Annotated in this window: 57 protein-coding genes (2 of these 57 running past the window's edge); 32 read left to right on the top strand and 25 right to left on the bottom strand. The window is 34.1% G+C overall.

Annotated elements, in window-relative coordinates:
• The 7 genes from ilvD to BM361_RS04645 all read left to right on the top strand — a co-directional run.
• On the top strand, nucleotides 1-1549 hold the 3' portion of the coding sequence (gene ilvD / locus BM361_RS04615; RefSeq protein WP_074977252.1) for a dihydroxy-acid dehydratase. Its footprint begins 131 nt before the window's first position; only the last 1549 of its 1680 coding nucleotides appear in the window; its start codon lies beyond the left edge, outside the window; it ends in the stop codon at nucleotides 1547-1549.
• A gap of 58 nt (nucleotides 1550-1607) precedes the next feature.
• Nucleotides 1608-3341, top strand: coding sequence for a biosynthetic-type acetolactate synthase large subunit (gene ilvB, locus BM361_RS04620; RefSeq protein WP_074977255.1), 1734 nt, complete (start codon nucleotides 1608-1610; stop codon nucleotides 3339-3341).
• A 7-nt stretch (nucleotides 3342-3348) separates the two neighbouring features.
• Nucleotides 3349-3882 (top strand): acetolactate synthase small subunit, encoded by a 534-nt coding sequence (gene ilvN / locus BM361_RS04625; protein WP_038264178.1) that lies wholly within the window; start codon nucleotides 3349-3351, stop codon nucleotides 3880-3882.
• An 11-nt stretch (nucleotides 3883-3893) separates the two neighbouring features.
• Nucleotides 3894-5369, top strand: coding sequence for a ketol-acid reductoisomerase (ilvC, locus tag BM361_RS04630; RefSeq protein ID WP_038264175.1), 1476 nt, complete (start codon nucleotides 3894-3896; stop codon nucleotides 5367-5369).
• A gap of 52 nt (nucleotides 5370-5421) precedes the next feature.
• A complete protein-coding gene (gene ilvA / locus BM361_RS04635) occupies nucleotides 5422-6684 on the top strand; it encodes a threonine ammonia-lyase IlvA (protein WP_074977257.1) in 1263 nt (420 codons plus the stop codon).
• Nucleotides 6685-6934: 250 nt separating this feature from the next.
• The gene (locus BM361_RS04640) at nucleotides 6935-8536 is read left to right on the top strand and encodes an NADP-dependent glyceraldehyde-3-phosphate dehydrogenase (protein ID WP_074977259.1); all 1602 of its coding nucleotides are present in this window, start codon (nucleotides 6935-6937) and stop codon (nucleotides 8534-8536) included.
• 9 nt (nucleotides 8537-8545) lie between these two features.
• Nucleotides 8546-9382: a sulfurtransferase gene (locus tag BM361_RS04645; protein WP_074977262.1), complete on the top strand. Its 837-nt coding sequence runs from the start codon at nucleotides 8546-8548 to the stop codon at nucleotides 9380-9382.
• Between the two features lie 55 nt (nucleotides 9383-9437).
• Here the strand turns inward: BM361_RS04645 and BM361_RS04650 are convergent, their stop codons facing one another.
• Nucleotides 9438-10193 (bottom strand): hypothetical protein, encoded by a 756-nt coding sequence (locus BM361_RS04650; RefSeq protein ID WP_139226607.1) that lies wholly within the window; start codon nucleotides 10191-10193, stop codon nucleotides 9438-9440.
• A 259-nt stretch (nucleotides 10194-10452) separates the two neighbouring features.
• The gene (locus BM361_RS04655) at nucleotides 10453-11841 is read right to left on the bottom strand and encodes a trypsin-like peptidase domain-containing protein (RefSeq protein ID WP_074977399.1); all 1389 of its coding nucleotides are present in this window, start codon (nucleotides 11839-11841) and stop codon (nucleotides 10453-10455) included.
• Between the two features lie 132 nt (nucleotides 11842-11973).
• Between BM361_RS04655 and dapF the strand changes: the two genes are divergently transcribed.
• The 4 genes from dapF to BM361_RS04675 all read left to right on the top strand — a co-directional run bounded on the left by dapF (nucleotide 11974) and on the right by BM361_RS04675 (nucleotide 15079).
• Nucleotides 11974-12750, top strand: a complete 777-nt coding sequence (gene dapF, locus BM361_RS04660) for a diaminopimelate epimerase (RefSeq protein ID WP_074977266.1) — start codon at nucleotides 11974-11976, stop codon at nucleotides 12748-12750.
• Entirely contained in the window at nucleotides 12744-13268 is a 525-nt protein-coding gene (locus BM361_RS04665; RefSeq protein ID WP_038264160.1) for a GNAT family N-acetyltransferase, read from the top strand. The genes dapF and BM361_RS04665 overlap by 7 nt, the downstream gene beginning before the upstream one ends.
• 2 nt (nucleotides 13269-13270) lie before the next feature.
• Nucleotides 13271-14314: an endolytic transglycosylase MltG gene (mltG, locus tag BM361_RS04670; protein ID WP_074977268.1), complete on the top strand. Its 1044-nt coding sequence runs from the start codon at nucleotides 13271-13273 to the stop codon at nucleotides 14312-14314.
• Nucleotides 14315-14428: 114 nt separating this feature from the next.
• The gene (locus tag BM361_RS04675; RefSeq protein ID WP_394331291.1) at nucleotides 14429-15079 is read left to right on the top strand and encodes a lysozyme family protein; all 651 of its coding nucleotides are present in this window, start codon (nucleotides 14429-14431) and stop codon (nucleotides 15077-15079) included.
• Between the two features lie 46 nt (nucleotides 15080-15125).
• On the opposite strand, the gene BM361_RS04680 is transcribed toward BM361_RS04675, so the two are convergent.
• The 3 genes from BM361_RS04680 to dnaA are packed head-to-tail and all read right to left on the bottom strand — an operon-like array spanning nucleotide 15126 to nucleotide 17766.
• On the bottom strand, nucleotides 15126-15842 hold the full coding sequence (locus tag BM361_RS04680) for an SAM-dependent methyltransferase (RefSeq protein WP_074977270.1): 717 nt from the start codon (nucleotides 15840-15842) through the stop codon (nucleotides 15126-15128).
• A gap of 42 nt (nucleotides 15843-15884) precedes the next feature.
• Nucleotides 15885-16337, bottom strand: coding sequence for a low molecular weight protein-tyrosine-phosphatase (locus BM361_RS04685; protein ID WP_038264147.1), 453 nt, complete (start codon nucleotides 16335-16337; stop codon nucleotides 15885-15887).
• A 1-nt stretch (nucleotide 16338) separates the two neighbouring features.
• The gene (gene dnaA, locus BM361_RS04690; RefSeq protein ID WP_038264144.1) at nucleotides 16339-17766 is read right to left on the bottom strand and encodes a chromosomal replication initiator protein DnaA; all 1428 of its coding nucleotides are present in this window, start codon (nucleotides 17764-17766) and stop codon (nucleotides 16339-16341) included.
• Between the two features lie 198 nt (nucleotides 17767-17964).
• On the opposite strand from dnaA, the gene BM361_RS04695 reads away from it, so the two are divergent.
• Nucleotides 17965-18360, top strand: a complete 396-nt coding sequence (locus tag BM361_RS04695) for an acyl-CoA thioesterase (protein WP_139226609.1) — start codon at nucleotides 17965-17967, stop codon at nucleotides 18358-18360.
• Here the strand turns inward: BM361_RS04695 and BM361_RS04700 are convergent.
• From BM361_RS04700 to ribD, 3 genes are read right to left on the bottom strand one after another with little or no spacing between them, the layout of a single operon-like run.
• Nucleotides 18355-18963 (bottom strand): IMPACT family protein, encoded by a 609-nt coding sequence (locus tag BM361_RS04700; protein ID WP_394364640.1) that lies wholly within the window; start codon nucleotides 18961-18963, stop codon nucleotides 18355-18357. The genes BM361_RS04695 and BM361_RS04700 overlap by 6 nt on opposite strands.
• A 14-nt stretch (nucleotides 18964-18977) precedes the next feature.
• The gene (locus BM361_RS04705; RefSeq protein ID WP_074977274.1) at nucleotides 18978-19592 is read right to left on the bottom strand and encodes an HAD family hydrolase; all 615 of its coding nucleotides are present in this window, start codon (nucleotides 19590-19592) and stop codon (nucleotides 18978-18980) included.
• Nucleotides 19585-20628, bottom strand: a complete 1044-nt coding sequence (gene ribD / locus BM361_RS04710) for a bifunctional diaminohydroxyphosphoribosylaminopyrimidine deaminase/5-amino-6-(5-phosphoribosylamino)uracil reductase RibD (protein ID WP_074977276.1) — start codon at nucleotides 20626-20628, stop codon at nucleotides 19585-19587. Before ribD ends, BM361_RS04705 begins: the two co-directional genes overlap by 8 nt.
• Nucleotides 20629-20698: 70 nt before the next feature.
• On the opposite strand from ribD, the gene BM361_RS04715 reads away from it, so the two are divergent.
• From BM361_RS04715 to BM361_RS04735, 4 genes are all read left to right on the top strand, one after another.
• Nucleotides 20699-21187, top strand: a complete 489-nt coding sequence (locus tag BM361_RS04715) for a GNAT family N-acetyltransferase (protein ID WP_038264131.1) — start codon at nucleotides 20699-20701, stop codon at nucleotides 21185-21187.
• Nucleotides 21187-22038: a peptide chain release factor N(5)-glutamine methyltransferase gene (gene prmC / locus BM361_RS04720; RefSeq protein ID WP_074977400.1), complete on the top strand. Its 852-nt coding sequence runs from the start codon at nucleotides 21187-21189 to the stop codon at nucleotides 22036-22038. Before BM361_RS04715 ends, prmC begins: the two co-directional genes overlap by 1 nt.
• A gap of 728 nt (nucleotides 22039-22766) precedes the next feature.
• Nucleotides 22767-24773: an NAD-dependent DNA ligase LigA gene (ligA, locus tag BM361_RS04730; protein ID WP_074977280.1), complete on the top strand. Its 2007-nt coding sequence runs from the start codon at nucleotides 22767-22769 to the stop codon at nucleotides 24771-24773.
• The gene (locus tag BM361_RS04735) at nucleotides 24770-25444 is read left to right on the top strand and encodes a lysoplasmalogenase family protein (protein WP_038264121.1); all 675 of its coding nucleotides are present in this window, start codon (nucleotides 24770-24772) and stop codon (nucleotides 25442-25444) included. The genes ligA and BM361_RS04735 overlap by 4 nt, the downstream gene beginning before the upstream one ends.
• Here BM361_RS04735 and BM361_RS04740 read toward each other — a convergent pair.
• Nucleotides 25428-26339, bottom strand: a complete 912-nt coding sequence (locus tag BM361_RS04740; protein ID WP_074977282.1) for a bifunctional metallophosphatase/5'-nucleotidase — start codon at nucleotides 26337-26339, stop codon at nucleotides 25428-25430. The genes BM361_RS04735 and BM361_RS04740 overlap by 17 nt on opposite strands.
• A gap of 12 nt (nucleotides 26340-26351) precedes the next feature.
• Entirely contained in the window at nucleotides 26352-27113 is a 762-nt protein-coding gene (locus BM361_RS04745; protein ID WP_074977284.1) for a 5'-nucleotidase C-terminal domain-containing protein, read from the bottom strand.
• Nucleotides 27114-27178: 65 nt separating this feature from the next.
• Between BM361_RS04745 and BM361_RS04750 the strand changes: the two genes are divergently transcribed.
• The 13 genes from BM361_RS04750 (at nucleotide 27179) to BM361_RS04810 (ending at nucleotide 39637) form a co-directional block, all read left to right on the top strand.
• Nucleotides 27179-27703 carry a DUF6913 domain-containing protein gene (locus tag BM361_RS04750; RefSeq protein ID WP_074977286.1) on the top strand — a complete coding sequence of 175 codons (525 nt, stop codon included), beginning with the start codon at nucleotides 27179-27181 and terminating at the stop codon, nucleotides 27701-27703.
• Between the two features lie 3 nt (nucleotides 27704-27706).
• Nucleotides 27707-28573 carry a 4-hydroxy-tetrahydrodipicolinate synthase gene (gene dapA, locus BM361_RS04755; RefSeq protein ID WP_074977288.1) on the top strand — a complete coding sequence of 289 codons (867 nt, stop codon included), beginning with the start codon at nucleotides 27707-27709 and terminating at the stop codon, nucleotides 28571-28573.
• Between the two features lie 126 nt (nucleotides 28574-28699).
• Entirely contained in the window at nucleotides 28700-29506 is an 807-nt protein-coding gene (locus tag BM361_RS04760; protein WP_074977290.1) for an outer membrane protein assembly factor BamD, read from the top strand.
• Between the two features lie 8 nt (nucleotides 29507-29514).
• Nucleotides 29515-29841 carry a DNA-directed RNA polymerase subunit omega gene (locus BM361_RS04765; protein ID WP_038264104.1) on the top strand — a complete coding sequence of 109 codons (327 nt, stop codon included), beginning with the start codon at nucleotides 29515-29517 and terminating at the stop codon, nucleotides 29839-29841.
• A 2-nt stretch (nucleotides 29842-29843) separates the two neighbouring features.
• On the top strand, nucleotides 29844-31055 hold the full coding sequence (gene coaBC / locus BM361_RS04770) for a bifunctional phosphopantothenoylcysteine decarboxylase/phosphopantothenate--cysteine ligase CoaBC (RefSeq protein WP_074977292.1): 1212 nt from the start codon (nucleotides 29844-29846) through the stop codon (nucleotides 31053-31055).
• On the top strand, nucleotides 31048-31941 hold the full coding sequence (gene porD, locus BM361_RS04775; protein ID WP_074977295.1) for a type IX secretion system protein PorD: 894 nt from the start codon (nucleotides 31048-31050) through the stop codon (nucleotides 31939-31941). Before coaBC ends, porD begins: the two co-directional genes overlap by 8 nt.
• Before the next feature lie 86 nt (nucleotides 31942-32027).
• Nucleotides 32028-33680 carry a DNA repair protein RecN gene (gene recN / locus BM361_RS04780; RefSeq protein ID WP_074977297.1) on the top strand — a complete coding sequence of 551 codons (1653 nt, stop codon included), beginning with the start codon at nucleotides 32028-32030 and terminating at the stop codon, nucleotides 33678-33680.
• Between the two features lie 57 nt (nucleotides 33681-33737).
• On the top strand, nucleotides 33738-34550 hold the full coding sequence (locus tag BM361_RS04785; RefSeq protein WP_038264093.1) for an enoyl-ACP reductase FabI: 813 nt from the start codon (nucleotides 33738-33740) through the stop codon (nucleotides 34548-34550).
• Nucleotides 34551-34717: 167 nt separating this feature from the next.
• Nucleotides 34718-35719 carry a glycosyltransferase family 2 protein gene (locus BM361_RS04790; protein WP_074977299.1) on the top strand — a complete coding sequence of 334 codons (1002 nt, stop codon included), beginning with the start codon at nucleotides 34718-34720 and terminating at the stop codon, nucleotides 35717-35719.
• Nucleotides 35719-36687 carry a CdaR family protein gene (locus BM361_RS04795; RefSeq protein WP_074977301.1) on the top strand — a complete coding sequence of 323 codons (969 nt, stop codon included), beginning with the start codon at nucleotides 35719-35721 and terminating at the stop codon, nucleotides 36685-36687. Before BM361_RS04790 ends, BM361_RS04795 begins: the two co-directional genes overlap by 1 nt.
• Nucleotides 36681-37265 carry a dephospho-CoA kinase gene (gene coaE, locus BM361_RS04800; protein ID WP_074977302.1) on the top strand — a complete coding sequence of 195 codons (585 nt, stop codon included), beginning with the start codon at nucleotides 36681-36683 and terminating at the stop codon, nucleotides 37263-37265. The genes BM361_RS04795 and coaE overlap by 7 nt, the downstream gene beginning before the upstream one ends.
• A 77-nt stretch (nucleotides 37266-37342) precedes the next feature.
• Nucleotides 37343-38914, top strand: coding sequence for a sensor histidine kinase (locus BM361_RS04805; protein ID WP_074977304.1), 1572 nt, complete (start codon nucleotides 37343-37345; stop codon nucleotides 38912-38914).
• A gap of 6 nt (nucleotides 38915-38920) precedes the next feature.
• Complete coding sequence (locus BM361_RS04810) at nucleotides 38921-39637, top strand: response regulator transcription factor (RefSeq protein ID WP_074977306.1); 717 nt, start codon at nucleotides 38921-38923, stop codon at nucleotides 39635-39637.
• A gap of 58 nt (nucleotides 39638-39695) precedes the next feature.
• Here the strand turns inward: BM361_RS04810 and miaA are convergent, their stop codons facing one another.
• The 8 genes from miaA to BM361_RS04850 are packed head-to-tail and all read right to left on the bottom strand — an operon-like array spanning nucleotide 39696 to nucleotide 48662.
• A complete protein-coding gene (miaA, locus tag BM361_RS04815) occupies nucleotides 39696-40607 on the bottom strand; it encodes a tRNA (adenosine(37)-N6)-dimethylallyltransferase MiaA (protein WP_074977308.1) in 912 nt (303 codons plus the stop codon).
• 20 nt (nucleotides 40608-40627) lie between these two features.
• Nucleotides 40628-41449, bottom strand: a complete 822-nt coding sequence (locus BM361_RS04820; RefSeq protein ID WP_074977310.1) for an ion transporter — start codon at nucleotides 41447-41449, stop codon at nucleotides 40628-40630.
• Complete coding sequence (locus BM361_RS04825) at nucleotides 41450-43435, bottom strand: DUF3857 domain-containing protein (RefSeq protein ID WP_074977312.1); 1986 nt, start codon at nucleotides 43433-43435, stop codon at nucleotides 41450-41452.
• A gap of 7 nt (nucleotides 43436-43442) precedes the next feature.
• A complete protein-coding gene (locus BM361_RS04830) occupies nucleotides 43443-44816 on the bottom strand; it encodes an exonuclease domain-containing protein (RefSeq protein ID WP_038265356.1) in 1374 nt (457 codons plus the stop codon).
• 16 nt (nucleotides 44817-44832) lie between these two features.
• Nucleotides 44833-45492, bottom strand: a complete 660-nt coding sequence (locus BM361_RS04835) for a YggS family pyridoxal phosphate-dependent enzyme (RefSeq protein WP_074977314.1) — start codon at nucleotides 45490-45492, stop codon at nucleotides 44833-44835.
• A gap of 14 nt (nucleotides 45493-45506) precedes the next feature.
• The gene (locus tag BM361_RS04840; protein ID WP_074977315.1) at nucleotides 45507-46742 is read right to left on the bottom strand and encodes a DUF1015 domain-containing protein; all 1236 of its coding nucleotides are present in this window, start codon (nucleotides 46740-46742) and stop codon (nucleotides 45507-45509) included.
• Between the two features lie 18 nt (nucleotides 46743-46760).
• On the bottom strand, nucleotides 46761-47648 hold the full coding sequence (locus BM361_RS04845; protein ID WP_074977317.1) for a 3-hydroxyacyl-CoA dehydrogenase family protein: 888 nt from the start codon (nucleotides 47646-47648) through the stop codon (nucleotides 46761-46763).
• 54 nt (nucleotides 47649-47702) lie between these two features.
• Nucleotides 47703-48662 carry a Gfo/Idh/MocA family protein gene (locus BM361_RS04850; RefSeq protein ID WP_074977318.1) on the bottom strand — a complete coding sequence of 320 codons (960 nt, stop codon included), beginning with the start codon at nucleotides 48660-48662 and terminating at the stop codon, nucleotides 47703-47705.
• A gap of 230 nt (nucleotides 48663-48892) precedes the next feature.
• On the opposite strand from BM361_RS04850, the gene BM361_RS04855 reads away from it, so the two are divergent.
• Complete coding sequence (locus BM361_RS04855) at nucleotides 48893-49534, top strand: protein-L-isoaspartate(D-aspartate) O-methyltransferase (RefSeq protein ID WP_038264061.1); 642 nt, start codon at nucleotides 48893-48895, stop codon at nucleotides 49532-49534.
• A gap of 264 nt (nucleotides 49535-49798) precedes the next feature.
• Here the strand turns inward: BM361_RS04855 and smpB are convergent, their stop codons facing one another.
• The 4 genes from smpB to clpB form a co-directional block, all read right to left on the bottom strand.
• Nucleotides 49799-50257 (bottom strand): SsrA-binding protein SmpB, encoded by a 459-nt coding sequence (gene smpB, locus BM361_RS04865; RefSeq protein WP_038264055.1) that lies wholly within the window; start codon nucleotides 50255-50257, stop codon nucleotides 49799-49801.
• 61 nt (nucleotides 50258-50318) lie between these two features.
• Nucleotides 50319-51017, bottom strand: a complete 699-nt coding sequence (deoD, locus tag BM361_RS04870; protein ID WP_038264053.1) for a purine-nucleoside phosphorylase — start codon at nucleotides 51015-51017, stop codon at nucleotides 50319-50321.
• An 11-nt stretch (nucleotides 51018-51028) separates the two neighbouring features.
• Complete coding sequence (gene deoC, locus BM361_RS04875; protein WP_074977320.1) at nucleotides 51029-51679, bottom strand: deoxyribose-phosphate aldolase; 651 nt, start codon at nucleotides 51677-51679, stop codon at nucleotides 51029-51031.
• Nucleotides 51680-51748: 69 nt separating this feature from the next.
• Nucleotides 51749-54355, bottom strand: a complete 2607-nt coding sequence (clpB, locus tag BM361_RS04880; protein ID WP_074977322.1) for an ATP-dependent chaperone ClpB — start codon at nucleotides 54353-54355, stop codon at nucleotides 51749-51751.
• Between the two features lie 144 nt (nucleotides 54356-54499).
• Here clpB and ytxJ point away from each other — a divergent pair, with 144 nt between their 5' ends.
• Complete coding sequence (gene ytxJ, locus BM361_RS04885) at nucleotides 54500-54889, top strand: bacillithiol system redox-active protein YtxJ (protein WP_074977324.1); 390 nt, start codon at nucleotides 54500-54502, stop codon at nucleotides 54887-54889.
• A gap of 33 nt (nucleotides 54890-54922) precedes the next feature.
• Here the strand turns inward: ytxJ and BM361_RS04890 are convergent, their stop codons facing one another.
• From BM361_RS04890 to BM361_RS04900, 3 genes are all read right to left on the bottom strand, one after another.
• Nucleotides 54923-55411 carry an acyl-CoA thioesterase gene (locus tag BM361_RS04890; RefSeq protein ID WP_074977325.1) on the bottom strand — a complete coding sequence of 163 codons (489 nt, stop codon included), beginning with the start codon at nucleotides 55409-55411 and terminating at the stop codon, nucleotides 54923-54925.
• A 44-nt stretch (nucleotides 55412-55455) separates the two neighbouring features.
• Nucleotides 55456-56076, bottom strand: a complete 621-nt coding sequence (locus tag BM361_RS04895) for a TetR/AcrR family transcriptional regulator (RefSeq protein WP_254785732.1) — start codon at nucleotides 56074-56076, stop codon at nucleotides 55456-55458.
• A 74-nt stretch (nucleotides 56077-56150) separates the two neighbouring features.
• On the bottom strand, nucleotides 56151-57335 hold the full coding sequence (locus tag BM361_RS04900; RefSeq protein WP_074977328.1) for a hypothetical protein: 1185 nt from the start codon (nucleotides 57333-57335) through the stop codon (nucleotides 56151-56153).
• Nucleotides 57336-57617: 282 nt separating this feature from the next.
• On the opposite strand from BM361_RS04900, the gene BM361_RS04905 reads away from it, so the two are divergent.
• Nucleotides 57618-57671, top strand: the 5' portion of a protein-coding gene (locus BM361_RS04905) for a bifunctional glycoside hydrolase family 9 protein/polysaccharide deacetylase (RefSeq protein ID WP_074977330.1). The gene runs 2451 nt beyond the window's last position; the window shows 54 of its 2505 coding nt (coding positions 1-54); the start codon lies at nucleotides 57618-57620; its stop codon lies beyond the right edge, outside the window.

Below are 57671 nucleotides of genomic sequence, written 5' to 3' on the forward strand. Positions count from 1 at the left end.
TGAAGGTAACCCTTGTAATATGCACCTTAATGATTTAGCCTTACATGTTAAGAAAGGAACGGAAAATGCCGGTCTGGTTGGGTTGATCTTCAATACCATCGGGGTAAGTGATGGTATCTCAAACGGAACACCTGGGATGCGTTTCTCTTTACCATCAAGAGACATTATTGCTGATTCAATGGAAACAGTAGTAGAGGCAATGAGTTATGATGGGATGGTAACTGTTGTAGGTTGCGATAAGAATATGCCCGGCGCCTTAATGGCGATGTTGCGTTTAAACAGACCTTCAGTGTTGGTGTATGGGGGTACAATCGCTTCGGGTTGTCATAACGGAAAGAAATTAGATATCATATCAGCCTTCGAAGCCTATGGACAGAAAGTTGCAGGAACGATAGATGAGGAAGAATATAAAGAGGTGGTTCATAAAGCTTGCCCTGGAGCAGGAGCATGTGGAGGAATGTACACCGCAAATACCATGGCCTCTGCCATAGAAGCCTTGGGGATGTCGTTACCATTTAACTCTTCTAACCCAGCCGTTAGTAGTGGAAACATTAAAGAGCAAGAATCGGTTAAAGCAGGAGAAGCACTTCGATTACTATTGGAAAAGGATATCAAACCTTTAGATATCGTTACTAAAAAATCACTTGAAAATGCATTCAGATTAGTAACTGTTTTAGGAGGTTCAACCAATGCCGTTCTTCACTTTTTAGCAATTGCAAAAGCAGCACAGGTTGATTTTACCCTAAAAGACTTTAAAGGTATTAGTGATAGCACTCCTTTGCTGGCCGACTTAAAGCCAAGTGGTAAATATTCTATGGAAGATCTACATGGAGTAGGAGGAATACCTGGTGTGTTAAAATACATGCTGGATAATGATATGCTACATGGTGATTGCCTTACGGTAACAGGAAAAACCCTCGCTGAAAACTTGAAAGATGTACCAAATCTAATAGACGGACAAGATATTATTAAGCCACTTAATGAACCGGTAAAAGATTCAGGTCACATTCGTATCCTTTTTGGAAACCTGGCCACAGAAGGAGCCGTAGCAAAGATTACCGGAAAAGAAGGCTTGTCTTTTAGAGGTACGGCAAATGTATTTGATGGTGAAGAAGCTGTAAATGAAGGTATCAAAACAGGACAAGTTAAAAAAGGAGATGTAGTGATCATCCGTTACGAAGGACCAAAAGGAGGACCAGGAATGCCGGAAATGTTAAAACCAACTTCGTCAATTATGGGAGCTGGATTAGGGAAAGATGTAGCCCTCATAACCGATGGTAGATTTTCTGGAGGTTCTCATGGTTTTGTGGTAGGACACGTTGCACCTGAAGCACAGGTGGGAGGTAATATAGCATTGGTTGAAAATGGAGATATTATCGCAATTGATGCCGTAAATAATACCATCAATATAGAGATTTCTGAGGAGGAGCTTCAAAAAAGAAGAGCCAATTGGAAAGCACCGGAATTGAAATTTAAGAAAGGAGTATTATATAAATATGCTAAAACTGTGTCATCGGCCTCTGAAGGATGCGTTACCGATGAATTTTAAACAGTTGCTTTAGAAGCTTAAACATAACTTTTGTTTAAGATGTATTAACTGGAGTATTATGGAAACAAAAACATTAACCAAAAAACAGGAAAAAAAGCAAACTACCATGAGGATAAGTGGTGCCGAAGCCGTTATACATTGTTTGTTGGCGGAAGGAGTAGACTTGGTTTATGGGTACCCGGGTGGTGCTATAATGCCAATTTATGATGAGTTGTACAAGTTTCAGGACAAACTACATCATGTTTTAACACGTCATGAACAAGGAGCAACCCATGCTGCTCAAGGCTATGCTCGAGTTTCTGGAAAAGTAGGAGTTGCTATGGCAACCTCTGGACCAGGAGCCACTAATTTAGTTACTGGTATAGCGGATGCTCAAATCGATTCTACCCCAATGGTATGTATCACAGGGCAGGTGGCAAGCCACCTTTTGGGTTCTGATGCCTTTCAGGAAACGGATATTGTTGGTATTTCAACGCCCGTGACCAAATGGAATCATCAGATTACAAAAGCTTCTGAAATTCCTGAAGTGATAGCCAAAGCTTTTTATATAGCTCGTTCTGGAAGACCAGGACCAGTATTAATCGATATTACCAAAAATGCTCAATTTGAAGAGTTTGATTTTAGTTACGAAAAATGTACTGGAATCAGAAGCTATAATGCGAAACCTGAAATTGATAAATCAAGTGTACAGCAAGCAGCTGAATTAATCAATAGTGCTAAAAAACCTTTTATTGTTTGGGGACAGGGAATAATCCTCGGACAAGCGGAAGAAGAGTTAAAACAGCTTATTGAAAAAGCAGGAATACCGGCAGCCTCAACTATTCTTGGATTATCAGCGCTAGACTCAGATCATGAATTGAATACTGGAATGGTAGGTATGCATGGTAATTACGGACCGAATGTATTAACGAATGAGTGTGATGTGTTAATTGCTTTGGGAATGCGTTTTGACGATCGTGTTACCGGCGACCTGAATACTTATGCTAAACAAGCCAAAGTTGTACATTTTGAAATCGACCCGGCTGAGATCGATAAGAATGTAAAAACAGATGTGGCCGTTTTAGGTGATGTGAAAGAATCGCTTCAAGAATTAATGCCTTTAATTAATAGTAATAAGCATGAGGCTTGGCATGAAGAGTTTAAAAAACGATATGCGGTTGAATTTGACAAGGTAATAAAGAACGATATTCATCCTGAAAAGGAAGGATTAACCATGGGGGAAGTAATTAACCAGGTTAATAGAGCTTCTAAACATGAAGCGGTTATTGTTACTGATGTAGGGCAACATCAAATGATAACCTGCCGTTATGCTAAATTCAATAAAACTAAAAGTAATATAACTTCAGGTGGTTTAGGAACCATGGGATTTGCCCTTCCTGCAGCTATTGGTGCTAAAATGGGAGATCCGGATCGTGAAGTTGTCGCTGTAATAGGTGATGGTGGTTATCAAATGACTATACAGGAATTGGGAACTATATTCCAGACGGGAGCTGCAGTAAAAATAGTAGTGTTGAATAATGATTTCTTAGGAATGGTTCGTCAATGGCAACAGTTGTTTTTCGATAGGAGATATGCTTCCACGGAAATGGTTAACCCTGACTTTGTGAAAATCGCTGAGGGATATCATATAAAGGCTAAAAGAGTTTCTAAAAGAGAAGATCTTGAAGCTGCAGTTCAAGAAATGATGGCCTCAAAAGAAGCATACTTTTTAGAAGTTAAAGTTGAAAAAGAAGATAATGTATTCCCGATGATTCCAACAGGTTCGTCGGTGGCAGATATCAGATTAAGTTAAGATCGTCATGGAAGAAAAACAATCATATACCATCTCTATTTATTCTGAGAATAATATAGGATTATTAAATAGAATATCAGGCATATTCTTAAAGCGTCATATCAATATAGAAAGCCTGAATGTTTCAGGTTCGGAAATAGAAAACGTATCGCGCTTTGTAATAGTGGTTAATACCACTGAATCTTGGGCTAGACGTGTTGTTGGACAAATTGAAAAACAAATAGAAGTAATCAAGGCATATTATCATACCGATGATGAAACTATTTTTCAGGAAACAGCACTGTTTAAAATTAAGTCTGATTTGTTATTTGACCAACGTCAAATTCAAAATATAATTAAAGAGAGTCATTCGGAAATCGTAACAGTATCTCGCGATTTCTTTGTGATCGCTAAAACAGGAAGACGACCGGAAATAGAAGCGTTATATGACGAATTAAGACCTTACGGTATTATGCAGTTTACGCGCTCCGGTAGAATTTCAGTATCCAAAGAACGAATGGATATATCAACAATGTTAAAAGAATTTCAATTAATCAATTAATAACCATTAAAATGGCAAATTATTTTAATTCAATTTCACTAAGAGAAAAACTATTACAATTAGGAACTTGTGAATTTTTAGATAAATCAGAATTTAACGAAGGAATCAAGGCGCTGGAAGGTAAAAAAGTAGTAATCGTTGGTAGCGGAGCTCAAGGTTTAAACCAAGGGCTGAACATGCGTGACAGTGGTTTGGATATTTCGTATGCATTGCGTGAAAGTGCAATAGCAGAAAAGCGTCAGTCATATAAAAATGCAGTAGATAATAATTTTGCAGTAGGAACCTATGAAGAAATGATCCCTACAGCTGATTTAGTTTGTAACCTTACACCAGATAAACAACATACCAATGTTGTTGAAGCTATAATGCCATTAATGAAAGAAGGAGCTACCTTGGCTTACTCTCACGGGTTTAACATTGTCGAGGAGGGAATGCAAATCCGTAAAGACCTTACAGTAATCATGGTAGCTCCAAAATGTCCTGGATCAGAAGTACGTGAAGAATATAAGCGTGGATTCGGTGTTCCAACATTAATAGCTGTGCACCCTGAGAATGATCCTCAAGATAAAGGATTTGAGCAGGCTAAAGCTTATGCATACGCAACAGGTGGCCATAGAGCCGGGGTATTGCGCTCTTCATTCGTTGCTGAAGTAAAATCGGATTTGATGGGAGAACAAACCATTCTTTGTGGGATGTTACAAACCGGTTCTGTTCTTTGTTTCGACAAAATGGTTGAAAATGGAATCGAACCTGGTTATGCTGCCAAATTAATGCAATATGGTTGGGAAGTGGTAACGGAAGCTCTTAAGCATGGTGGAATTACCAACATGATGGACAGACTTTCAAACCCAGCAAAGATTGAAGCATTCAGATTAGCTGAAGAACTGAAAGAAATTATGGCTCCATTATTCCATAAGCATATGGAAGATATTATGAGTGGTCATTTTTCTAAAACCATGATGGAAGACTGGGCTAATGACGATGTAAATCTTTTAACCTGGAGAGAAGCAACTGGAGAAACTGCTTTTGAGAAAACAGCAGCAACCACAGCGGAAATATCAGAACAAGAGTTTTTTGATAATGGAATTTTGATGATTGCAATGGTTAAAGCAGGAGTAGAATTGGCTTTTGAAACAATGACTGAAACAGGAATTATTGAAGAGTCAGCTTATTATGAGTCATTACACGAGTTGCCTTTAATTGCCAACTTGGTAGCGCGTAAGAAGCTTTACGAAATGAACCGTATTATCTCTGATACTGCTGAATATGGTTGTTATTTATTCGATCATGCTTGTCGTCCGCTTTTAACTGATTTCATGAAAACAGTTGATACCAATGTGATCGGTAAGCCATTCACTACATCAAATGCAGTTGACAATGTAGCTTTGATTGAGGTTAACGATGCGATCAGAAATCACCCAATCGAAGAGGTGGGAGCCTGGTTACGTCAATCAATGACAGATATGAAGAAAATAGTATCACTTTAATAATTTACCGTCACAGGTACTAAGGTGCTTGTGACGGTTTACACCCCTTATAATGCAAGTAAAAACAACATACAGACCGAAGTTAGAAGATGTAAAGAAAGCAGCAGCTACTCTTGGAGGAGTTGCAACGGTTACTCCTTTAATGAAGAACCTTACCTATTCTAAGCAATTTAATAATACAGTATTGCTTAAAAGAGAAGATCTTCAGGTGGTACGTTCGTATAAAATTCGTGGCGCCTATAATAAAATGAGTTCTTTGACCGAAGATGAAAAACAAAAAGGGATTGTATGTGCCTCTGCAGGAAACCATGCCCAGGGGGTTGCTTATTCTTGTAAAGAATTAAAGATTAAAGGGACTATTTATATGCCAACACCTACGCCAAAACAAAAAATTGAACAGGTTAAAATGTTTGGCGAAGATTATATAGATATCATTATTGAGGGAGACACCTTTGATGACTCTTATAAAGCCTCTATGAAGGCATGTAAAGAGCAGGGGAAAATTTTTGTGCACCCATTTGATGATGAAAAAGTAATAGAAGGACAAGCAACGGTTGGACTTGAAGTTTTAAACCAAACGTCGCGAAATATAGATTATATTTTTGTGCCTGTAGGTGGTGGAGGGCTGGCGTCAGGTCTTTCTACAGTGTTTAAAATGCTTTCGCCAGAGACGAAGATAATAGGAGTAGAACCGGAAGGAGCACCCTCAATGTCTACCTCTATTAAAAATAATGAGAATACAGAATTAGAGAAGATTGAAAAGTTTGTCGATGGTGCAGCAGTTCAAAAAGTTGGTGATCTAACCTTTGAAATATGCAGGCAACAGCTCGATGATGTAATTACTGTACCTGAAGGTAAAGTGTGTCAAACCATACTGGATTTGTATAATAAAGATGCCATCGTAGTCGAACCAGCAGGAGCACTGTCAATTGCTGCCTTAGATTATTTTAAAGATCAAATTCAAGGAAAAAATGTGGTTTGTTTGATTAGTGGAAGTAATAACGATATAACAAGAACTGCCGAAATAAAAGAACGTGCATTACTTTACGCGAATCTTAAACATTATTTTATTATTCGATTTCCACAGAGAGCAGGGGCTTTAAAAGAATTTGTTGCTGAAATATTAGGTCCAAATGACGATATTACTCATTTTGAATATTCAAAGAAGCATGCTAAAGAGAATGGCCCTGCTGTTGTCGGTATTGAATTAAAGGATGAGAAAGATCTCGAACCGCTTATTCAGCGAATGAAAGCTCATAACTTTTATGGAGACTATATCAATAATAAACCTGACTTGTTTCAATTTTTAGTATAAAATAACCTTTAAGTTAAATTAAAGTAGGTGATTTAATTTTAAAAATTATAATAATTAAATTTGATCACGATCTTAAACATAAATAAGACCTTACTTATTCAATTTAAGTGAGGTTTTCATTTTTATAAGAGCTTCTCTTTAGCAATACTAAGACTTTATAACACTTTTTAATCCTGTAATAAAGTAAGTATACCAAGATTTAAAAAGACCCATAACGTGTGTCTAAACTATACAAACTAAATGACAATTTATGAAAACACAAACAACCGAAATACCTGAAGAATTTCAGATTAAAAAACTGCTTAACCAAGATACTTACTTGGTTAATGGACAACTTAAGAAATGGGAAGGTGAATCAACACCCGTTTACTCAAGTATTCACACCATTAATAATGAAGGGATTTATGCACCTACATTATTAGGGTCAATACCATATATGTCAGAACCTGAAGCCGATGAAGCTTTGGAGGCTGCGTGTAATGCATTTGACAAGGGAAAAGGACTTTGGCCGACTATGAAGGTTGCAGACAGGATAGAATGCATGGAGCGTTTTGTCAAGCAAATGGAGAAACAACGGGATGTTGTGGTGAAATACCTTATGTGGGAAATTGGTAAGAACCTGCCTGATTCGCAAAAAGAATTTGATCGTACCGTTGAATATATTTATGACACCATTGAAGAATATAAGCAATTAGATAGAGATTGTGCTAAATTTCAAAAGCGTGATGGAGTTTATGCTCATATTCGCAGGGGACCACTGGGTGTTGTTTTATGTTTAGGACCATACAACTATCCACTTAATGAAACGTTTGCATTGTTGATACCCGCCATCATAATGGGTAATACAACAATATTTAAACCTGCTAAACATGGTGTATTATTGATTACACCACTTCTTGAAGCCTTTAAAAACAGCTTTCCTAAAGGTGTGGTTAATATTGTATTTGGTAGAGGCCGGGAAGTAGCAGCTCCGATAATGCAATCGGGAAGAATTGATGTTTTAGCGTTAATTGGGAATAGTAAGTCTGCTGTGGCACTTCAAGATCAACACCCGTTTAAAAACCGTTTGCGTTTAGTACTTGGTTTGGAAGCTAAAAATCCGGCAATCGTTCTTTCAGATGCTGATTTAGACCTTACCATTGATGAATGTATAGCAGGAACTCTTTCATTTAATGGACAGCGTTGTACAGCCTTAAAATTGGTTTATGTTCAGGAGGATATTGTAGCGGAGTTTAATAAACGCTTTTCAGAAAGAGTTGATGCATTAAAATTCGGAAATCCATGGGAAGATGGAGTTAAACTAACACCGCTTCCAGAGCCTGGAAAACCTGAGTATATCCAGGAACTAATAGATGATGCCATAGAAAAAGGAGCTAAAATATTAAATGAAAAAGGAGGGGAGACCACCGAAAATTACATTTTTCCGGCAGTACTTTATCCGGTAACCAAAGATATGCGTGTATATAAAGAAGAGCAATTCGGACCGGTTATTCCTGTAATTCCGTTTAAGAAAATCGAAGAGCCAATAGATGATATAGCCAGCTCTAATTATGGACAACAAGTGAGTCTTTTTGGAAAGGATATCAGAACCATCGCCCCATTAATTGATAATTTGGTGAATTTGGTTTGTAGAGTTAATCTGAATAGTTCGTGCCAACGAGGACCTGATGTATATCCGTTTACCGGTAGAAAAGATTCGGCAGTAAGCACACTCAGTGTTCATGATGCATTACGTTCCTTCTCTATAAGAACATTCGTGGCATCTAAGGATACGGTTTATAATAATAGAATTCTTGAAGACTTACTCGGGAGTAAAGCTTCAAATTTTGTGAGCACAGATTATATTTTGTAATATTGATCTATGCAAACCACAATTGTATCAGCAAATTGGCTTTATGATCACATGCAGGATCCAGACCTTGTGATCCTCGATGCTAGTCAAAGTGATAATGTTTCAGGACTTACTCCTCAATTCGAAGGGAAGTATATTCCAAATGCAAGGTTTTTTGACCTTAAGAAAGTATTTAGTGATCAGGAGAGCCATTTGCCGAATACAATACCCTCAGTACAGGCCTTTGAAGAAGGGGTGCGTAATTTGGGTGTTTCTAATCATAGCAAAATTGTGATTTATGATAATTTGGGGGTCTATTTTAGTCCCAGAGTCCGATTTTTGTTTAAAGTTATGGGACATCATAATGTGGCTGTTTTAGATGGAGGTTTATCTGCCTGGATTGCCGCAGGGTATGAAACAACGTTACAGCTGGATTCCGAAGCTTTTGAAGAAGGTGAATTCAAAGCCTCTTTCCTTAAAGAACTGGTGGTGAATGCAAAGGATGTTTTTCATAATTTAAATAGCCAACAAGACCTCGTAATCGATGTTAGGTCCTCTAAAAGGTTTGAAGGTTCAATTCCTGAGCCAAGACAAGGAATAAGAAGTGGTCACATACCTAAATCCTTAAATTTGCCTTTTAAAGAAGTTTTGCATGAGGGAAGATATAAGTTGCCTGAAGATATTCAAAAAGCTTTTAAACAAGCTGGAATTGTGTCAGATCAGCCATATGTTTTTACCTGTGGCTCTGGATTAACCGCATGTATTGTAATGTTGGCAAGTGAAATAGCCAATAAGAATCGTGTTAAAGTCTATGATGGATCATGGACAGAATGGGGTCAATCGGAGTATCCAATTGAAAAAGACTAAAGGATTTGAATTTTAAAATACATAAATATTAAGTTTTGTAATACTATTACAGGGCTTATTTTTCTATTATTTCTATAAGTTCAACAATTTCGGTTAGTTCTTCATCTTCATACTTTTCTTCTTTAATCAATCCAATGCCTGGAGCATAATATTTTAACTCATACTCATCGGGTTCTAGAAGGGTGAAGTCTTTAGTAACTATACAGTTTTCATAGGTGCCAATTTCAATAGTCACCGTTTCACCAATTGCAATTACTTCAGCTTGGTCTTCAGCTTCATCTTCATACCATTCTTGATAATATTTTTGACCTACAATGGGGTTCGCGGGTAGCCAATATCCCGCTAATGCATCATCAACACCAGACTCCCAGGATCCTTCATTATCTTCAAAATTACCTTCATCATCATAGTTAGAGGCTATCTCACCGAAATACCATAAATTACCATCATCGTCCTGAGCAAGCCAATCATCCGTATCTTCTATTAAGATATCATCAACATAAACTCGATCGTTTTGAATAATGCAAATAACTCCCATAACTTCCCTTGTAGAGGTTCTTCTTTCTAGTATAATTTCTTCTTCAGGTTCCATCCCGACTTCTCCACCTTCATAAATATAAATTTCGTTTGGAGGGGGGCCATAGAGGTTATTTGTTATACTGGTTGAATTGGAAAATGTGGCATTATTAACATCTGGAAGGTTATCAGGTAACTGTGAGGTCATATTTCCATTGTCATCATCATCATTGTCGCATCCATAGATCATGAAAGCACAAATAAAACAAAAGAGTGCATAAATAAAAGTTTTCATTTTCTTAGATTTTATTGGTTAGTATTATTAACGAATAAGCAATTCAGTAATGAAAAGGGTAAAGGCCAGAAAACTTAATTATTTGGGATAGAATAGAATCGAAATACGGGTAGTTTTAATGAATATATGGTTGTTTTTTAGGAGCCTTTGGAAATATATATAAAGGTACTAAAATTAAGAACCAATTGAAATGAGAATCTCAAAAGAAAACAGGCCTCCAATTGGAGACCTGTCTAAATTTTAATATGATCTAATGGTTCTACATTCTAAAAATTAAGCGTTCTTTTTCTCCTTCCTGATTTAAAAGAACAATGCTCAAAGCATTATAATTATTGGCTCCTTCAATTGCGTTTTTAACGTCGTCTATATCTTCGATGGTATCATCATTAATTTGAATGATTAGCTTTCCTTCAAAACCATAGTTTTCCATTCCTTTAACAACTTCAGTTACCTTAACTCCAGAGCCTTTGAATCTTTTTTTATCCTTGCTGGACATATTTTTAACCACTATACCTAATGGCCTCACTACATAAGTCTGATTTTTAAGTAGTGTTACTGGATACGTATTCTCCCTGCCATCTCTTAAAACAGTAACATTTACAACATCTTGAGGTCGTTTAGATTTTAAGAAACCGGTGAGCTGAGAAAATGAGTTGATATTCTGATTGTCTATTTTTTTAATAATATCACCTTCTTTCAACCCTGCCTGATCTGCTCCGGAATCTTCCACAATTTTAGCGATGTAAAATCCAGCTGTTTCATCAATGCCTAATTCTTCAGCATTTTTTGAGTTCAGTTCAGACCCTCTTACACCTAAAATACCTTCTTGAACATTTCCATATTCCAATAAATCATCAACAACTTTTTTGGCAATATTACTTGGAACTGCAAAGGAATATCCAATATATGAGCCGGTTTGAGAGGTGATGGCAGTATTTATTCCAATTAAATCACCATTCGTATTTACCAATGCTCCTCCACTGTTTCCAGGATTAACAGCCGCATCGGTTTGAATAAACGACTGTCCTTTTCCTAAATCCCTGGCTTTGGCACTAATAATTCCTGCTGTAACTGTGGATGTCAAATTAAAAGGGTTTCCAACAGCTAACACCCATTCTCCAATTTTAGTATTGTCCGAGTTCCCAAAGGCAAGATAGGGTAATTCATCATCAGCTTTAATCTTGATGAGGGCAATATCAGAAGATGGATCAGTACCAACTAATTCGGCTACGTAAGTTTTATTATTATTTAAAGTTACTTGAAGTTTGGTAGCATTGTCTATAACATGATTGTTGGTTACAATATATCCGTCTGGGGAAATAATTACTCCCGAACCGGTGCCTACTCTGGTTTGTTCTCTACCTCCATAACCGAAATAAAAATCAAATAGATTAGAAGGTCCTTCCTGGACTGAGACATTACTAACGTGTACTACAGAGTGAACAGTTTTGTCTGCGGCCTCTGTAAAATCAACATCAGCAATTGGGTTTGGAGGAGTAGCTCCATTATAATTAGTGGTAACAAATTTAGGTTCTCCTGCTTTTGTGTCTACAACTATATTTTCTTTTTCAACAAAAGCTTTGTAAGCGCCAAGAGTGATGACACCACCTAAAACGGATACAAATAATAAGCTTGCAAATCGTTTCATATTTTTATTCTTTGTATTAATTAACATTTAAAATTACTTCATTATTTTTCCCAGATCTTAACTTTAACGGCAGTTTAACAATGGAAAAAAGCAACACAATATTGTATATTTGCCGTTCAACTATATATTGAAATGACTTTACAATTTTTTAAATATCAAGGAACGGGAAATGATTTCGTAATGATCGATAATCGTTCATTAGATTTTCCCAAAAATGATACCAAACTTATAAATCATCTTTGCGATCGAAGGTTTGGGATAGGTGCAGATGGCTTAATTTTACTTGAAAATGACGAAACCACAGATTTTAAAATGGTCTATTTTAATGCCGATGGTAATGAAAGTAGCATGTGTGGTAATGGCGGAAGGTGTTTGGTGGCTTTTGCTAAATATCTGGGAGTAATTGAGAACACTGCGAGCTTTAATGCTGTAGATGGACTGCATCATGCAAGCATAGATGATGATACCGTTAGATTGCAAATGATCGATGTTCTGAAGGTTGAACAGTTTGATAATTATGTCTTTCTTGATACGGGGTCTCCTCATCATGTTCAAATGGTAAGTGGCCTTGAAAAATTTGATGTTAAAACAGAAGGTGCTAAGCTTCGATATGGGAAATATGGAGAAAAAGGGAGTAACATTAATTTTGTTCAGAAAACAGCTCCTGACATTTTTTCAGTTAGAACCTATGAGAGAGGTGTTGAAGATGAAACTTTTTCATGTGGAACAGGTGTAACTGCCGTTGGAATTGCCATGTTTGTAACCAAACAAACTGAAGCAACAGAGGTAACCCTAAATACACCTGGAGGTGAGTTAAAGGTGTCATTTGAACAAAATGGAGATGTTTTTGAAAATGTATTTCTTCAGGGACCGGCTAAACAAGTTTTTAAAGGGGTTGTGGAGTGGTGATGTTGAAAGGGAATAAGGTTTTTCTAAGGGCTTTAGAGCCATCAGATATAGATTTCTTATACAAATTGGAGAACGATACGACCGTGTGGGAAGTTAGTGAGACATTAAGTCCATATTCGAAATTTGTACTAGAGGAATATCTTGCCAATGCACATAGAGATATCTATGAGGTTAAACAATTGCGATTGGCCATAAATACTCTAAAGAAGGAACTCATTGGTTTTATAGATCTATTTGATTTCGACCCCAAGAATAAAAGGGCTGGAATAGGTATAATTATTCTAAATGAAGCAAATAGAGGCAAAGGGCTGGGCGAGGAAGCATTAAGGTTGTTAATAACCTATGGATTTGAACATCTTGGTCTTCATCAGGTATATTGTAATATTGCAGAAAGTAATAAACCAAGTATAAGTTTGTTTAAAAAATTGGGTTTTGAAGAAATTGGGGTCAAGAAAGACTGGAAATGGACTTCCAGAGGATATTTAAATGAAATTTTATATCAAAAAATTAAAAAATAAGTATGTATATAAGAAAGATTTTGGTGATAATGGCTCTTGTGGGTGTTATTGTTGGAGGTGCAATCGTCTATAATATTTATAGTGCTATTTTTTCACCAAACACACAATTTAATAATGAGGTGGCATATGTGTATATTCCAACCAATGCGAGCTTTAAAGATGTGAAAGAACAGTTAAAGCCATTGTTAAAGAGCGTTAATTCTTTTGAAGACGTAGCTGATAAAAAGGGCTACATTAATAACATTAAGGCCGGGAAATATGGTATTGAGAAAGGAATGAACAATAATGATATTATTAATACGCTAAGAAGTAATAATATCCCTATAAATGTGACTTTTAATAACCAGGAGACCCTTGAAAAGCTTGCCGGAAGAATAGCTTCGCAAATCGAGGCTGATAGTCTCTCATTGGTTAATGCCTTAACCGACAAAGATTTTTTGACTACCAACAATCTATCAGATGATACAGCACTTGTTCCTTACATTCCAAATAGTTATGAATTTTTTTGGAATACCTCTGCAGATGAGTTCAGAGACCGCATGCTAAAGGAATATGAGCGGTTTTGGAATGATGATAGATCGAATAAGGCGGCAAAATTGAATCTTTCAAAAGAGGAAGTAATTTCCTTGGCTTCTATTGTTCAAAAGGAAACGGCGAAAGTAGATGAACGTCCAAGAGTTGCAGGAGTGTATTTAAATAGAATTAGAAGAAGTATGCCATTACAAGCCGACCCTACAGTGATATATGCTATTAAAAAGCACCAAAATAACTTTGATACCGTTATAAAAAGAGTGCTATATAAGGACTTGGAATTGGATTCTCCGTACAATACATATAAATATGCAGGAATTCCCCCTGGCCCCATCACAATGCCGGATATTTCTTCCATCGATGCAGTGCTAAATTCAGAGCAACATAATTACCTTTATTTTGTGGCTGATACTAAGAACTTTGGGTACCATAAATTCGCTAAAACTTTAGCTCAACACAACGTCAATAAACAGCAATATGTTCGTTGGTTAAATAGCCAAAAAATTAACCGTTAACGAGTTTTAAGGAAACTTTAACGATCTGGTTTTCAGATTTCTAAAAAAGTTGTACATTTGCGCCCTAAATTTTTGAGCATTTTAGGTACCTGATTTTGGCCCTAAAAGTGAGTCTTGAAGAAATATAAATTTATGAGAAAAGGCGCGATTATTTTACATGGATTAGTTGCCGTTTTTGTATTAATAAGTTTAGGCTTTACTTACACAAAAAAAGTTGTAGAGGTGGATGAGGATTATGTGGTTGATGAGCCTATTAATTATACGGTATCTGCCGAAGAGGAGGATTTAGCAGAAGAAGTTAAACCACCTTTTTTAGGAAAATCTTTTAATGGTTTCAAGGAAGCTTTAGCTTTTAAAGAATCGAGAGGGGATTATTTTGTTGTGAATCAATTCGGATATTTGGGGAAATATCAGTTTGGTAGGTCAACATTGAAATTGATTGGTATTAAAGACACTAATGAGTTTTTAAACGATACTGAATTACAAGAAAGAGCATTTATTGCAAATTTAGAGCGTAATAAATGGGTGTTAAGGAATTACATTAAGCGCTATAAAGGACGCGTATATAATGGAATTAAAATTACCGAATCTGGTATGTTAGCTGCAGCTCACTTGGCTGGGCCAGGGGCAGTCAAAGATTACCTACGCTCAGGAGGATTGATAAAGTTCGAAGACGGAAATGGCGTTCCTGTTACGTATTATATGAGAAAATTTGCAGGTTATGATACCTCTTATATAGTACCAAACAAGAAAGCTAGAATTTAGATTTTAATTAGCTAGTTAAAAAAGCCTCGTAACCAGCGGGGCTTTTTTATGCTTGAAAAATAAAAATGCAAGGCCTTTTGTGCAGGTCAATGTTGGTATTTTTCCAGTTGCCTACTGATTGTGTCTTTATTTCTTCAGATGGAAGGGTAATGTCGCATGCTACACATAGTTTGGTGTTGGAGTTTAAGGTGGCGACAAAATCTTTTAATAATTTATCGTTTCGATAAGGTGTTTCTATAAATATTTGAGCTTGATTGAATTCTTTTGAACGTCGTTCAAGCTTTTTAATTTCGGACTTTTTTTCGCCTTTGTCGATAGGTAAATAACCATTGAAGGCAAAGCTTTGGCCATTCATACCACTTGCCATTAAGGCCATTAATATGGAGGAGGGGCCAACTAAAGGAACAACTTTTATGTTTTTTTGATGAGCAATGTTGACAATTTCTGCACCAGGATCAGCAACCCCTGGACACCCAGCTTCTGAGATGATACCCACGTCTTTTCCTTCTAAACAAGGATTTAAAAAGGAGGGTAATTCAGTGTCGTCTGTATACTTGTTAAGTAATTGAATGTTTAAGCTCGGTTGAGATTTTTTTGGTGCTATTTTTTTGATAAAAGCCCGGGCAGTCTTTTCATTTTCGACAATGTAATAATTTACCGCCTCAACTGTACGCTTTATTGATAAAGGCAGTACTTCTAGCGGACCAATTTCTCCTAGCGTTGTGGGAATTAAAAAAACTTTTCCTTGTGGTGATTTACCCAAAATATATAGAATTTCAATTTAAAGTAAAGATAATATAAATTATTACAGTTTCTCGAGTAGGATATCACATGCCTTATTAAGCATGTTGAATACATTTTCGAAACCTTGATCACCACCATAATAAGGATCTGGAACCTCTAGGTTTTTTTTCGGATGAGATAAGTTTAAAATATAGTCTACCTTCATACGATCATCCTTATTCCTGGCAAGTCTTAAAACATTTTGGTAGTTGCTCTGATCCATTACAAAAATGAAATCGAAATTATCAAAATCAGTCACCTGAAATTGCCTGCATTTTTGATTGGTAATATCGATCAGATGTTTTTGGGCAATTGCAATTGATCTTGGATCGGGCTGTTCACCCACATGATATCCGGCTGTTCCTGCTGAATCCACATATACTAAACTTGGATCTACTTTGTCTTTGAGTATTCCCTCCGCTAATGGCGATCTACAGATATTGCCTAGACAGACCATTAGAACTTTCTTCTGCATTTTATTGTGCAAATTTTTTGGTGAGGTCTTCGATGTATTTTTTGAATTGTTTGTCAGTTTCCCCGAGATTGTCTACAGTTTTACAGGCATGTAATACAGTTGCGTGATCTCTTTTTCCGATTTGTGAACCTATGCTGGCAAGGGAAGCCTTCGTATACTTTTTAGCAAAAAACATGGCTAATTGACGCGCCTGAACGATATGACGTTTACGAGTTTTAGATTGTAAAGTCTCAACATCCATTTGGAAGTAATCAGAAATAACCTTTTGAATGTAATCTATGGAAACTTCTCTTTTTGTGTTTTTAACAAACTTCTCAACTATTTGTTTAGCAAGATCAAGAGTTACCTCCTTTTTGTTAAATGATGATTGTGCAATGAGAGAAATTACTGCTCCTTCTAATTCTCGTACATTTGTTTTGATGTTTTGAGCCACATATTCAATGATTTCTTCAGGCATTTCAACACCATCTCGATAAAGCTTATTGTTTAAAATGGAAATTCTTGTTTCGTAATCTGGATTTTGTAATTCAGCCGATAACCCCCATTTAAACCTTGATAATAGACGCTGTTCAATATCTTGCATATCAACAGGGGCTTTATCTGAGGTTAAAATTACTTGTTTACCATTCTGGTGCAAATGATTAAATATGTGAAAGAATACATCTTGGGTACCTGATTTTCCAGAGAAAAACTGAACATCATCAATAATTAACACATCAATTAATTGATAGAAATGAATAAAATCATTCCGGGTGTTCTTTTTTACAGACTCAATGTATTGTTGAGTAAATTTTTCTGCTGAAATATATAAAACAGTTTTGTCGGGATGTTTATCTTTAATTTCAACTCCGATGGCATGTGCTAAATGGGTCTTACCTAGTCCAACACCACCAAAAATCAGTAACGGGTTGAAAGATGTACCTCCTGGCTTGTTAGCGACCGCCATTCCCGCAGATCTTGCAAGTCTGTTGGAATCACCTTCTAAAAAATTGTCAAAATTATAGTTAGGATTGAGCTGTGATTCTATTTTGATATTTCTAATTCCGGGAATTATAAATGGATTTTTTAATTCCGGACTTTTCTTCTTTACAGGCACATCTAATTCTTGCGGCTGTAAATTAGCTCTGTTTGAACTTGGTATTTTTTCAGTGAAAGGTTGTTTGTTGCCATAAGTGTTTTCCATCTTAATAATGTAAATCAATTTGGCATTTTCCCCTAATTCTCTTCTTAAGGCAACTTTCAGAAGTTTAACGTAGTGTTCTTCTAACCATTCGTAGAAAAATTTACTTGGTACCTGAATACTCAATGCATTATCCGTTAGCTTAATCGATTTTATGGGTTCAAACCAGGTTTTGTATGCTTGGGGTTGAATATTGTCCTTTATAAAATCTAGACAGTTGTCCCATACCGATTCCGCAGTTAGATTCATTTGTTAAGTAATATTTTAATTGTTAGCAGGTTAGATTAAAATCTCTAAAGAAGGTTTTTCACCTCTCTTTATGTGAACAAATATGTGAACAAAAAATTGAAAAAAAAAATGGAATAGGGGTTGAATATATCGTTTTTTTTTCGCATTCTTATTAACTTAATTTTACATTTTGTTAACATACAAAAAATAATTCAAAATTTGAACAATAATCATCAAATTAACATTCGGGTTCGTTATGCGGAAACTGATCAAATGGGAGTCGTTTATCACGGGAATTATGCGCAGTATCTGGAGTTAGGACGTGTTGAGTGGTTAAGAAATTTAGGTGTATCTTACAGGTCAATGGAGGAAAGTGGTATAATGCTGCCAGTTATTAGTTTACAAATGTCTTATAAAAAGTCAGCCAAATATGACGATCTTTTAACAATAAAAACCCGACTGAAAAAAACGCCATCGGTTAAGATTGAATTCGATTATGAAATATGGAATGAGAAGGAAGAATTGTTACTGGAAGGAAATACCGTTTTAGCCTTTATAAATATGGAAACAAATCGTCCAACAAGATGTCCTGATTATATTTTGGAGCAGTTATAGTTCTTTAAGGGTAACCCCATAAAGCTTATCAAAAATTTGTTTGATTTTTCTAGCTTCTTTTTTTCGAACAGAGATTTTTATGAAGCAATCTAATTCCATTTTTTGATCTATGATGTTAAGATTTTTTTCTTTTACAATTCGCATCACTTTATTCATGTTCTTGTATTCAAAATAAAGTCCAAATTCACTGTCGATCGTTTTTTCAACAATATCTGCTCCCTCCAAGGCGTATTGTGCGGCAGTCTTATATGCTGTAATTAACCCGCCAACACCTAGCTTAACTCCTCCAAAGTATCTGACAACGATTATTAGAATATTGGTGAGTTCGAATGATTGAATTTGTCCATAAATGGGCATTCCTGCAGAATTATTTGGTTCACCATCATCGTTTGCTCGAAAAGATATGTTTTGGTCTGTACCTAGTTGCCATGCATAGCACCAGTGGCGGGCACTATGATGTTGTTTTTTTATAGATTCTAAAATGGGTTTTACCTCATCTTCGTTATTAATAGGGAAGGCATAACCGAAGAATTTACTATTTTTTTCTTTGTAAAGAGTTTCTGTAGAAGGTGTTGTGATGGTTTTGTAGGTGTCTTTCAAGATATACTTTTTTGTAATTATAATAAGAAAGTTTGTTCTAACAAAGTGGTAACTTCATCAACTCCTGGTTTAAGGTTCCAAGTGATAATATTCAGGCTTGCAGCAGCTGTGATGTTTTCCTCTACGTCATCAATGAATAAAGTTTCTTCCGGTTTTAGGTTGTTCTCATTAAGGACAAACTTATAAATATCGAGATCAGGTTTTCTGAAGTTAATTTCATGAGATAGATAAAACTGCTCAAAACAATTTTTAAACCTATTGAAACGCTCAGCCCCTATATTTTTAATTACATGATCAATATGCAATGCGTTGGTGTTGCTTAATAAAAATAGGCGATAATTGTTTTCTTTGGATAATTTTTCCAGAAACTCAATACGATTTTCTGGAAGGTCTAAAATAATAGCATTCCATGCATCTATAAGTGTGTTTTTACTTATTTTTGGGAAGATACTCATATAAAAGCTAACAAATTCGGATGTGCTTATAAGTCCTTTTTCATAGAATTTGTTCATTTGATCCATTTTATCCGACACCGTAAATTTTCCATTTATTTCTGTTAACCGATTAACGGTTGCGGGTTTGTCTAGATTGATAAATACATCACCAAAATCAAAGATTATATTTTTAATCATGTTTTTTATGAAAATTCAATTGGTTCCTTATAATTTTTTTCGAGTTGTTTACTGGGTGGTTAATTAGGGGGGCATATATACCGTTAATTAACTTGATATTACTTTTAAATATTCTGGCTTCATCCCATAATTCTAAATCGATATAACTCTGTAGGGTTTGTGCCCCTCCTTCAATAATCAAACTTTGAATTCCTTCTTTATGGAGTTCTTCACATATTTGCAATGGGATAGGTTTGTTAAAGTCAATCCATTTTAGAGTAATATTTGAATTCAGCCTATTTAATTGCTTTTCGGTAAAAATAATGGTGTTGATTTCTCCATCCCAAATAGAATGGTTTGGATATGTTTTTAAAGTTTTGTCGATGACTATTCTGGTTGGTGAGTTACCTTTCCAGTCACGAGTATTCAATCGTGGGTTATCATGAAGTACCGTATTTGTGCCTACCAAAATGCCTTGTTCTTCGCTACGCCATTTATGAACTAATTGCCGGGCATATTGATTTGTTAACCAAACGGGTTCTTTTTTATCCTTTTCTAAAGGGCTTATAAGGTGATCATTGCTTTCTGCCCATTTTAAAATGATGTAAGGTCTTTTTTTATTATGAAAAGTGAAGAAGCGTTTGTTTAATTCCTGACACTCTTCCTGTAAAACACCAACAGTAACATCGCAACCTGCTTCTATCATTTTTTTGATACCTCTGCCTGATACTTTATCATAAGTATCAATAGTACCGATAACTACCTTCTTGATTCCAGAGGATATAATCAGGTCACTACATGGAGGGGTTTTTCCAAAATGGCTACAAGGTTCAAGACTAACATAAATTGTCGATTTTTTCAACACTGTTTTGTCTTTAACTGAGTTTATGGCTTTAACCTCGGCATGTGGCCCACCAGCTATTTGATGCCATCCTTCACCAACTATTTTATCATCATAAACAACAACTGAGCCAACTAACGGATTTGGATATGTGGTTCCAAGACCGTTTTTAGCTAATTCAATGCATCGATTTATGTATTTTTCGTGTATATTCACGCCATCCTATTTTAGGTGAATCAGAGCCTGTAAATTCTTTTCAAACACAAAAATAGTACTTTCTTTAGGTATGAGTGAATTTATAATAAGAGAAATAACGCCGGAAGATGATGTTGAGTTGGCACTAGTTTTAAGAAAGGTGTTGTTGGAGCATGATGTCCCAAAGGTTGGAACCGCCTATGCTGATGAGGCGTTGGATATGATGTATGAGACATATAATATAGCCAAGGCAGCTTATTTAGTTGTTGAGTATGATGGGAGGCTTCTTGGAGGTGCAGGAGTTGCCCAGCTCGAAAATTGTGATGATAATATTTGTGAACTGCAAAAAATGTACTTTCTGGAAGAGGCCAGAGGTAAAGGGATCGGTTATAAAATGATGCAAGAGTGCCTGAGAAAGGCAAAAGAATATGGATTCAGTAAATGCTATTTGGAGACCATGCCAAATATGTTGGCTGCTCAAAAGCTATATCAAAAGGTAGGTTTTAAATATTTAGACAACCCTATGGGTGATACAGGTCATTGTTCATGTCCTGTATGGATGTTGAAAGAATTATTGTAATGAGATTAAAAGATATCCAGGATATTTTTCATAAGGAATTAGATGATCTTTATGATTTTAAAGAGGTTAACAGGTTTTTTTATTTGTTGTTAGATCATAATTTTGATATTCAACGAATAGATATCATTTTAGAGCCGGATAAAGTAATATCCAAAAAGGAAGAAACCATTATTTTTAAAGCTTTAGATGACTTAAAATTACAAAAGCCGATTCAGCAAATTTTAGGAGTGGCATATTTTTATGGCTTAAAATTTAGAGTGAATAATGAGACTTTAATACCTCGCCCGGAAACTGAAGAGTTAGTGGATTGGATAATTAGAGATTGTAAGGATAAAATTAAACCTCTTAAGATATTAGATATTGGCACTGGAAGTGGCTGTATAGCAATTACATTGTCAAAAAACATTCCGCTTGTCGAGGTGACCGCTATAGATATTTCTAGGAAAGCTCTTGACATTGCTAAAGAAAATGCTCTGAATAATCATGTTGATATTAACTTTTTACAGGCGGACATACTAAAACTGGAAAGTTTATTGGGTGAATATGATATAATTGTTTCCAATCCTCCTTATGTACGATATTTGGAAAAGGAGCAAATGAAAAGTAATGTGGTTGATTTTGAACCTCATGCAGCTCTTTTTGTACCAGATCAAGATCCCTTGTTGTTCTATAAGCAAATAGCGTGGCTATCTTCGAACCATTTGAATCAAGAGGGGAATTTATATTTTGAAATTAATCAGTATTTGGCCAAAGACACAACCGATATGTTGGATGAATTTGGATTTAAAAATACTATTGTTAAGAAAGATCTAAGTGGTAATGATAGGATGATTAGAACTTCTTTTGCTTAACGTTATTCTTGATGAATTTAGATTTTTCATCCATAAATTACTGTTTTTTAACTGTTTTGTTGTGAGAAATATAGATTAATTTATTATGTTTGTTTCCTTGCTTTTTTAAGAAGCAAGCCCTAAATCAACAAGTTATGAGTAGAATGAACCAGTTTTTAACCGAAACTGCTAGAGCATTACCCGTGGCTCTGGGCAGTACTATTTTTTCGCTCGTATTCCTATCTTTCTCAGGAATTTTCAATCAGTTTTCACTCGCTGAAATTACCTTAGCTTTTTTGATCACTGTCTTTTTTATTTCTCAGGTCGTAAGAACTTTTTTGAATCATTTTGATATTGGGCATTGAAATGACATATTTGAATCGTTAGTTTGATTATAACTATTTGTTCTTCTTAAAACTATATTATTGAAGATTGTTACTTCTTTAAATCGATTTTCGATGTATTTGGTTGAGAGGATAATGATAATTTTATTGGATTTTTTCTATTAAATTACAATAAAGTGTTTCACTATTTTAATACTTTATTAGTGTATAACTTTTTCTTTTGAAGTTTTTTAACCTGAAGGACTTTTAATGATCTGAATGGAGTGTATTTTATTTGCATGAATCTTGTTATAGATTAGTAGCTTTCCTGTATTCTCGTTGTTGTTTTTGAGTGTTTCGGGAATTAAATAAAAGGTAGAAATTAGCTTTATTTTAATTAAATTGCCCCTTCATAATTCTCAAAAAATGATACCGGTGTCAGCAATTCAACAAAAAATAGAGCAACTTCGAGAAACATTAAAACAACATAACTATAATTATTATGTATTAGATGCCCCTACGGTGTCTGATTATGAGTTTGATATGATGTTAAAGGAGTTGCAAGATTTGGAGTTTAAGTATCCAGAGTATAACGATCCTAATTCACCAACAGTAAGAGTTGGAGGAGCGGTCACTAAGAATTTTGAAACCGTTGTCCATGATTTTAGAATGTATTCCTTAGATAATTCCTATTCCAAGGAGGATTTAGAGGACTGGGAAAAAAGGATTCAAAAAATTTTAGGTGAAGTGAGTCTAGAATTTACATGCGAATTAAAGTATGACGGAGCCTCGATGAATCTAACCTACGAAAATGGCGCTTTATTAAAAGCGGTAACAAGAGGAGATGGATTCCAAGGTGATGATGTAACTGCTAATGTGAAAACTATTCGTTCTGTTCCTTTAAAACTTAATGGAGATTACCCTGAAAGATTTGATATTCGTGGTGAGATCGTTTTGCCAAAAGAAGGGTTTATTAAAATGAATCAAGAAAGAATTGCAAATGGTGAAGATCCATATATGAATCCAAGAAACACTGCTAGTGGAAGTTTAAAGTTGCAGGATAGTGCAGAAGTGGCAAAGCGTCCTTTGGAATGTTTATTGTATAGTATTGTTGGAGAACGTTTAGGTATTTCTACACAATACGATATTTTAAAAACCGCAAGAAAATGGGGGTTTAAGGTGCCATCGGAGGCTAAATTATGTAAAAATACAGCTGAAGTAATGGAGTTCGTGGAATATTGGGAAAATCGTAAGGATGACCTTCCTTACGAAATTGACGGAGTAGTGGTTAAAGTGAATTCTATTCAGTACCAAGAGGAATTGGGTTATACGGCGAAATCCCCGAGATGGGCAATGGCTTATAAGTTTAAAACTGAGCAGGCAGTTACGGTTTTGAAAGCCATAACGTATCAAGTCGGTAGAACGGGAGCAATTACTCCTGTAGCTAATTTAGAACCTGTTTTATTAGGAGGAACCATAGTTAAGAGAGCTTCTTTGCATAATGCAGATCAGATAAAGAAACTCGATGTTAGATTGGGAGATACTGTTTTTGTAGAAAAGGGAGGTGAAATTATACCGAAAATAACCGGGGTTGATTTTACTAAAAGAACATCTGACTCTTTAATTACAAATTATATAACTCATTGTCCTGAATGTGGTACCGAGTTAATTCGAAAAGAAGGAGAGGCACAACATTATTGTCCAAATTATTATGGATGTCCTCCCCAAATTACGGGAAGAATACAGCATTTTATTTCTCGAAAGGCTATGGATATTGAGGGGTTAGGGGCAGAAACTGTAGAATTACTGTATAAGGAAGGGCTTATAAATGATTATGCTGACTTGTATGACCTAAACAAAGAACAAGTATTGCCATTGGAGAGGATGGCCAATAAATCGGCAGAGAATCTTATTAATGGTATAGAGAAATCGAAAGATATTCCATTTGAAAGGGTATTGTATGCACTAGGAATTAGATTTGTTGGGGAAACTGTGGCTAAAAAATTGGCCAAAGAATATAAGTCAATAGATAAATTAATGGTTGTTACAAAGGAGGATTTGATTCAGGTAGATGAAATTGGGGAGAAAATAGCGGAAAGTGTTATTGATTTTTTTAAGAATGAACAAAATGTAGTAATTATTGAGCGTTTGAAAAAACATGAAGTTCAACTAGAAATTTCAACAGAAAATCTACAAAATCAGACAGATAAGCTCAAAGGTTATAGTTTTGTCGTATCTGGAGTTTTTGAAAAAGTAACAAGAAACGAATTGAAAAAATTAATTGAAGATAACGGCGGAAAAGTTGCATCTTCGATTTCGACAAAAACTTCATATGTTGTGGCCGGCGATAAGATGGGGCCTAGTAAAAAAGAAAAAGCATCAAAACTTGATATCCCTTTGATTACTGAAGAACAATTTTTAAATATGTTATGATTAAACAAAAACTGACTTATGTGTTTATTGCAGTGGCAGTGCTATATCTACTAGCAGAATTTTTTCAATTGAAGCTTCTGATAAGTATCGCAAAGGTTAGTTTAATTCCTGTGGTTTATATCATTTATACAAGTTCTAAAAAGAAACATCATCTCTATACGTTAACATTGCTTATTTTTTATTTTTTAGGAGATATGTTTTCTTTGTTGAATTTCAAAGGGGCAGTAGAGTTGACACTTTTGTTCTTTGGTTTAGGACATTTGGTGTTTATCCGTTTTTGTTTCGAAATGTTGCAAGATGTTAGGGTTCGGCGATTACTGTTCTCGGCCTTACCAGTAATTGTGTTGTGGTTTATTTATTATAATTATTCAATTAAAGATATTTTTGGTGACCAATTAGGAGACTTATTGACCCCGGTGATGTTCTACTCAATTATACTAAGTGCCTTTACTGTTGTGTCAATTATGAGTTATTTTAATAAAGAAAATAAAATGACAATGTATACCTTGATAATTGCCATGACTTTTTTAGTTGGAGATGTTATTAATGGTATCAATATGTATTTTTCACATAATTCTTTTTTTGAATTAACCAATGTCATTGCGCAGGTGATTGCTTATTATTTCTTAACAAAATTCATCGTTGCTTATGATTTTAAACTGAAATCGTAACCCCTTTTGATTGTATGTTTTTATCCTTATCCAGGAAAAAGTCAATTCTACCCATATAAATACCAAAACATCCAGCTTGATTGATTAAAACTTCCTTTTCTTTTCGGTTTAAAACGATCTCAGGTTGCTCCATAAAGGTATGTGTATGTCCTCCAATGATTAAGTCTATATGTTCGGTATTTCCAGCAAGTAATATGTCTGAGACTTTTCCTTCATAATTGTATTTGTAGCCAAGATGGGATAGACAAACTACAATATCGCAATTTTCCTCTTCTTTTAGAACTCTACTTATGTCTTGAGCAATTTCAATTGGATTGTTATATATTGTTTCTTTGTAGAGAGACTTATCTACAAGTCCTTCTAATTCAATCCCAAGCCCGAAAACACCAATTTTGACTTGGTCACGAATGAAGATGGTGTATGGTTTTACGTGAGAATCCATTATGGTGTTTTTAAAGTCATAATTTGCCGAAAGGAACTGAAATTTAGCATGAGGTAATTGAGCGTATAAACCATCTATCCCATTATCAAAATCATGATTCCCAATAGTAGCGGCATCATATTTAAGCATACTCATTAATTTAAATTCAAGTTCACCCCCGTAGAAATTAAAATATGGGGTGCCCTGAAAGATATCACCAGCATCAAAGAGTAATGTGTTGGGGTTTTCCCTTCTAATATTGTCTACTAGGGTGGCACGTCTTGCAACACCTCCTTGATTAGGGTTTTTACCATGATCTTTAGGGAATGGATCAATATGGCTGTGAACATCATTAGTGTGAAGGATAGTTATGTGCTTTTTGCTATTTTCATTACACGAATTTAGACTCAGACCTGCGAGACCCAGAAAAGCTGAACTTGCAATGGTGTTTTGTATAAAATTTCTTCTTTTCATGTTCTCAGTTAATTACAGTTTTATAAATCGGTTATCAATAGTAGCGCGGATAGTGTCGACCTTTTTGAAATAATCAATTAATTGATTTCGAATTAGGTAATCTAAGTTTGTTGTACTTATTGGTTCTTTAAAAAATAACATACCATCTCCACCATTTGACAAATAATCAGATGTAGCAACAAAATAATTTTTATTTTTATCTACAGTTTTACCATTAATAAGGAGTTTGTTTAGAGTGAGATCCTTATTTAAGGCAATTTCAACATTACGACTGACAGGTTGAGCTTTCCCAGGTTTTTGTAGGTGCTGAATCATTTCCAATATTTTATTTCCAGATAGTTCAACAACAACAATTTTGTTTTCGAAAGGCATTACTTCATACGCAGTTCGTATAGTAACATCCCCTTCTGAAATTATAGATCGAATGCCTCCATTATTGAGAAGAACAAAGTCAATGTTTTTGCCAGTTCTTTTGTTGAATACTGGATTGCTTTGCTCATAAACAATATCAGCTATTAAGTTTCCAATAGCGGTGTTGAATTCACCTTCATATTTGCTTAATGTTTTCGGATTATAAGTAATGGGTTGGTTTAGAACTTTGTTGATCTGTTGTTTATAAGGAATAAGGTATTCGTCAATACTGTCAGCAGCCTTTAAAGTGTCATTTATTAATAATTGTCGGCCAGTTATCTCAGTAATTTTTGTGTTTTGGTTGTTACAAGAAAACCACAGTAAGGTGAAAAATATAACAAAATGTTTTATATTTAATTGCATAAGGTTTTTAATTTTGCAGAAGTAATATTTATTAGTTCTAACTTTGCATTAGAACTTAAAGTTATATGGTTTTAAAAAAATACAAAGAAAAATCTGTTTTAAAAATTATTGAAAAACGGTTAAGTGAATTGGCGGTTAATGTAGAAGGCAAAAGTAATAAGGTATCGTCAATGTTAGTAGTAATTAATTTTGAAAAGACTAAAAATTTAGAAGTTTTTGAAGAATTGATGCAGAAATTAAATATTAGAGGAGAGTCATATCGTATAATAGGATATCTCAACAGAATTGAAAAAGAGAAGTCATATCCAATTCCCGTTTTTAATGATAAAACTATAAAGAGAAATGGTGAGGTGAAAGATCCTGAAATAGATGATGTAATTAAACGGAAATACGATTTAGTGATCAGTTTTTATGATGACCATAATTTACCTTTGTTATTTATGTCTTCGATTGTAGAGGCTGATTTTAGGGTAGGGATTGGACAAAAAAGTACAATGTATAATAACCTTGTGATTGATTCTCATTTAGATAATTACAAGGGTTTTGAAAGAGAGTTAATTAAATATTTATCGATTTTAAATAAGATATAGTTTATGTCTAGATTTTCAGGTACAGGAGTTGCGCTAGTCACTCCTTTCAAGTCTGATTTAAGTGTTGATGTTGAGGCATTAGGCAACATTGTAAATCATGTTATTGATGGAGGAGTTGAATATTTGGTGGTATTGGGGACAACAGCCGAAAGTGCAACATTGTCTAAACAGGAAAAGGAGTTGGTTAAAGAAATAATAGTTAAAACAAATAATAAACGCCTACCACTTGTATTGGGTATAGGAGGAAACCATACTTTAGATGTAGTTAGGGAATTGAAGGAAACAGATTTGGGTGATTTTGATGCTATTTTATCGGTTTCTCCTTATTATAATAAACCTACACAGGAAGGGATTTATCAGCACTTTAAAGCGGTATCTGAGGCTTCTCCGTTGCCAATCATTTTATACAATGTTCCGGGTAGAACAGCCTCTAATTTACTACCAGAAACGGTGATAAAGTTAGCATCAGATTTCGATAATATTATTGCTATTAAAGAAGCTGCAGGGGATATGGTGCAAGCAATGAGGTTGATCAAAGAGAAACCGGAAGATTTTCTCATTATTTCAGGGGATGACATGATTACCTTACCTATGACCTTAGCTGGCGGTAGTGGTGTTATTTCTGTTATTGGTCAAGGGTTACCAAATCAATTTTCTGAAATGGTTCGTTTAGCTTTAAAAGGAAACTCAAAAGAAGCCAGTGAGCTTCATTTTCAAGTAATGGATGCAATAGATCACATCTTCGAAGAAGGAAATCCTGCTGGTATTAAAGCTTTACTTCAAGAGCTCAACTTATGTAAAGATACAGTAAGACTACCTCTTATTAAGGCCAGTGATTCTCTGAAGGAAAAAATAAAAAGTGCTATTTAAGAAATAGCATGTCAGGGTATAAATGTTAAAACTTTATTTAAGTTCTAGGCTTTATTTAAAAGATTCCATTAAATTAGCTAGCTAAAATAGTTTTTTTAATACCGGATATTTACCTAATTTTGCCGCATGATTAAAAGCAATTACATTTATACCCTGATATTAGTAGCTTCACTTTTGTTTACATCTTGTAGTGAGTACCAAAAAACACTCAAGAATACAGATGTAAAGGCTAAATATGATTTAGCAGAGAAACTATATGACTCAGGTGATTACAAAAGAGCCTTGCGTTTGTTTGAGCAAATCGCACCTAGTTATGTTGGGAAACCTCAAGGTGAGCGTATTCTCTATTTCTTTGCAGACGCTTATTATCAAACGGAAGATTACTATCTTGCAGCATATCAATTTGAACGATTTTCTAAGTCTTATCCAAGAAGTGATAAGGCGGAAGAAGCGGCTTTTTTGAGTGCAAAAAGTAAGTTTATGTTGTCTCCTAAATATAGTAATGATCAGACCGAAACGAATGAGGCGATTGACAAACTTCAAATTTTTATTAATAATTATCCGAGTTCAGACTATATGAGTGAAGCTAATGAAATGGCTCGCGAATTAAGAAATAAGTTGGATAAAAAGGCTTTTGAAGTTGCTAAACAATACAATACTTTAAGTGACTATAAAGCATCTATTAAATCATTTGAACTATTTTTATCTGATTCGCCAGGATCAATATACAGAGAAGATGCTTTGTTTTATAAGATGACGGCAGAATATAATCTGGCTGTTAATAGTATTTATGCAAGAATGGAAGAGCGATTAAGTGCTGCAAAAAGTACTTATACCACGTTGTTGAAATATTTTCCAGAAACAAAATATCAAAAAGATGCTGACAAAATGTTAGCAGTTATAGATAACGAATTACAAAAGTTTAGTAAATAATAGAGAAGATGAGCGATTTAAGAAATTCTAATGCCCCTGTTTCTACAGAGACATATAACAGGGATAAAATAGATCAGCCTACAGAAAATGTTTATGAGGCAATTTCTATCATTTCAAAAAGAGCAGGGCAAATTAATGCAGAGCTGAAAAAAGAGCTTATTGAAAAGTTAGAGGAGTTTGCTACATATACAGATAGTCTGGATGAGATATTTGAGAACAAAGAGCAAATAGAAGTTTCTAAGTTTTATGAAAAACTGCCTAAACCTCATGCAATAGCAGTGCAGGAATGGTTGGAAGATAAAATTTACTTCAGGAATACTGAAAAAGAACAGTAGTAATGACAGTGCTTAGCGGTAAAAATATCCTTTTAGGTATTACCGGAGGTATCGCTGCATATAAAACTGCTACATTAATAAGGCTTTTTATAAAGGCCGGAGCAAGCGTTAAAGTGGTTATGACGGAAAGTGCAAAAGATTTCGTAACCCCTCTAACGCTTTCTACATTATCAAAAAATCCAGTTATTTCTTCTTTTACAAGTATGGATGATGATAATGCTGTATGGAATAATCATGTGGATCTAGGATTATGGGCTGATTACATGGTAATAGCTCCTGCTACAGCAAATACTTTATCTAAAATGGCCTCAGGAAACAGTGATAATTTTCTGATAGCTACCTATTTGTCAGCTAAATGTCCTGTTTATTTTGTTCCTGCCATGGATTTGGATATGTATAAACATGAATCCACAAAGAATTCTTTAGATATATTACAATCATTTGGTAATAAAATGATACCGGCTGCTCATGGAGAGCTGGCAAGTGGACTGATAGGAGAAGGAAGGATGGCAGAACCTGAGGACATAATTGATTACATGATTAATGACATTAGTTCCAGGTTACCTTTGAAGGGTAAAAAGGTTTTGATTACAGCAGGACCGACTTACGAAGCTATTGATCCAGTACGTTTTATTGGAAATCACTCTAGTGGTAAAATGGGTTTTGAGCTTGCTAAGGCAGCTGCAAGCCTAGGAGCTAAAGTTTATTTAATTACGGGACCAACTCATCTTACAATAGATGACAATCTCATTCATATTGATCGAGTTGTTTCGGCCGAGGAAATGTATAATGCAGTTCATAAGCATTATAATAGTGTGGATATAGCGGTACTTTCTGCTGCTGTTTCTGACTACCGTCCAAAATCTGTGGCTGATGAAAAAATTAAAAAGAAATCTATGGTCATGGAAGTGGTTTTAGAGCCGACAAAAGATATATTAGCGTCACTTGGTGCTCAAAAGTCACATCAGTTTTTGGTTGGGTTTGCTTTAGAGACTGAAAATGAATTAGAGAATGCTAAAAAGAAACTTTCAAAGAAAAATCTAGATGCGATCGTTCTTAATTCCTTAAGAGATCAAGGTGCAGGTTTTGGTAAACCAACTAATAAAGTTACATTTATAGATAAGGAATTAAAAATTAAATCGTTTAATCTTAAGCCTAAGAATGAGGTTGCCCTGGATATTTTCAACGAAATCATTTATCGTATCAATGATTAGAAAGTTTGTTTTAATAAGTATTTTAATTTGTGCAAATCAATTGTGTTCTCAAGAATTGAATTGTAAAGTTATTGTAAATTCAGAACTGGTAAACCAAACTAATCAACAGGTTTTTAAAACTCTTGAAAAATCTCTTAATGATTTTGTAAATAAGACGAAATGGACGAATCTTAATGTTCAAGAAAATGAGCGTATCAACTGCAGTATGCTCATCATGATTTCCTCTTTTGAAAATAATAATTTTCAAGCATCCATACAGGTACAGTCCAGTCGGCCAGTTTATAATACTAACTATGAAACATCAGTTTTTAATTTTCAGGATAAATCTTTCAACTTTAAATATTTAGAATTTGAGCCATTATATTTTAACACGAATGTCTTTGACTCCAATTTAACAGCCGTAATTTCTTATTATGTTTATCTTATATTAGGGATTGATGCGGATACTTTCGAATTAAAAGGTGGAAATCCTTATTATAATCAGGCACAGAATATAGTTAGTTTGGCGCAAGGAACAGGATATGCGGGTTGGCAACAGGATAGTCCGAATGCTAGAACCAGATGGACTTTAATTGATAATCTTAAATCAGGGACTTACGAAAATTACCGAAAGGCATTATATCAATATCATAGGCAGGGGTTGGATAGAATGCTCAGCGATGAAAGGGAGGCCAAAACTGCTATGGAGGAAAGTGTGGTTTTGTTAGAACAATTGAATAAGGTTCGATCAAATTCATTAATGCTACAATTATTTTTTGATGCTAAAGCAGATGAAATTGCTGATATCTTTTCAGGAGGGATAAAAACGGATATAGTAAGTTTGGTTAACCAACTTAATAATTTGGCTCCGACATATTCGGCTAGTTGGAAGAATATTAAATACTAAGGATTGTCTGAATGCTTATTTTCCAATTTCATTCACTTCCATGAAATTTTTATTTTGCGTAAGTTTGAAATTTAAAATGTAATAATTTGTTAAGAAGTCTTTCCATAACTAATTACGCACTTATAGATGCCCTTCAAGTAGAGTTTGATAACGGGTTAAATATTATAACAGGGGAAACAGGTGCAGGTAAATCTATATTACTAGGAGGACTTTCCTTGGTTTTAGGAAGTCGTGCTGATTTGAGTACTATTAAGGACAAGAATCGAAAATGTATAATTGAAGCTGTATTTGAAATATCAGCCTATAACCTTCAAGAATTTTTTAACTCCGAAGATCTCGACTATGAATCGGTTTCAATTATCCGTAGAGAAATTTTACCGAGTGGTAAATCGAGAGCCTTTATTAATGATACCCCGGTAACGCTTTCAGTATTATCCTCCTTAGGGTCTAAATTAGTAGATATTCATTCACAACATCAAACATTACAGTTGACTGATAATACCTACCAATTTAAAATTTTAGATTTAGTGGCAGGTTCTGAAGATGTATTAGCTGATTATAAAAAAGTGTTGTTAAACTATTATCAGGAAAAAAAAGAGCTTGAAAAATTAATAGATTTTCAAAAAAAGTCGAATAAAGAACACGATTATAATAGTTTTTTACTTAATGAACTTAAGGAAGCCAATCTAAAGGAAGGGATGCTGGAAGAATTAGAGGCTACTTATGAAGAATTGAATAATGTCGAGGAGATTGGAGAAAAATTAGTTTTTTCAATCCAATTGTTAAATGAGGATCAAATCGGTGTTGTTAATACTTTGGCCAATTTAAAAGCAACTCTCAATAAATTAGTCTCCTATGGTAAACAGTATGAAGATTTACATAATCGAATTAATTCTATATTAATAGATTTAAATGATGCTTCAGATGAAATCACTAATTTGCAGGAATCGCTTGATGCTAATCCAATTTTGCTTGGGAATGTAAGTGAACAATTGCAGAAAATTTATGATTTACAGAAGAAGCATGGAGTTTTGGAGATAGGTGAGCTCCTAAAAATTCAAGAACAATTGGAGTCAACAGTTTTTAAAACTGAGAATTTGGATGTCGAAATTAAAGAAGCTCAACTTAGTGTGCTTAAACTTGAGGAAGATCTTGATCATTTGGCTCAACAATTACACGAAAAAAGAGTTAAGGTAATTCCAGAACTTATTCAGTATTTGGAAATTACTTTGGGAGAGCTTGGGATGCAAAATGCCGAATTTAAAATCAATTTGAGAGCGATTAACTCATATTTGCCCAATGGTAAGGAAGATATGGAGTTTCTTTTCTCTGCTAATAAAGGGACTAGTTTTGAAGAATTAAAAAAGGTTGCTTCAGGTGGGGAGTTGTCCCGTATAATGCTAACCATTAAATCGCTTCTTGCCAAGCACACAAAACTACCGACCATAATGTTTGATGAGATTGACACTGGGGTTTCGGGAGAGGTTTCGAACAAAATGGGAGATATTATGCAAAAAATGAGTGAAACAATGCAGGTATTTACTATTACCCACTTACCACAGGTTGCGGCGAAAGGAAATGTTCATTATAAGGTATATAAAAAGGATGAGGAGGACACGACTACTACTAATCTGAAAAGACTTAGTGAAGAAGAACGGGTTTTTGAAATAGCAGAAATGCTTGGAGGGAAAGATGTTAGTACTTCGGCGCTCCAACATGCAAAACAATTATTGAATTAGTATTATCTTTGAAAACTTTAAAATAGAAAAAAATATCAAGTTATAAATAGATACATTATGTCTTATAATTTATTAAAAGGAAAAAGAGGAATTATTTTTGGAGCTTTAGATGAGAATTCAATTGCTTGGAAGACTGCGGAAAGAGCTCATGAAGAAGGTGCTCAAATCGTTTTAACCAATGCTCCGATAGCTATGAGAATGGGAAAAATAAATGAACTTGCTGAAAAAACTGGTTCTGAAATCATTCCAGCTGATGCTACAAGTGAAGAAGATCTAAACAATCTGATCGAGAAGTCCATGGAGATATTAGGTGGTAAATTAGATTTTGTTTTACATTCTATTGGAATGTCGGTAAATGTTAGAAAAGGAAAACATTATACGGATCAAAACTATAGTTTTACTGAAAAAGGATGGGATGTTTCGGCATTGTCATTTCATAAAGTATGTCAAAGTTTATATAAGGCAGATGCAATGAATGAATGGGGGAGCATAGTAGCATTAACTTATATGGCTGCTCAACGTACTTTTCCTGATTATAATGATATGGCTGACAATAAAGCTTACTTGGAATCCATAGCACGTAGTTTTGGTTATTTCTTCGGTAAAGATAAAAAGGTAAGAGTAAACACAATTTCTCAATCTCCAACACCAACCACGGCTGGTAAAGGTGTAAAAGGATTTGATGGATTTATTGCATATGCTGATAAGATGTCTCCATTAGGGAACGCAACTGCAGCAGAATGTGCGGATTATACAATGACCTTATTTTCTGATTTAACCAAGAAAGTAACTATGCAGAACCTTTTTCATGATGGAGGTTTTTCTAATACAGGTGTGAGTAATGAGGTTATTGAAAAATTTGAGAAATAGTATTTATTGAATTTCTCAAAGAGTAGTATCATTAAGAATTATAGTGATTTCATTAAAGAAGTGCCTTTAAGGTAGGTACTTCTTTAGATATCAAAAATGATAACAGAAAGCTATCTGCCTGGTGGATAGCTTTTCCTGTTTTTTTAATATATCCATAATTTGGCAGTATGAATCTATATTTTTCGTTCATTATTCCGGTATTTAATCGTCCTGATGAAATTAAAGAATTATTAGATAGTTTATCAAAGCAAAGCTATCCAAAGGATTATGAAATAGTAATTATCGAAGACGGTTCAGATATTTCTTCTGAAGAAGTAGTAAGTGAATTTTCGAATCAATTAAACATTTCCTACTATTATAAATCCAATACAGGTCCGGGTGATTCTCGAAATTATGGAATGAAAAGAGCTCATGGAAATTATTATTTGGTTTTAGATTCTGATTGTATTATACCACCAAACTACCTTAAAGAGGTGGAGAATAGTTTGTTGGAAAATTATGTCGATTGTTTTGGAGGTCCTGATGCTGCTCATGAATCATTTTCGAATGTTCAGAAAGCAATTAATTATAGCATGACCTCTTTTTTAACAACTGGAGGGATCAGGGGTGGAAAAAAGTCAGTAAATAAATTCCAGCCACGAAGTTTCAACATGGGAATTTCTAAAAAGGCTTTTGAGGCTACCAATGGGTTTGGGAAAATTCATCCTGGGGAAGATCCTGATCTTACTATTAGATTATGGAAAGCAGGTTTTGAGACAAAATTAATCCAGGAAGCATTTGTTTATCACAAGAGACGTATTTCTTGGAATAAGTTTAAGGTCCAGGTTAGAAAATTTGGTTTAACACGTCCAATTCTAAATTCATGGCATCCAGAAACTCGAAAAATAACATTTTGGTTTCCATCATTATTTATGTTAGGAAGTGGTTTAGCGCTAATAGGAGCCCTATTGGGTAATTGGTTCTTAATGTTTTTCTATGTTATTTACTTTCTTTTGATATTTATAGATTCAACAATAAAGAACAAAAATATTTATATTGGCTTACTTTCCATCTATGCAGTTGTAGTACAATTTTATGGTTATGGTACTGGATTTATAAAATCTACTTTTTATATTGATGTATTAAAAAAAGAGCCGGAAATGGCTTTTCCTAAATTGTTTTTTAAATAATGTTACAAGAAACTAAAGCAAATACAGTTTTAGGGTGGTTGAAGCGCCCAAAGTCATTGGTGTTTTTAACTTTTTTGTTGGTTTCATTTATCTTATGGCTACTGATTAAACTTACACAAATTTATTCTTATTCTGTGTCATATGATGTAGTTTATAAAAACTTACCTAAAAATAAATTATTTCTAAATCCGCCGAGTACACGGGTTAATGTTTTGGTTGAAGCAAATGGTTTTAGATTATTGAAGACCAATTTAATTGATGAGAAGGCATCAATTGATTTATCTAAAGTAAGATCACATAGCAATAAATGGTTTCTTTTGAGTAACGATATTGAGACTCAACTTAAAGAACAATATAGGGATATTGAGATTAAACAAGTGCTCACTGATTCTATTGTATTTGACCTTGGTGTTAATAAAAAGAAAAAAGTACCTGTAGTATCAAATGTAGAAATTAACTTTAAAACTGATTATGGCTTAGTTGATTCTCTAATTATTTCCCCTTCTGAAATATGGATTTTAGGTCCTGATGGTTTAATTGATAGTATTCACTATGTAAGTACTCAGGATATGGTTTTAAAGAATGTACAAAGTGATATAGATATAGAGACTTCTTTGAGTCAGCCAGATTCTTTAAGCTCTATTGAGTTTGAACTAAAAGAAGTAAATATTAGAGGTAAGGTTAATCGATTTTCGGAGAAAATGATTAAAGTACCTCTTTTAATTGAAAATGTACCTGAAGGAACCAAAGTGAGGACTTTTCCTCAGCAGATAAATGTAATTTGCAGAGCTCCAATTCAAAATTTAAAATTGATATCTCCTGATAACTTTTTAATAGTAGCTGATTATAAAGAGGTTCAGGAAGGTGGGGGGTACTTAATACCCAAGCTTGTAAAAAAGCCTTCAAATATAAAAGAGGTGAAGTTGATGCAAACGAAAGTTGAATTTTTATTAAAAAAGGAATGGTAGTTGGATTAACAGGAGGGATAGGTAGTGGAAAGTCAACTGTTGCTGATATGTTTCATAATTTAGGGGTACCTGTTTACATAGCCGATAAGGAAGCCAAAAAGCTTATGGAGAGATCAGATGATATTCGAAATAAGATTGTAGAGTTGTTAGGAGAGCAGGCATATGATGGATATTTACCAGAACGTTCATACATTGCTAATATTGTTTTCAAAGATAAACACAAGTTATCTGCACTAAATGCTATTATTCATCCTGCGGTAAAAAAACACTTTCATGAATGGTATAAAGCTCAGAAATCGCCATATGTAATAAAGGAAGTTGCAATTCTATTTGAAACTGGAGGAGCGAATGAATGTGATTATACTATATTAGTTACAGCACCGGAAGAGGATAGAATTAAAAGAGTGATAATAAGAGATCAAGTAGATCGAGAAGTGGTGTTGGAACGTATGAACAATCAATGGCCGGATAATAAAAAGATTGAATTAGCTGATTTTGTTATTAACAATACTAATCTTGTTAAAACACAGCAACAAGTTACTACAATACATAATACTTTACTTGCTAAAAGGAAATAGGTTTTGTAATTAACATTTTTGTTAATTAACAGTTAAATACCTATAGTTCTTGCCGTTAAAACCTTAATTTTGGACTAATGAATAAGAGATTATTTATCGCTTTGGTAATTCTGATGAGCCTTTCTTTAATTGGCATTATTTTTGTTCAGGGTTACTGGATAAAAACAGCTGTAGATAATAAGGAAGAGCAGTTTTCTAACACAGTTTCACAAGTTTTACAATCGGTAGTACAACGTGTAGAACAACGTGAAATTAAGGATTACTCCGATAAGTTATTGCAGATTATTGATAGTGTAGGAGAGCTTAAACAGTCTACACTCAACGAAGTATTTTATCTAGAAAAAAATGAGAATAATAACGAAACATTTATTTATTCTCACGGTATTCTTGAAGAGGATTACGGGATAACTGCCACGTTCTTTGATAATAGTTTTGATTCGACGGCAATAAAAAGTTATGTAAGTAAACGAACAACCATTATCTATAGAGAAGATAAAGGGTTAGATGGCAAATCAGCTTATACGCCAGTTGAGAAAATTCAAAAAATGGGGAATATGTCTGAAATTGAGAAAGCTCAATTTGAAGATTATTTCAGGGAAATTGTTAATAGGGTACCAGTTCATAAGAGAGTTTCTAAAGCAGAGTTAGAATTTTTAATTCAAAGAGAATTAAAAGATCGAAATATTGATTTAGATTTTGAATATGGTGTTTTTGCTAATGGGTTAGCCACTAAGGTTAAAACAAGATCGTTCAATTTAAACAAAAGTACAAAGTATAAAGCTCCGCTTTTTAGTGATACTGACGGTAATACACCTTATAGTTTAATGGTTAGTTTCCCTAAGAAGAAAAAGTTTTTGATTTCTTCTATTATAGGTATGGCATTACTATCTATTATCTTTACGATAATAATTATTGTGGCATATTCAAGCGCTTTATTTCAGTTAATACGTCAGAAGCAGATATCTGAAATAAAAACAGATTTCATCAATAATATGACACATGAGTTTAAAACTCCTATTGCTACCATAAATTTAGCTTTAGATGCAATAAAAAACCCAAAGGCTTTTGCTGATGAGGATAAGGTGAAGCGCTACTTGAAAATGATCAGAGATGAGAATCATCGAATGCATGCACAAGTAGAAAATGTTCTTCGAATATCAAAACTAGAAAAGAATCAGTTAGATATTAGTAAAGATAGAGTAGATCTGCATGAACTAATAGAGGATGCTATAACCCATGTCGAATTAATAGTTGAGGATAGAGGTGGATATGTTAAAACGCATTTAGATGCAGAAAAAAGTACCATTTTAGCAAATGAATCTCACTTTACAAATGTCTTGGTTAATATCCTTGATAACGCCATTAAGTATTCACCAGAGAGTCCAAAAATAGACATATATACAGAGGTGGTTAAGAATCATATCATTATAAAGGTTAAGGACCAGGGAACAGGGATGACCAAAGCCGTTTTGAAGCGTATTTTTGAAAAATTTTATAGAGAGCATACGGGGGATATACATAATGTGAAAGGTCATGGTTTAGGATTGGCATATGTTAAGAGAATAGTAGATGACCATCAAGGAGAGGTATACGCCGAAAGCGAGAAAAACAAAGGAAGTATCTTTTATATAAAGTTACCTTTAATATAAAACACTATGGAAACAGTAAATAAGAAGATTTTATTAGTCGAGGATGATCCGAATTTTGGAACTGTCTTAAAGGATTATCTTTCCATGAATGATTTTGACGTAGTCCTTGCCAAAAATGGGATGGAGGGGTATGAGAAATTCAGGAAGGATAACTATGATTTATGCATCTTAGATGTTATGATGCCCTATAAGGATGGATTTACGCTTGCTAAAGAAATAAGAGAAAAGAATGAGAATGTACCTATTATATTCCTAACAGCTAAAACCATGAAAGAAGACGTTTTAAAGGGATATAAAGTTGGTGCAGATGATTATCTTAACAAACCATTCGATTCGGAGGTTTTATTAATGAAAATTAGAGCCATATTACAACGTAAATCTACAGAAACCGTTGCTGACAGTAAGCAATTTGAATTTCAAATTGGAGATTTTCATTTAAACTCTAAGTTGAGATTTCTAACCTTTAAAGATGAAGAGCCTATTAAATTATCTCCAAAGGAAAATGAATTACTGCGTTTATTGGCGTTATATGAAAACGATTTGATGCCTAGAGAATTGGCATTGACAAAAATTTGGAGAGATGATAATTATTTTACTTCTAGAAGTATGGATGTATATATAGCTAAATTACGTAAGTATCTGAAAAAAGATGAAAACGTTGAAATTCTAAATATTCACGGAGAAGGATTTAGGTTGGTGATTAAAAGCGAAGCGGATAGTTAATTGGGTTATATTTTACAAAAAAAACTATTTTAAAAGCCTGTATTTTATACAGGCTTTTTTATTTTTCCATTTCAATTTTTTCGATGATTTCCTTTAAAGGAGTATTAAAATCGAACCATAAAGTATTTTCATGGCGATTGAACCATGTTAGTTGTCTTTTTGCAAATCTTCTTGTATTCTTTTTTACTTCTGATATTGCGAATTCTTTTGTGTATTCTCCTTCGAAGTATTTAAAAAGCTCCTTGTAACCTACAGTTTGTAATGCATTTAATTTTCTGTATGTAAATAATCTTTTTGCTTCTTCTATTAGCCCATTTTCAATCATTATATCAACTCTCTTATTAATACGATCGTAGATGACCTCTCTGTTTGCAGTAAGCCCCACTACAATAGATTTAAAAGGTCTTATTACTTTCTTCTGGTTTAAAAATGAAGAATAAGGTTTGTTACTGGCAATACAAATTTCAAGAGCTCTAATAACTCGTTGTGGATTTTGGATGTCCATTTTTTCATAATGTACAGGGTCTAATTCTTTTAACCTTACTTGAAGTGCTTCGATGCCTTGATTTTCATACAGTTTGTTTAGTTCAGTTCTTATGTGTTCCGGGACTTCAGGAAACTCGTCGAGCCCTTTTATAACAGCATTTAAATATAATCCACTACCTCCGGCCATTACAACAACATTATTGTCTTTAAACAAGGAGCTAAGTTTTAGGATAGCATCTCTTTCAAAATCTCCAACAGAATAAGAGTCAAAAATACTAATATGCTGTATAAAGTGATGTTGCGCCTCGTTCAATTCTTTTTCCGAAGGTACAGCCGTTCCGATATACATTTCTTTAAAAAACTGCCTGGAGTCACATGATAGTATCTCCGTATGATAATGTTTCGCTAATTTTATGGCTAGACTCGTTTTGCCAATGGCAGTCGGTCCAACTACCGTAATTAGGTACTTTTCGGGTTCTTTCACTAAATGAAGGTTTATATTAATTAAAGTTTATGTCCACACTTATGACAAAAATTAGCGCTATCCTGATGTCCCTCTGTGCCACAATTTGGACAGGCTTGTGTATTCAAATGAAGCTGTTTTCCCTGTTTAGCAAACTCAACAGTTACGATACCTGTGGGTACAGCAATAATTCCATAACCTAAAATCATAATAATGGTAGCGAAGAATTGACCAAATGATGTTTGTGGTGCAATATCACCATAACCTACAGTGGTAAGTGTAACTATGGTCCAATAAATGCTTCTTGGGATACTGGTGAAACCAGACTCTTCACCTTCAATTAAATACATTATCGTACCCAAAATAATTGAAACTACCAATACTGTATAAATAAAAACTGTTATTTTGGTTCTACTGTTTTTTAGAGCCTTTTTTAATTGTGAAGCCTCTCCTAAAAATCGAACTAATTTTAATACCCTGAAGATTCTTAGCAGGCGAAGTGCTCTTAGAGCTAATAATGCCTGTGAACCGGCTATTATGTATGATAAATATAAAGGAACTGTAGAAAGGAAATCAATGATTCCATAAAAGCTAAAAATATATTTACTGGGTTTTTTTATCGAAATAATTCTTAAAATATATTCTATTGTAAATAAGACAGTTATAATCCATTCTGCTGTTAAAAGGATATAATGGTATTCACTGTCGATGTCATTTACGCTTTCAAGCATCACTAAAATGATGCTAAAAATAATGATAGCTATTAAGACTACATCAAACAGTTTTCCTGCAGGAGTGTCTGCTTCATAAATTACTTCATGCAGCTTTTTTTGCCATGTTTTGGTATTTTCCGTTCCAGACAATTATTTAGTTGGTTTTAATTTGAATATTAATGGTTGGTTGTTTTGTAAAAATACTAACTCAGCAAATAACTGCTTTAAGCCTTCGTATTCATAACTCTCATAGTTAGATTTTTCTAACCTTAAATTATTATTGATTACAATCTTATTATTTTTTTTTGAAACTTTATATATCATATATCCCTTATCCTCTGCTAATTTTAATCCTTTACTTTCAGGTAAATTTTCAATTAAACATTGTTCGGGGAAATTAATAATTACAGCATAATCAGCATAATAAGGGTAGCCAAAGTCAACTGGATAAAGGCGTTCATTTAGGTTGAATGGATTCTCTTTTATACGATCTATAATAAATGGATTTAATAGCAGTTTGGTGTAGTTTAATTCATCGGTAGATTGTATATCATATTCTTCTATCAAAGCTTTTTCCAAGGCTCCTTCATTACGAGTAATGTAATTAGTAATATTATAAAATCCTTCATTGTCTAACTCGCTTTGAATTTCATTCGAAATGTCTTCATTAGATCTATTTCTTATTTCATTCCGCCTGTTAAGTGCCTTGTATCCTTTATAAATCCTCCTTATTTTTGCAGTTATCTGATTGTCTTTTGCAATATTGATGCTTAAGGTAGTCTTTATCTCAGATGGATTAGTTATCCTTATGTCATACCAATAGCTATTATTTTTTAAGTCAAAAACCCTACCGTACCCATTCAAAGTTTTAAATGGGATCATTCCAAAGGACATGTTTTTATTAGTGATATCCAGTAAATAACTTTTATTATTATCGTTAAGTTTAACTACCAGGTAATTAAAGTCCGATATTACCGGGTGTAATTTAGTAGGCAATCCATGTTCTCTTGTGGATAATAACATGAACTCGGCATCAAAACCTGCAGCTTTTAAAAAATTTAAAAGTATCAGGTTTAATTCTGTCGAACTCCCAGATTTCTGATCAAATGCATCTTTTACATCGATAGCGCTGAATAATGAATTTTTATTATTCCAAAAAAGTTCACTTTGAAGCCAATAATACAATTGCTTCGCTTTATCAATCCCATTAGCGTTACTTTTAGTTATTTCATTAGGAATTAGTTTTTCGAAATAGTTTTCTTTTTTTGCCTGACTACCTATTTCTATATCTGATTTAAATTCTTTATCGGTGTCTTTCCAAGATTTAGTGTAACGATCTACTTGTCCTTGAAAATCTTCAAAAGATTCTAATTCATAATCTATAGCGGAAAGATAATTATATTTGGAAATCATATAGTCCTCTTCCTTGAAGGCAGGAATATCTTTCATGACATATGTGTTTAAAATACAATCAGCACTTCCGACTCCTTGAAAGTAAAAGCAGTCTTTTTTAATGTCGCTTTCATGAATACTCAATTTCAATGGCCCCTTTAACATGATGTTGTACTTGTAATTAGCAGGAATTGAAGTAGAATATTCGCTATAAACTTTTGGTATATCCGACTGAAAATTCCATGAATTAAAGTTGAAGAAAAACGGAGATTCAATTACATAGCGATAATCAATGACAGCACCAATCTGAACATTGGGTACAGTAAATTTAAGGAGGTCATAATACTCATTGTAATCTTCTAAATGGACGTCATTATTATTTAGGGATCCAGTAGTTCTGTCCGGGTTTATCACTACCGCATGTACTTCTCTAAAGATCTCCTTGCTTTTGGATGATTGTGATTTATATAATGGAATTTCGATAGTAGCCTTGTCTAATCCTTTTTTATTCAAAATTTTTATCCTAACCAGATATTCAGTAATCAATTTTACTCGATCGTATCTGTTTTTGTCTATTTTGGAAAACCCCTTTTCCATTATAATAACGGCAGAAGCTGTTGAATCTTTGGGATATTCTTTCATTTCCAGAAGATTAGGAGGAATATCTCCAAAGGATGTTTCTTTTTGAGAGTGACAAAAATTATTAATTATTATAATCAGGAATAAAAAGAATCGAAGCTTCATTAAGGAGTTATTTTTCTGTAATTAATTGTATAATTTTAACTCCTTTTTTCTTTCTCAAATAGCTTTGAATAATATGTTTGGCATCAGCGTTATTATCCATAGGAGTAATTACTTTCTGCAATATATGAATATTATTTAATTGAAAATTAAGGTTGTAGAATCCTACACCTTTAAACAAGCCTCCTTCTATAAGTACAGCACTTCGCTCATCAATCTCTCTACCTTTATCAATTAAAACCATATTTTTATGAGGGTAACTATATTTATTGATTGCCATTATAACACGTTCATTATACTTTTCGGCATCTTCTTTTTGAATACAAGCCCCGATACATTTTTTGATTGTATAATTGAAACAATGGCTTTTGGCATCTGACAAGCCATTTAGTTTATTACACAAACTAAACTCTTCGGTTAGTTTGTATAGTGTGTTTTTGGCTTCATGAATACTGGTGAATGTAGTGATAGGATTACCTTTAGGTTTTATTTTTTCAATGTGCAAAGTGATATAACCTTCAGGATTCATATCTTCAAATAAGCCATATGAAAATATTTTTCTCTTGCGTGACCTGTTAAAATGTGGTTGATTTAACTTGATTTCTTCATTTTCTTTCAGAAGTGCAATTAACTCGCTACCTGTTTCCTCATAAGTAACTGCTGAAACTTCTTTTTGTAATGCTCTTGCTTTTTTTGAACTTCCGGTAAAGTGTTGATTTACTCTTTTTCTAATGTTTTTACTTTTTCCTATATAAATCACTCTGCCATCACTTCTATGTATATAATAGACACCTGTGGAAGATGGGAGTTCATCAACAATATTCAATAACTTAGGGGTTAATAGTGTATTGCTACTGTTCTTAACCGACTCTTCAAGAATGTTTTTAGACTTGTCCTTAGCTAGTAATAATTTAAATAATTTCAAGGTAGCCTGAGCATCACCACTTGCTCTATGGCGATCACTGACAGGAATTCCCAGCGATCTTGCTAATTTGCCTAAACTGTACGAAGCCTGTCCGGGGATTAACTTTTTGGAAAGTTCCACAGAGCATAAAGTATTTCTTTCAAAATCAAAACCTAACTGTTTGAACTCATTCTTTAAAACACGGTAATCAAATTGGGCATTATGTGCAACCAGAATACAATCATTTGTAATTTCAACAATTCTTTTCGCAACCTCATAAAACTTAGGTGCGGTTGTAAGCATTTTGTTATTGATCCCGGTAAGGTTAACCACAAATGGTTGTATTGCCTTTTCAGGATTCACAAGACTTATAAATTGATCGGTTACTTTATGACCATTAAACCTGTATATGGCAATCTCTGTAATCCCTTCTTCATTATATTGTCCTCCAGTTGTTTCTATGTCGAGTATTGCGTACAATTGATTTTTATTTTGGTTATTTATAATTCCGTTCTCCAAAGATGTTACTGCCTATTCGAACCATGGTGCTTCCTTCTTCTATTGCAATTTCATAATCACCACTCATACCCATAGAAAGAATTTCTAATCCCGGTAAACGACTTTTTTGGGTTTCAAATATTTCTTTAAGATATGAAAATTCTTTTCTTACTTGTTCTTTATTGTTTGTAAATGTAGCCATTCCCATAAGTCCAACGATTTTAACATTGGTCATACTTAGATATTCGTTGGAGGTTAATAGGCTATTTAATTCGTTTTCATCCAAACCAAATTTGGTGTCTTCTTTGGCAATATGAATCTGGAGTAAGCAGTCAATAATCCTATTGTGTTTCTTAGCCTGTTTTTCAATTTCTTTGAGGAGTTTTAAACTATCTACCCCATGAATTAAATGTACGTATTCGGCCATGTATTTCACCTTATTCCTTTGAACATGACCAATCATATGCCATTGAATATCTTTAGGAAGTTCTTCCCACTTTTGAGTCATTTCTTGGATTTTATTTTCACCAAATACTCTATGACCAGTATTGTAGGCTTCCAAAATATCACGGTTCGGTTTGGTTTTGGAAACCGCAACTAAAGTAATGTCTTTGGGAAGCTTTGATTTTAATTGAAATATATTTTCAGAAATACTCATTAAAACAGTTAAATTTAAAATTCATAAATTGTAAGTCCACTTCTTAACTTAGGTTCTATATATGTGCTTTTTGGAGGCATTTTCAGGCCTTCTTCAGCAATGAGCTTCATTTCATCAATTGTAACCGGAAGCATACTAAAGCCAACCTTAAACTTTCCTTTATCTATTAAATCTTTCATCTTTAAAGAATGCTGATTCCCATATCCATAAGAGATACGTTTATTGTTCCGTAAATCGGAAATTCCTAATATAGGCTCTAATATTGTTTTGTACAAGATTTGCGTATCCAAAGTGCTTAAAGCATCACTAAAAATATAAACTGATTTTCGTAAATAGAGCGAATAAAAATCGTCATCTAAATACATAGAAAAGTGATGTTTTTTAGTAGGTTGATATAATTCTTCTCCTCGGTTTTCTATCCTATAAAATTCGTCAAGTTTAATTAAAAACTCTTCTTTGGTAAGTCCGTTAAGGTCCTTAATCATTCTATTGAAATCGGAAATCCTTAATTCTGATTCAGGAATCATATAACTTAGGAAATAATTATAAGCCTCATTTCCTGTTTGGTTATTATCTTCCGAACGCAATTCTTTAGCTAAAAGGGAAGAAGAAGCCGAGCGATGATGTCCGTCAGCTATATATAATGTTTTTATTTTTTTAAATTCTCTTTGAATGGTTTCTACATCATCTTTTTTATTTATAAGCCAAAATCGATGTACTGATTTGTCAGGAGTAGCAAATTCATATTCAGGTCTCTGGGATGTTGTTTTTTTAATTACTAAAGCAATATTATCATTATCCGGATAGGTGAGTAATACTGGCTCTGCATTAAAGCCAACTGTTTTTAGGTAATCTTTAAATAAGACCTCTCTTCGCTCAATGGTATCTTCATGTTTTTTAATAATATTATTGTCATAATCCTCAATACTGGCACCAGCAAAAACACCACAGAAGGAATGATCTCTTGTGTTTAGCTGGTAAATATAAAAAGAGGGTATTTCATCTTTAATAAAGGTATCATCTTCCTTAAATTCTAAATAACGATTACGTACTAATTTAAAACGTTCAACACCAGACACTTCATGCTGAAATTTATACCCAGGATTGATAATATGTAAAAAGGAGAAAGGGTTAAATCTTAATTGCGCTTTCAATTCTTTTCGAGAGTAATCTTCATAAGATCTGGAAGCAACCAATCCAACCTTATCTCGTGATGGGCGAACAGCTTTAAAAGGAATTATTTTCGCCATAGTTTTTGATAAGAATTATTATAGAAACATTTTCGATATATTTTCAGCCTTTCTACTTTCGGAATAATCGTAGAATCCTTCTCCGGACTTCACACCTAATTTTCCGGCAGTAACCATATTAACTAATAATGGACAGGGAGCGTATTTAGGGTTTTTAAATCCATCGTACATAACATTAAGAATTGACAAACATACATCCAGGCCAATAAAATCGGCCAATTGAAGAGGCCCCATTGGATGCGCCATTCCTAGTTTCATAACGGTATCGATCTCTTTTACTCCTGCGACACCATTATACAAGGTTTCAACAGCTTCATTTATCATAGGCATTAAGATACGATTTGCAACAAAACCGGGATAATCGTTTACTTCAACAGGGACTTTGTTTAAGTTTTTCGAAATTTCCATTACGGTGTTGAGAACCTTATCAGAAGTGTTGTACCCTTTTATAACTTCAACGAGTTTCATAATCGGAACAGGATTCATAAAGTGCATTCCGATTACATTTTCAGGCGTATCTACAACTGCAGCAATTTGTGTAATGGAGATTGACGATGTATTCGTAGCCAGAATTGTATCAGGTCTACATAAGTTATTTAAGTCTTTAAATATTTTGAGTTTGAGTTCCTTGTTTTCAGTAGCAGCTTCAACAACCAAATCCGAATTTGAAACCCCCTCTTTAAGATCTGTTAGGGAAGTGATATTATTTAAGGTGTTGTTTTTGTCATCCTCAGAAATAGAACCCTTTGTAACCATCCGATCCAAATTCTTAGTAATGGTAGTAATTCCTTTTTCCAAAACTTCCTTAGATAAATCTACCAGGTTAACCTTATAACCGAATTGAGCGAAGGTATGAGCAATTCCGTTTCCCATTGTTCCAGCACCAATAACTGTTATGTTTTTCATAGTCTAAATAATTTCAAAGTGTGTGTTAAGTATATTAGTTATATAAGTGTGTTTTTAAAAAGAATTTATAATATCGTGAGCCACTTTTAAAGCCTCTGTACCATGTTCTAATGTTACAACTGGATCAGTATTATTTTGGATGGCCTTAGCAAAGGTTTCTAGTTCATCTAAGATTGCATTATTGATAGATACCTTTGGGTTTTCAAAGTAAATTTGCTTTTTAAGTCCTTCAGCATTTTGAAGGATAAGGGCAAATTCATCTGGATTTTTAGGAGCATCTTTCATTTTAACAACTTCAACCTTTTTCTCAAGAAAGTCTATGGATATGTATGCATCACGTTGAAAGAAGCGTGATTTTCTCATGTTTTTGAGTGAGATTCTGCTCGCCGTCAAATTAGCGACACAACCATTTTCAAATTCTATTCTCGCATTGGCAATATCCGGAGAGTTACTAATAACAGATACTCCACTGGCATTAATACTTTTTACTTTTGAGTTTACCACACGTAAAATAATATCTATATCATGTATCATTAGATCAAGCACTACCGGAACATCAGTGCCTCTCGGATTAAATTCGGCAAGACGATGCGTTTCAATAAACATTGGATTTTCAATTTTATCCTTAACCGATAAAAATGCAGGATTAAATCGTTCTACATGTCCTACTTGTCCTTTAACTCCATATTCTTTAGCAAGCTTAATGATCTCAAAAGCCTCTTCTACTGAGTTGGCTATTGGTTTTTCTATGAAAATATGTTTTTTCTTTGAAATTGCTTTAAGAGCACAATCGTAGTGAGAAAGGGTAGGGGTTACAATATCCACAACATCTACCGCATCAATCAATTCTTCAATGGAACCAAAACTTTTATATCCGAACTCTTTGGCAACCTTTTGCGCATTTTTTTCGTTTGGATCATAAAACCCTACTAATTCGTATTTTTCAGATTGGTTTAACAGTCGCAAGTGAATCTTGCCCAGGTGTCCAGCACCTAGTACTCCGGCTTTAAGCATAGAATTGTGTTTTTAACAAAAATAAGGTTATTGACCGAGATTGCCAATGGTTTATAAAATTAAAGGAAGTAACCCTAAAGTCTTTTTAATAGATGTCTCTTATGAATCGCCTTAAAAGCATATAGCTACAGGTAAGGATAGGCTTTAATCTAATAATAAATGTTAAATAGCAATATTTTTAAGTAAATAATTTTGAGTGTAACTTTGCATTTCTAATAATTGTGAACCCCGTGAAAGATACTCATAAGCATAAAGGTATGCGCAACAAACTAACTGAAGTAGTTGCGGCAAAAGGTATTAAAGATTCAAAGGTATTGGCTGCCATAAAAAAAATTCCCAGACATTTATTTATGGATAGCAGTTTTGAAGATCATGCCTATCAGGATAAAGCTTTTCCTATTGCTGCCGATCAAACAATTTCACAGCCTTACACAGTTGCGTTTCAAACAGAATTGTTAGATGTATCTCCGGGGGATAAGATATTAGAGATAGGAACAGGAAGTGGTTATCAAACGGCCGTGCTTTTAGAAATGGGGGCAGCGGTATATTCTATAGAAAGACAAAAGGAACTTTTTAAAAAAACGAATATTTTTCTTCCTAAACTGGGGTACAGGCCTAAAAGGCTCATTTTTGGTGACGGATATAAGGGGCTGCCTAATGAAGCACCTTTTGATGGTATTATTGTTACTGCTGGCGCTCCTTTTGTGCCTAAACCTCTTTTGGCTCAGTTAAAGGTAGGGGGGAAATTAGTGATTCCTGTTGGACAAAATGAGCAAGTGATGACATTGTTTACCAGAACTTCTGAAAAGGAATTTGAGAAAAAGGAGTTAGGTCAGTTCAGATTTGTTCCATTATTAGGAGACAAGAATTAATTAGATCTTTTAAAAAGCATTTTCTTTTTTGTAAATTGAAGCATAATTAAGAATTATGTTTATAAATGCTTACATATCGATTTTATCAATTTTGCATCAGGCGCCACAAGAAATCCCAAAAGAATCTGATAGTGAACCAGTGGATTTCACTGATTTTGATAATATATTGATTTATATTATCATACCAATTTTGATTTTCATTCTGTATTTTGCCTGGAGACAAATGAAAAAACGAGAAAGAGATAGGAGGAATAGGCATTAAACTTATCGATATGCCTTTTTGATTCTGTCTAAGTTTCGCTTATTATCTCTGTCTTTAATGGTTTCACGTTTATCGTGAAGTTTTTTACCCTTGGCGAGAGCTATTTGCATTTTAGCTAAACCACGGTCGTTAAGAAATAGCTTTAGAGGAACGATGGTTAGGCCAACATTTTTAACTTCTTTGTGAAGTTTTCGTAACTCCCTTTTATTTAATAGTAGTTTTCGCTCACTTCTCGGTTTGTGGTTATAGTGGGTGCCATGCACATACTCCTCAATATACATATTAATTACAAAAAGCTCTCCGCGTTCATTAAACTCACAGAAACTTTCCGCTATCGACGCTTTTCCCATACGGATTGACTTTATTTCCGTTCCGGTAAGAACAATACCAGCAACATATTTGTCCAGGATTTCGTATTCAAAACGTGCTTTTTTATTTTGTATGTTGATCTTATTTTGCATAGGAGAGCAAAAGTAATAACAATTATGGAATATCCCATCTCATTTATTAAGATGAGTGTTATTAAATACAATCAAGAGCTATTTCCACCATGTCATGTAATGATGTCTCCCTGTCTTCAGTGGATGAACTCTCATGAGTTACCAAGCTGTCAGAGATTGTTAAAATTGATAATGCCTGAACATTGTATTTAGCAGCAATGGTATATAAGGCTGCGGTTTCCATTTCAACGCATAAGACACCATATTTTGCCCATTTCTTATAATAATTAGAATTGTCCTGATAAAAAACATCACTTGTGAGAACATTCCCTGCTTTTACGTTAATGCTTTTGTTTTTAGCAACAGTATAAGCATTCAGTAAAAGATCAAAGTTTGCAGTAGGAGCATAGTCTTCAGCATTAAAAGTAAATCGGTTGATACTACTATTGGTAGAAGCAGACATTGCTAAAACTACATCTCGGATTTTTATATGAGACTGATAGGAGCCTGCAGTGCCTACTCTAATAAGTTTTTTGGCTCCATATTCATTAATGAGTTCATTTACGTAAATACCTATAGAGGGGATGCCCATTCCAGTACCTTGTACAGAAACACGTTTTCCTTTGTATACACCCGTGTAGCCATACATACCACGTACTTCATTATAAAGTTTAGGGTTATCAAAAAAGGTTTCTGCAATCCATTTTGCCCTCAGCGGATCACCGGGTAAAAGTATATTTTCAGCAATATCTCCATTAGTTGCACCAATATGAACACTCATCAGTATTAGGTTTATAAATTAATTTTCTTTACTATCCGGATACCATTTGAAGTACCTATTCTATCTACTCCAAGATCGATATATTCTTTTGCCGTATTGTAATCTTTGATTCCTCCCGAAGCTTTTAATTTTGCTTTACCATTTATTGCTTTTTTCATAAGCTTTATATCGGAATAGGTAGCACCTCCTGTTCCAAATCCTGTTGATGTTTTTATAAAATCAGCTCCGGCATCGACAGCAATTTTACAGGCGGTGGTCTTTTCTAAATCCGTAAGGTAACAAGTTTCTATAATAACTTTAAGCGTATGTCTTTTTAATACATTCCTAATGAATGATATTTCTTGAAGAACTTCAGAATGCTTACCGCTTTTAAGGCCTCCTATATTTATGACCATATCAATTTCATCTGCACCATCTTCAATAGATTGTTCTGCCTCGTAGACTTTGCTTTTGCCACTCATGGCTCCTAATGGAAAGCCAACAACTCCACAAATTGCAACCTCTGAATCCCTCAGAAGTTCTTTAGCTAAATGAATGTATGCTCCATTAACACATACTGAAAAGAACTTATAAATATCTGCCTCATGACATAACTTTTCGATATCATCGAATGTTGCGGTTGGTTTAAGAAGCGTATGATCGATGTATTTGTTTAATTCCATATAGTAAATATAAGGAATAGATAGTCGTTGAAATAAAAAAAGCAGCGTTTTACGCTGCTTTTTTTAGTATTAATTCTCCACCAAATCGGATTGATTTCTGAAGACAAGTTGATCGTCAAATTCATCCAGTAAAATAATACTTTCTGTGTGAATTTTACCACTGAGAATTTCTTTTGATAATTCGTTCAGGACATCCTTCTGTATGACTCTTTTAACAGGTCGGGCGCCAAATTGAGGGTCGTATCCCTTTTTAGCTAAATATTCAATAGCTTCTTCTGTAGCGTCTAACGTAATGTTTTGTTTGGCTACCATTTTGAAAACATTTTTTAATTGCAATCTTACTATATCCTTAATATTAGCCTCAGATAGTGGAGTGAACATAATGATGTCATCAATTCTATTTAAAAATTCAGGTCGGACCGATTGTTTAAGCAAACCAAGAACTTCTATTTTAGCAGATTCTGTTGCCGATTCAATATCTTTTACTGCATCGAACTTTTCTTGAATTATGTGGCTACCTAGATTACTCGTCATAATGATTATAGTATTTCTAAAATCAGCAAGGCGTCCTTTGTTATCCGTTAGTCTTCCTTCATCTAGTACCTGTAACAAAATATTAAATACATCGGGATGTGCTTTTTCAATTTCATCTAATAAAACTACGGAATATGGCTTGCGTCGTACTGCTTCGGTTAATTGTCCACCTTCGTCATATCCAATATATCCTGGAGGGGCCCCAACCAATCTACTTACAGAGTGACGTTCCTGATATTCGCTCATATCAATTCTAGTCATGGCAGACTCGTCATCAAAAAGGTACTCTGCTAATGCCTTCGCCAGTTCCGTTTTACCGACACCGGTTGTACCTAAAAACAGGAATGAGCCAATAGGTTTTTTAACATCTTGTAGTCCAGCACGACTTCTTCTGATCGAATCAGAAACTGCTTGTATGGCTTCATCTTGGCCAACAACTCTTAGGTGAAGTTCATCCTCAAGTTTGAGTAATTTTTCGCGTTCACTTTGAAGCATTTTTGAAACAGGGATCCCCGTCCATTTAGCAACAACTTCTGCAATATCCTCACTGGTGACTTCTTCTTTGATAAGGGCACTTCCATCGCCTTGTGTTTCATCTAATTGTTTTTGGAGTTGTTCTAGTTTTTCAGTGGCCTCTTTGATTTTCCCGTATCGTATTTCAGCGACCTTACCATAATCACCGTCACGCTCAGCTTTTTCAGCCTCTAATTTGAAACTTTCGATTGCTTCTTTGGCATTTTGAACCTCGTCAACAACATCTTTTTCAGCTTGCCATTTTGCAAAAATCTCATTCCGTTCTTCTTTTAGGTTTGCTAAATCAGCATTTAAGCTTTTGAGTTTAGCCTCATCTTTTTCCCGTTTAATAGCTTCTATTTCGATTTCAAGCTGCATGATTTTTCGGTCTAGAACATCAAGTTCTTCAGGTTTAGAATTAATTTCCATTCTAAGTTTAGAAGCAGCTTCATCCATCAGATCAATAGCCTTGTCTGGTAAAAACCTGTTGGTAATATATCGTTGTGATAATTCAACAGCAGATATTATGGCATCATCTTTTATTCGAACTTTATGATGGGTTTCGTACTTTTCTTTAATACCTCTCAAAATAGAAATGGCACTTTCTGTATCAGGCTCATCAACCATTACCTTTTGAAAACGACGCTCAAGTGCTTTGTCTTTTTCGAAGTACTTTTGATACTCATCCAATGTAGTAGCACCAATAGCTCTTAATTCGCCACGAGCTAATGCAGGTTTTAGTATATTAGCTGCATCCATTGCTCCTTCGCCACCACCTGCGCCAACAAGGGTGTGAATTTCATCGATAAACATTACTATATCTCCTTCAGCTGAAGTAACCTCTTTAACAACTGATTTTAAACGTTCTTCAAATTCCCCCTTGTATTTTGCCCCTGCAATTAAGGCTCCCATGTCTAGTGAGAAAATTTGCTTATCCTTTAAGTTTTCAGGAATATCCCCTTGTACAATTCTGTGGGCCAAGCCTTCAGCGATAGCAGTTTTACCTACTCCAGGTTCACCAACTAACATTGGGTTATTTTTTGTGCGTCTGGATAGAATCTGTAATACACGACGGATTTCTTCATCACGACCAATTACTGGATCTAGTTTACCATCGTTGGCTAACTGATTCAGGTTTTTAGCATATTTGTTGAGAGCATTATAAGTTTCTTCCGCACTTGCTGAGGTTACACGTTCACCTTTTCGAAGTTCTTCAATAGCACTTTTTAACCCTTTTTCGGTAACACCCTGATCTTTTAGAATCTGGGCAATTTTACTTTTCGATTTAAAAATTGCAATTATAAGGTGTTCAACGGATACAAATTCATCGTTCATTTTCTTGGCAATAATGCTGGCTTCATTTAATGTAGCCCCAGCATCTCGCGATAACATCATGTCTTGGCCACTTACCTTGGGAAAACTATTTAAGGTGCTATCTAATATTTGATTAAGAAGTACGACATTGACATTCAATTTCTTTAATAGAAAAGGGAGCACATTTTCATCAACTTCTGAAAGTCCCTTGAAAATGTGTTCATTTTCTATTTGTTGATGGCCATAACCTTGAGCAATTTGCTGCGCACGTTGTATGGCTTCCTGCGATTTTATTGTATAATTGTTAAAGTTCATTTTATATTGTTTTTGTTGCGTTTAAATCTTTTGATTTGTAGTTGTCAATTCTTGTTCCGTATTATATATCGAGACAAAATGACTTGATTATATAAGATTTAACGGACAAAATGACATTAATAATGCTTTTAATTTAGATCAGAAATGAACCTTTTCGATAAAATATTTGGGAGTACTAACAAAGATAGTGAGAATTCTGATGTGCCCTGGAATAGTTTAGTGCATATTAATGAGATAGAGAATCTGGTGGAAGAATCATACAAAATGCCTATAGCGGTATTTAAACATAGCACTCGTTGTGGTATTAGCAGGATGGTTTTAAACAGCTTTGAAAAGCAATATGGATTAAAAAAGGAAGATGCTCAATTATATTTTTTAGACTTGTTGCGATTTAGAGATATTTCTGATGCTCTGGCAAATCGTTTTCATATAAGGCATGAAAGTCCACAATTGTTGGTGATTAAAGAAGGTCAAATAGTACATCATGCCTCGCATGGAAGCATTAACGCTTCAGCAATTGAGGCATTCATTTAGTATATTTTTAAGCTTTAAAACAGCTCTTCATTGTTAATTTACTTTCTGAAGTCTAAAATTCAAATGTCTTTCTTCAAAAGTATTTTCCTTTATAGGACTGACAACCTCTTTAAAAAGCTTCATAAAGGTTTCAGAGTGTACATTTACTTGATTTGATGTTAGGTTAAAATGCACAAAGTTCATCCATGCCAAAGATTTTAAAATGGTTTTGTCTTTGTTCCACATTTTTGCCTCAACAGTTAGGTCTTTATTAGAATACCTTATTAGTTCGGTGGTAATAATGATATCTTCCATCGTAAATACAGGTTTTAAATAAGCCAATTGACTGCTACTAACAACCCATCCAAGTTTGTCTTCTCGTATGATCTTAAAGATATCTATATTATAATATTTTAATAATTGATCTTCCCGGGCATTAAGAAAGTAGTCAATGTATCTGCCATTATTCAAATGATTAAATGGATCGCAATCTTGAAATCGTATTTTCGTTTGACTTTCTAAAGTAACTGGTAGTTTGTTCATAATATTGATTTTATACCAAATGGTATATTTTTATGTAAAAAAAATCATTTTTTCCAATGAGTTAATATCGTTTCCCTTAAAGAATTCGTAGCTACATCCAGGTATTTAGGATCATTCATGGTTGAGGTCATGAAAATAGCTCCTTCAATTGTGCTGAATATTTGTTTAGCACAGTTTCCTGGGTTAAGATCAGGTTTAAGTTCTCCTTTTTCCATACCTTCTGCTACCATTTCCATAATACTGAATTCCATTTTTGAAATTGTATCTTTTACTTTTTTTAATAATCTTTCATTTTGATTATTTGCATCGACACCTATGTTGAGAATAGGGCAACCTCCAAGGTTTTTTGACAATTCATAATATTTTTTATAAAACTCAATTAATAAGAGCAATTTTTTAATTGGTGAGTTTGTTACATTAATATGCTCACTGATTAGTCCAAGTACTTTTTTTATATTATATCTGAAAGCTTCGTAGGCTAATTCTTCTTTATCAGAAAAATTGCCATAAATAGCTCCCTTTGTTAAACCGGTAGCTGATGTAATTTTGTGCATACTTGTAGCAGCGTAGCCATGTTTATTAAAAATAGGGGCTACGGTTTCAATTATAAAAGCAGTTGTTTTTCCCGATTTTGTATAGGTCATTAGGTAAAGTTTATTTTTCAAAGTTACAAAAATATACCAAATGGTATATTATTAAATAAATAAAAGGCATTCAACTGATGAACGCCTTTTATTTATTAGTTAAATTTTTGTTTTGAAACTATAGATTTTAATGTTGCTTTTAAATCTTCACCGGCATTATAAACCATCTCTTCATTACTAGGGAAACCAATCCTACGTAATTCAAGTAATGGTAATAATGAGTTGTCGAGAGCTCTTCTATCTCCCTTGTATGTTGCGAAGCGGTGTTCAAACTTATAACCGCTTGCTAAAGGATAAGAATTTAAAGTTTGTTTTGTTTGGGATTCTTTAAAATCAACATCTCCTATAACCTCCACAAATTTTGATTGTGTGAATTCATAAAAAACGCATCGAACTGTTTTGAAATTGTCTATTTTTATGAAGTTACCCAAGCTGTCTTTTAATTTATTACCATTGTTATCGGTAGCATATTTCCATCCGTCTTTGATTTGCTTTTCTTTTATGATCTCTCGTTCCTTAATTTGTTCAGGAGAGATATTGATTTGTTTAAAAGCAAGGTCCATGGTATAGTCATAACTTAGCTCTGGTTGTGGATTGCTATGATAAATTGTCCAAAAATCATTAATTCCATATGAGTTAAAGCTTAGTAGGTCTTCTTCCAGTTTTTTTGGAATCACCATGTCAGTATCATTGTATAATGCAACTTCTACAAAATCTGTTCCCTTGTTATGCGCTTCCTCCATTTTGTTCAGAACGTCTTTATAATTTGGATTGATACGGTTCAGGTATTCAAAATCTTCGTAGGCAACGCGGAAATCCTGTTTGTTTTTTCCTGTCTTAAGTAGTTTACTAGCTTTACTGTATAGGTAATTTGCTGTTCTATTTTTAAAACCAATAATTTCATCCGAGTAATCATTAAACTTAAACTTGGCATCTCTGCCTTCTTCAGTAATATATAGCGGAAGAAGTGGTTTTATGCGTTGTTGCCTTTGTTTTAGTTTTTCATAAGCCTCATAAATAACCTCGAAATTTTCAGGATTATTTTCTTTAATAAGAAATTTGATATGGTCTAAATCTCTTACCGTAGCCTTTGCATATGCATCTTCAAGCATTATGATATATGGCTGATTTGATTTTTTGGATTTATTGTCCCTTAATTCGGTGAGAGCCAGGTTTATTGCGCTATCGTAATTACCGGTATTAATTGCTTCTTGCGTTTTCTTTACGCCACTACAAGCGATTGTAAAAATGACAATCAGTAAGAGTAATAGTTTCTTCATAAGTTAAGTTTTTGCGGTTTATGATCACTAAATCAATCATAATGCCAAAAATATAAAAAGCCTATGATTTATGTTGAAGGTTAGTGGTCAATTTGTTTGGAAAAAAACACATTTTTATTTTTAAGAGATGATCTAAATTACTTCACTATGGCGGATTTTCCATAATTCCTTATGCGTAAATGATACGTTTTCAAATGTTTATAATTACAGATGTCAACTTCCACTTAAAGATATATTTGTTTTATATTCATAGTGGTTATTTAATCACTAAAATTATCATACATGAAATCGAGTTTTCTAGTTTGCATAGCATCAATTCTTTTTTTATTTCCGTGC

It is taken from the genome of Zhouia amylolytica, from assembly GCF_900116365.1.
Classification (GTDB): domain Bacteria; phylum Bacteroidota; class Bacteroidia; order Flavobacteriales; family Flavobacteriaceae; genus Zhouia; species Zhouia amylolytica.

Bases quoted from the DNA above. Each gene is read 5' to 3' on its own strand.
- ilvB (WP_074977255.1), top strand. From the start codon at position 1,608: ATGGAAACAAAAACATTAACCAAAAAACAGGAAAAAAAGCAAACTACC.
- ilvN (WP_038264178.1), top strand. From the start codon at position 3,349: ATGGAAGAAAAACAATCATATACCATCTCTATTTATTCTGAGAATAAT.
- ilvC (WP_038264175.1), top strand. From the start codon at position 3,894: ATGGCAAATTATTTTAATTCAATTTCACTAAGAGAAAAACTATTACAA.
- ilvA (WP_074977257.1), top strand. From the start codon at position 5,422: ATGCAAGTAAAAACAACATACAGACCGAAGTTAGAAGATGTAAAGAAA.
- BM361_RS04640 (WP_074977259.1), top strand. From the start codon at position 6,935: ATGAAAACACAAACAACCGAAATACCTGAAGAATTTCAGATTAAAAAA.
- BM361_RS04645 (WP_074977262.1), top strand. From the start codon at position 8,546: ATGCAAACCACAATTGTATCAGCAAATTGGCTTTATGATCACATGCAG.
- BM361_RS04650 (WP_139226607.1), bottom strand. From the start codon at position 10,193: ATGAAAACTTTTATTTATGCACTCTTTTGTTTTATTTGTGCTTTCATG.
- BM361_RS04655 (WP_074977399.1), bottom strand. From the start codon at position 11,841: ATGAAACGATTTGCAAGCTTATTATTTGTATCCGTTTTAGGTGGTGTC.
- dapF (WP_074977266.1), top strand. From the start codon at position 11,974: ATGACTTTACAATTTTTTAAATATCAAGGAACGGGAAATGATTTCGTA.
- mltG (WP_074977268.1), top strand. From the start codon at position 13,271: ATGTATATAAGAAAGATTTTGGTGATAATGGCTCTTGTGGGTGTTATT.
- BM361_RS04685 (WP_038264147.1), bottom strand. From the start codon at position 16,337: ATGCAGAAGAAAGTTCTAATGGTCTGTCTAGGCAATATCTGTAGATCG.
- dnaA (WP_038264144.1), bottom strand. From the start codon at position 17,766: ATGAATCTAACTGCGGAATCGGTATGGGACAACTGTCTAGATTTTATA.
- BM361_RS04705 (WP_074977274.1), bottom strand. From the start codon at position 19,592: ATGATTAAAAATATAATCTTTGATTTTGGTGATGTATTTATCAATCTA.
- BM361_RS04715 (WP_038264131.1), top strand. From the start codon at position 20,699: ATGAGTGAATTTATAATAAGAGAAATAACGCCGGAAGATGATGTTGAG.
- prmC (WP_074977400.1), top strand. From the start codon at position 21,187: ATGAGATTAAAAGATATCCAGGATATTTTTCATAAGGAATTAGATGAT.
- ligA (WP_074977280.1), top strand. From the start codon at position 22,767: ATGATACCGGTGTCAGCAATTCAACAAAAAATAGAGCAACTTCGAGAA.
- BM361_RS04735 (WP_038264121.1), top strand. From the start codon at position 24,770: ATGATTAAACAAAAACTGACTTATGTGTTTATTGCAGTGGCAGTGCTA.
- BM361_RS04740 (WP_074977282.1), bottom strand. From the start codon at position 26,339: ATGAAAAGAAGAAATTTTATACAAAACACCATTGCAAGTTCAGCTTTT.
- BM361_RS04745 (WP_074977284.1), bottom strand. From the start codon at position 27,113: ATGCAATTAAATATAAAACATTTTGTTATATTTTTCACCTTACTGTGG.
- BM361_RS04750 (WP_074977286.1), top strand. From the start codon at position 27,179: ATGGTTTTAAAAAAATACAAAGAAAAATCTGTTTTAAAAATTATTGAA.
- dapA (WP_074977288.1), top strand. From the start codon at position 27,707: ATGTCTAGATTTTCAGGTACAGGAGTTGCGCTAGTCACTCCTTTCAAG.
- BM361_RS04760 (WP_074977290.1), top strand. From the start codon at position 28,700: ATGATTAAAAGCAATTACATTTATACCCTGATATTAGTAGCTTCACTT.
- BM361_RS04765 (WP_038264104.1), top strand. From the start codon at position 29,515: ATGAGCGATTTAAGAAATTCTAATGCCCCTGTTTCTACAGAGACATAT.
- coaBC (WP_074977292.1), top strand. From the start codon at position 29,844: ATGACAGTGCTTAGCGGTAAAAATATCCTTTTAGGTATTACCGGAGGT.
- porD (WP_074977295.1), top strand. From the start codon at position 31,048: ATGATTAGAAAGTTTGTTTTAATAAGTATTTTAATTTGTGCAAATCAA.
- BM361_RS04785 (WP_038264093.1), top strand. From the start codon at position 33,738: ATGTCTTATAATTTATTAAAAGGAAAAAGAGGAATTATTTTTGGAGCT.
- BM361_RS04790 (WP_074977299.1), top strand. From the start codon at position 34,718: ATGAATCTATATTTTTCGTTCATTATTCCGGTATTTAATCGTCCTGAT.
- BM361_RS04795 (WP_074977301.1), top strand. From the start codon at position 35,719: ATGTTACAAGAAACTAAAGCAAATACAGTTTTAGGGTGGTTGAAGCGC.
- coaE (WP_074977302.1), top strand. From the start codon at position 36,681: ATGGTAGTTGGATTAACAGGAGGGATAGGTAGTGGAAAGTCAACTGTT.
- BM361_RS04805 (WP_074977304.1), top strand. From the start codon at position 37,343: ATGAATAAGAGATTATTTATCGCTTTGGTAATTCTGATGAGCCTTTCT.
- BM361_RS04810 (WP_074977306.1), top strand. From the start codon at position 38,921: ATGGAAACAGTAAATAAGAAGATTTTATTAGTCGAGGATGATCCGAAT.
- BM361_RS04825 (WP_074977312.1), bottom strand. From the start codon at position 43,435: ATGAAGCTTCGATTCTTTTTATTCCTGATTATAATAATTAATAATTTT.
- BM361_RS04835 (WP_074977314.1), bottom strand. From the start codon at position 45,492: ATGAGTATTTCTGAAAATATATTTCAATTAAAATCAAAGCTTCCCAAA.
- BM361_RS04840 (WP_074977315.1), bottom strand. From the start codon at position 46,742: ATGGCGAAAATAATTCCTTTTAAAGCTGTTCGCCCATCACGAGATAAG.
- BM361_RS04845 (WP_074977317.1), bottom strand. From the start codon at position 47,648: ATGAAAAACATAACAGTTATTGGTGCTGGAACAATGGGAAACGGAATT.
- BM361_RS04850 (WP_074977318.1), bottom strand. From the start codon at position 48,662: ATGCTTAAAGCCGGAGTACTAGGTGCTGGACACCTGGGCAAGATTCAC.
- smpB (WP_038264055.1), bottom strand. From the start codon at position 50,257: ATGCAAAATAAGATCAACATACAAAATAAAAAAGCACGTTTTGAATAC.
- deoD (WP_038264053.1), bottom strand. From the start codon at position 51,017: ATGAGTGTTCATATTGGTGCAACTAATGGAGATATTGCTGAAAATATA.
- deoC (WP_074977320.1), bottom strand. From the start codon at position 51,679: ATGGAATTAAACAAATACATCGATCATACGCTTCTTAAACCAACCGCA.
- clpB (WP_074977322.1), bottom strand. From the start codon at position 54,355: ATGAACTTTAACAATTATACAATAAAATCGCAGGAAGCCATACAACGT.
- ytxJ (WP_074977324.1), top strand. From the start codon at position 54,500: ATGAACCTTTTCGATAAAATATTTGGGAGTACTAACAAAGATAGTGAG.
- BM361_RS04890 (WP_074977325.1), bottom strand. From the start codon at position 55,411: ATGAACAAACTACCAGTTACTTTAGAAAGTCAAACGAAAATACGATTT.
- BM361_RS04900 (WP_074977328.1), bottom strand. From the start codon at position 57,335: ATGAAGAAACTATTACTCTTACTGATTGTCATTTTTACAATCGCTTGT.